The following is a 57,671-nucleotide window of genomic DNA, read 5'->3' as shown; positions in this document are numbered from 1 at the left end:
CCCGAGTGTTTTGTCCAAGGGCTCATATAAGGGACTGCGGGTAAAAGGAAATGCGGAGGTTGACGCCGCTTGGGAGAATGGTGTGCTGACGGAAGCGACCATCCGGGCGTTTTCGGCGGGTGATACAATCGTGCGATTCGGCGAGCAAGCCGTGCCGCTTACGCTTATTCCCGGCCATGTCTATAGGTTCGGCAAAGACCTGCAGGTTCTGGAAAAGCAAGAAGCAGGCATGTAATTAACCATATAAAAGAAAAAGACAACTACTTGACTGTTAATAGTAGTTGTCTTTTCGTATCATTAGGTTATTATGGATGAGCGAAGCTTTTTTTTAAGCGTTTTAAGTGCTGCTCTTATTATGTAAGCGCTATTATTTCAGAGAGGTGGGTTGGCCGTGCCAAAGTACTCCACCATATTTCGAAAGTTTCTCCTATCCTATCTTATTATTCTGATCATTCCAAGCATAGCGGGCTTCGTTTCCTATCGCACTTCAATTGCGGTAACACAATCCATCTCCATTGAAAATAGCGTCACGCAGCTGCAGCGAAGCCAAGAGATTTTGGAGAGAAGAATGGATGAGGTCGAGGGCTTTACTAGGCAGCTTGCCTTAAACGTCGATTTAAATAAATTGATGAACGAGAAGAAAACAGGCGATGAAGTCAATGTGTACGGCATTTGGAGCATGGTGAAGCAGGTAACGCCATTCAGCCAGACCAACGATTTTTTGCAAAACTATTTTATCTACTTAAATAATTATGACGTGATCTTCACGCAGGGCTCGGCCTACTTCAGGCCCGAGCATTATTACCAGAACTTCCGCTATAACGATCTTTCGCTCGAGGAGTGGAAGAAGTCGGTGCTGGACAAAACGCACCGCAGCGAAATTATGCCGCTTCGCTCCTTTACGAGTAACACAAAGAAGACGTCGGTCGTAACGTATATGCAGTCTCTTCCGCTGGACAGCTTCAGCGGCTCGTCCCCGGCTACCGTCGTTGTCATCATTGATGAAGAAAACATATCGAGCCTGTTGGCAGGATTTGAGGACCGGTACGGCGGCTGGGCCCATATTAGCGATGCGCAGGGAAATACAGTTGGACTACGGGGAATTAGCGATGCCGCTGCCAAAAAACTGTCTTCGGATGCTCGGCTCGGACAGGATAAGGTCAGCCAGTTCTATAACGACGACCTCGTTATCACCATTCATTCCGAACAAAACGGCTGGACCTATAGAGCGGGAATTCCTAGGCAGGTGCTGATGGAAAACGCGAATCAAATTAAATATATTACGTGGCTTGTGACGGGCGCCGCTTTGCTGCTCGGACTTCTGGCTGGCCTGCTGCTGTCTTACCGAAACAGCGCGCCAATCAATCGGCTGCTTACGGTCATGAAAGAGCAGTTCGGCAAGGATGGGATTACGGTTCGGAATGAGTACGACTTTCTGCATGGTAACATATCGAGCATCATGACGAGCAACCGGCATCTTGAGAATGAATTAAAACGCCAGCTTCCGCTGGTAAGAGACGGCTTCTTGAAACGGCTCGTTGCCGGGGATTTCCAGACCTCGGAGGAAATTTCCGCTGCCGCGGCGCAGGCCGACACGAGCTTCGAAACGAATGAGGGATACGTTGGCATTTTGCAGATCAACGGCTATTCCGGCATGGACAGTGTCGAAATTTTGAATGAGCTGTATGCCGCGAGGCTGATTTTGAAGCAGACGTTATCCGATCTGGACAGCCGGCTTCATATGACGGATCTCGGGTCGGACCGAATCGTCACCATCTTTACGACGAAGGAAGGGGACTTGGGGTTCGAGGAAACCAGGCAGAGAATGGAAGTTACGCTCGAGAAGCTGGCCGAAATCGCATATGCGGAGTACAAAATTTCGATCACGGCAGCGTTCGGGGACGCCTTCCTGGCGATTATCGACGTGAGCCATTCTTATGAGCAAGCGAAGCAAACGATGGAATATGCCGAATATAACAGCAAGACGAGCTTCGTATGGTTTAGCGACTCCAGGCCGGAGACGGCTACTTATTACTATCCGATGGACATTGAGCAGCGGTTGATCAGCACGATTCGCGCTGGCGAGCCGGACGAGGCGAAGCGGATGGTTCTGTCCGTTATGGAGAAAAACATGGAAAACCAGCAGCTATCCGTCGAGATGAAGCAGCAGCTGGTTGGTGAGCTGAAGGGTACGCTGCTCAAATTGCTCGATCAGAAGGCGTTTATGGAATCAGAGCTGCTGCATTCGTTAAAAAACCAAATCATCGGCATTCAAGCGTCCAACGCCATAGGCGTGATACAGGATGAAATCGTCGAAATCGTGGAAGCGTTATGCAGCGTGATCAACAGCAAAAAGAATCATGCCCATATTCAAACCGTCGAGGAAATCAAAAAATTTATTGCCGAGGCCTATGGCGACTCCGAGCTGACCTTATACCGAATTGCGGAAAAAGTGGAGCGGCCGGAGAAATACATCTCGCAATTGTTCAAGGAGGTAACGGATATTAACGTATCCGACTACTTGGAGATGATTAGAATCGAGCAAGCTACCGCCCTGCTGAGAACGAATGCTTGCACCGTCGATGAGATTGCGGCCCGCGTAGGGTATAACAGCTCACATTCCTTCCGTAGAGCCTTCAAGCGGGTGATGGGTGTTGCGCCGAGCTCTTATCGGCAATCGATCAAAATTTAAGCGTCCGGCCGCGCAGCAGACAGGGGGAGGATTAGGTTGAAAAAAAGAATCGCTGGCTTATCGGCGCTTATATTGATTATCAGCCTGCTGCTGGCCGCGTGCTCGCAGAGCAACGGGCCGTCTGAAACGGGTGAGGCGGACGCCTCGGCGAATTCGGCGGGCTCCCCGGGCGCGCCGGTTGAGATTAAAGTGTTCGCCCAGCAGGATTCCAGCATCGATTTGAAGAGCAATGATTTTACGAAATTACTGGAGAACAAGTTTAACGCGAAGTTTAACTGGGACATTATTTCGATGGACGGTGCCAAGGAGAAACGGCAAATTTCGCTTGCGAGCGGCGATTTTCCCGATGCCTACCTGTTAACGGCCTACATCGACCAGTTTTCGCAATCCGATCTGTTGAAATATGGCAAGCAAGGCGTATTTCTGCCGCTTAACGAGCTCATTGACCAATTTGCGCCTAACATTAAAACGGCCATGGAGAAGGAGCCTCTGCTTAAAGCTTTGAATACGGCGCCTGACGGCAATATTTACGGACTTGTCGCCTACAGCCAATGCTTCCACTGCTCCTACCCGAACAAAATGTGGGTGAACACGAAGTGGTTGGAGCAATTGGGGCTGGACATGCCCAAGACGACAGCCGAATTCACAACGATGCTAAGAGCCTTCAAGCATAACGACCCGAATCAAAACGGCGTGCAGGACGAAGTACCGCTGAGCGGTTCGATGGAGGATTTTGGCGTTCATATCATTCCTTATCTAATGAACGGATTCATTTACGACGATGACCGCAATTATTTGTATATGAACAACGGCAAGGTGGATACGGCGGCTAACAAGCCGCAGTGGAAGGAAGGCATCGCCTACATCAAGTCGCTGTATGACGAGGGCTTAATTGATCCGGGAGCGTTTATTCAAAATGCGGAAGCGCTGAAAAAAGCCGGAGACAACGCGGATACGGAAATCATTGGTGCCGCCGCTAGCATGCACCCCGCTATTTTCGTGAGCGAACGCACAAAGGACTATGCACCGCTGCCGCCGCTGGCGGGGCCCTATGCCTCTTATGCAACTTTTGCCGTCGGCGGCTTGCAGCCGGGCGCTAAATTCGTCATTACGAATAAAGCGAGCAGGGAAGCGCAAATCGCTCTGATCCGAATGGTGGATTACATGTACACACCAGAAGGACAAACCATATCGCAATCGGGACTTGAGGGCGTCGGCTGGAGAAAGCCGATTGCGGGCGAAGAAGCACTTGGCGAAGGGATCGAACCGAATTTCGCGACATTAATTCCAATTGAGAATGCAGTGCCAACGAATTCCGGCTGGAGCGGGATGGCGCATTTTTATATGCCAAGAGAATACCGCGAAAGCTGGGTTGCAGGCAAAGACATTTACGCGCCTGACGGATATGAACGAAGGCTCATTGAAGCGACGCTGCTATACGAAGGTCATGAACCGGCGGAAGTATTCCCGGTCTGGACCACTTGGGTTGATCCGGCGCTAACCGACGAAGCAGGCATGCTTCATACGAACCTGATCAATTATATCAATCAAAGCACTCTGCAATTCATTACTGGCAACTTGGATTTGGATAAAGATTGGACAAGCTATGTGAGCAGGCTGGAAAATATGCAGATCGGCCGGTTTATTGAAATCATGCAAAAAGCGTATGACCAATCGAGAAATAATAACAATCAGTAAGAAAGAACCCGAAGGAGAATTTTCATTCTATTTTGAATGAGAATTCGCCTTTTATTTTTGCGCGGATACCCTGAATACGAGCATAGGGGTGCGGAAGTAGATAAACCGCGATAATACTGGACGTACAGAGAAGAAATGTCCCCCCTTGCAGAGGGAGAATGTACGTAAAAATGACCAATTGTACCTACACAACGACAGATGAAGTGGATTATTATTGGCCTCAAGAAAGCGCTAACACAAACAGGGGAAACATAATAGGAGGGATCGTTCTGCTGCAGCAAACAACAAGAAAAGATCAACAGATTAAGAACATGTATTCAATCAAGAACGGGTATGGGAGGCAAGCGGCCAAGAGTTTGCGGTCGCATTGGCAGCTCTATTTGCTCGTCATTCCGCCGCTGCTATACTTCCTCATTTTTAAATACTTTCCGATGATCAATGCAGTTCTGGCATTTAAGGACTATAACGTCGTAAAGGGAATCTGGGGCAGCCCTTGGGTCGGGTTTAAATATTTTAGACTGTTTTTCGAAAATCCTATTTTCTGGACACTTATCAAAAATACGCTGCTTCTGAGTTTCTATCAGCTGCTGGCAGGTTTTCCGATTCCGATTCTGCTGGCGCTCATGCTGAACGAGATACGAAACGGCCGTTTCAAGCGGTTCATTCAACTTGTCACATTCGCCCCGTATTTTATTTCCACTGTCGTTATGGTGTCCATGATTATGCTTTTTTTGGCGCCACGGCTTGGTTTTGTTAATATCGCGCTCCAATACTTCGGTTTTGAGCCGGTCAACTTTCTGGGCGAGCCCGACATGTTCCGTTCGATTTATGTATGGTCGGACATTTGGCAGACGGCTGGATACGCAGCGGTTATCTATCTTGCGGCGCTCGCTGGCATAGATCCGACACTGTACGAGGCTGCCAAAGTGGACGGAGCGTCGCGCTTTCAGAAAATCTGGCATGTCGATTTGCCCGGTATCCTTCCGACTATAACCATTATCCTGATTCTGAACGTAGGCAACATCATGTCGATCGGCTTCGAGAAAATTTATTTGCTACAAAACTCGCTTAACCTGCCTTCGTCAGAGGTCATCGCCACTTATGTGTACAGCATGGGCCTGCTGAATGCGAACTATAGCTTTGCTACGGCAGTCGGCTTGTTGAATTCCGTAATCAATCTCATCCTTCTGGTTGCGGTAAACAGCTTCGCAAAACGAATTTCGAATAACAGCATCTGGTAATTTAGGGGGAATTGTATATGGCTATTTCATCGACGGTACCCAAAAGCAAAATAAGGGAGTCGGCCGGCGACAGAATTTTAATTTTTGCGATCTATGTCATTTTGAGCCTCGTGCTCGTTGCCGTTTTGTATCCGCTCATCTACATTGTCAGCAGCTCGATTAGCAGTCCGGCAGCTGTCGTATCCGGAAAGGTTTGGCTTTGGCCGGTAGACATTTCGTTTCGGGGCTTCCAAACGATAATGAAGACGCCGCTAATCATGACTGGTTACGGAAATTCCTTGTTCTATATGTCGGTTGGAACGATCATCAGCGTAACGCTGACAGTTATGCTGGCTTATCCACTTTCAAGAAAATCGTTTTTTGGCCGAAAGGGCATCTTGATGATGATCATGTTTACGATGCTGTTCAGCGGGGGACTCATTCCGACTTATCTTGTCGTTAAGGAGATGGGAATGATCGATTCCCGCCTGGCTTTGCTCATTCCGAACGCAATCTGGGTATGGCAGGTCATCATTGCGCGCTCATTCTTTCAATCCACGATTCCAAGTGAGCTGGTCGAAGCGAGTGAAATCGACGGGTGCAGCGATTGGCGTTTTCTTGGCAGCGTCGTAATTCCTTTGTCGAAGCCGATTTTGGCCGTGCTTCTCCTGATGTATGCCGTTGGACAATGGAATTCGTATTTCGATGCGCTTATCTATTTGAAATCCGACAAGCTATATCCGCTTCAGCTTGTGCTGAGGAGCATTATCATTCAGAACAACAGCGCGGGAGCCATGGATCTAAGCGTACAAATACAAAGGGCTCAGCTCGCTGAGCTGCTCAAATATTCGTTAATCGTCGTGGCTACACTTCCGGTTCTGATCATCTATCCGTTCGTGCAGCGCTATTTCGTTCAGGGCATGCTAGTCGGCTCTGTCAAAGGCTAATTGACGGCGATTCCGAGCTATCGGAAAAAGGAGGTGGGGGTTATGTAAGCATTTGAGAAGTGCGTTCATGTTTCTATGTGGTAAGCCTGCAGGAAACAGCTATACAATATCTAATTATGCTTAGGGGGCAAAATGAAATGAAAAAGTTTAGCTGGAGTTTGATGTCGCTCATTCTCATAATGGTCATGGTGCTTTCAGCTTGTTCAAGTGATAATGGAAAATCGGGTTCGAATAATGGGTCGCCTGAGGGGAACACATCAGGATCGGCAGCGGATACCCCGTCGAAACCAGTAGAGATCAGCGTGTTTGCCGTTCAAGAGCAGGGCATCGACCTGCCGACCAACAAGTTCACGAAGCATGTACAGGACATGTTCAATATTAAATTTAATTTCGAATTGGTTCCTTCGGACGGCGCGAAGGAGAAACGCCAGATTTCCCTTGCAAGTGGAGATTATCCAGATGCGTACATTTTGACTCATTATATCGATCAGTTTTCGCAAGCCGACTTGCTGAAATTCGGGCAGCAGGGAGTCATCGTTCCATTAAATGATCTCATTGATAAGTATGCGCCGAACATTAAAGCCGCCATGGAGTCCAATTCGGATCTGAAGACGCTGAATACAGCTCCGGATGGCAAGATTTACAGTCTAGTGGCTTATACACAGTGCTTCCACTGCTCCTATCCGAACAAAATGTGGATCAACACGGAATGGCTGGATAAGTTGAAGCTGGATATGCCGAAAACGCCAGAAGATTTCAAAAATGTCCTGAAAGCGTTTAAAACGCAGGATCCGAACGGTAACGGCAAAGCGGACGAAGTGGCGCTGAGCGGTTCGACGGAAGAATTTGGCGTGCGCGTCCTTCCATTTCTTATGAGCGGCTTCGTATACAACGACGATAGAAACTATTTGAACATGTCAAGCGGTAAGGTTGAATCCGCTGCCATCAAACCGGAATGGAAAGAGGGCCTCGCTTACGTCAAGTCGCTTTATGACGAAGGGTTGATCGATCCGGGTGCGTTTACGCAAAACGCCGAGGCGTTCAAGAAAATCGGCGAAAATGCGGATGCTGAAATTTTGGGTGCCGGCGCAGGCATGCATCCGGCAATCTTCATTGATCTGGCTGGTCCGCGTTCTGCCAAATATAATCCGGTACCTCCGCTTCAAGGGCCAAACGGAGCACTCGCTACGCATGACAACGGTGGTGTTTCTCCAGGCGGGAAATTCGTCATCACGAACAAAGCAAGCGAAGAGGCACAGATCGCTCTGATCAAGCTTGCGGACTATATGTACACGGCTGAAGGCCAAACCAACGGCGGATCCGGCATGAAGGGCATCGATTGGGAAGATCCGGCGCCAGGCGACAAAGCTCTCGGCGAGGGCGTTGAGCCTAAGGTTAAAACGATTCCGGGCAAAGAGGGCGAAGAGCCGAGGAATGCAGGGTGGTCCGGTATGGGTCACTTCTATATGCCGAAGGAGTATCGGGACAGCTGGGTACAAGGGACGGACATTTACGATTCGGCTAACTACGAGCGCAGGCTTTATGCAGCGACGAAGCTGTACGAAGGCAACGAACCGAAGGAGCTGTTCCCGTTCTGGTCGATCTGGGTAGATCCGGCGCAAAGCGACGAGATGAGCATGCTGCAGACGAACATCCGCAATTATATCGAGCAAAGCTCGCTTCAATTCGTAACGGGCAACAAGGATCTGGACAAAGACTGGGACAGCTACGTTAAAGGCTTGAAAGACCTGAAGCTTGACCGTTACCTTGAAATTCTGCAATCTGCTTACGACGCATCGGCACAATCTTAGATAGAGATCACATTCGGGCGCTTCCTATGAAGCGTCCGATTCTCTTGGTCTCACGGCGCGCCAGGAGCAATGGAAATCCAATGAATGAGGTGAACACAATGAACATTCCACACACCGTCATCCGTTTGGCCGAATTCGGGGGCAGGCCGGATTCGGGGGAAGACACGGCGGCTGCGATGCGCAGGGCGATCGAAGAAGCGGTAAGAATCGCGGGTCCCGTCGTTCTGTCATGCGAGAGGGGACGGTACGATTTCTATCCCACGCACGCAACAAAGGCGAAATACTATATTTCCAATACGGCAAGCTTCGATGAAAACCCCGACGTAACGAAGACGATCGGCATTCTTCTGCAAGGATTGCGGAACGTGACCCTCGACGGCAACGGATCGTTGTTCGTCTTCCATGGCAAACAGACGATGATCGTTGTCGACGGCTGCGAGGAGGTGGCCATCCGCAACCTTCGTCTGGATTACGAGCAGCCCACGGTTGCCGAGATGACGGTCGAAGGAATAGGAGCCGGCTTCCTTGACGTAGCTGTCCATAAGGACAGCCGATACGAAGCGGATAACGGGGCGGTCACTTGGGTGGGTGAAGGGTGGCGCTTTCGGGACGGCCCGATGCAGGAGTATGATCCGTTGACGGATACGACCTGGCGTATCGACAACGCCGTGGCTGCGGCTGCCCGCGTAGAGGAGAGGGAACCCGGAAGGCTCAGGCTGTTTTTTGATGCCGGACGTATGCCGCCGACGGCCGTCGGGCGCGTCCTCCAGACAAGGGACGGCATTCGGGATCAGGTCGGCGCGCTCGTCATCCGCAGCCGCAAGGTCGAATGGAGCGACATGGGCGTGCATTTCATGCATGGCCTAGGTCTCGTATGCCAATTCAGCGAGGATGTCTCCTTCGAGCGGATGGAGCTGGCACCACGTCCGGAAACGGGCCGCACGGTTGCGGCTTTTGCCGATTTCATTCATGTATCGGGCTGCCGGGGTCTTATCCGGGTGGCGGACAGCCGATTTGCCGGCGCACACGATGATGTCATTAACGTGCACGGCACTTATTTGCGCGTAGCGGGAAAGCCTTCGGCGGACGAGGTGCTGCTCCGGTTTATGCATCCGCAAAGCTACGGCTTTCCCGCGTTTTTTCCAGGGGATTGCATCGAATTTATACGTTCCGAATCGCTTGCGGCCTATGCGGAAGCCGTCGTAATCGAGGCGGCGCTCGTCGACCCGCATGTCATGCGGATTAAGCTGGACAGGGACGTGCCGGAGGCATTGCGAGGCGACGATGTCGTGGAGAATGTGACATGGACGCCCGAGGTGGAAATCGTAAATAACCGGATGGCCCGCATACCGACCCGCGGCGTTTTGGTGACGACGCGCGGAAGAGCGCTGATCGAGGGCAACCGGTTCGAGCGGATGACCATGAGCGCGGTACTGGTCGCGGGCGACGCCGGAAGCTGGTACGAGTCCGGCAGCGTGGATAACCTGACCATACGCGACAATACGTTCGTCGAGTGCGGAGGCGCGGATCACGCGGTTATCGCCATTTCCCCGGAGAATTCGGAAGCGGAGGAAGAGCAATATGTTCATGCCCGTATCGTTATTGAGGGCAACCGGTTCGAGATGCGGGACGCTCCTTTGCTGGAAGCAAGGAGCGTGGAACATTTGACATTCGTGGACAATCAGATCGTCCTGCCCGGCAAGCTAAAGGAAGCCGGAGCAACGATCCGGCTGACAGCTTGCGACGATGTGTCCGTAACCGGCAACCGCTACTCCTAGGCGGTAAAGGTACGCCGAAGCGCGGATTGCCCCCTCAAATATGGGTAATTGTACGTAAAACGGAAAAATGTACCTATAAGATCGCTAGGGAATTCTACTATTATCGATTTATGGTAAGCGCTATCATTTGACAGTCGGCATGTTGCTAAAGGAGGGAGTTAACGAATAACAAAAGTGAATAACCAAATGAGTTTCCAAATGAGTAACCAAATGAATAACAAAAAGGAGATGAAAAGTTTGGGCAGTTGGATGAGGAAGACGCGAATTTATTTATTGGCATTTATTGTATTGGCAGCGCAGCTGGGCACAGTCGCACCGGGAGGCGAAGTAGCGGAGGCGGCCAAGAAAGAAATAGCGGCTAAGCCGTATATGGGCTGGAGCAGCTATAGCATGCAGGTTTGGGAATCTACTAATGGCGGCAACGGAGGCAAGTGGATTACCGCCGAACAGATTAAAGCACAATCGGATGCGATGCATGAGAAGCTGCAGCCATACGGCTATGAATACATCAATGTGGATGCGGCTTGGAACGGGGGAATGGACGGTTACGGCCGGCCGATTCCGAGCACGACGCTTTTTCCTGACGGACTGCAGGAGGTCATCGACTACGTTCATGCGAACGGGCAGAAGTTCGGCCTGTACACCATTCCAGGCTTGTCGCAGGAGGCCTATGATCAGGATTTGCCCATCTACAACGCACCAGGCTGTTCGATGAAGGATATCGGCGACCCCACGAAAGAGTCGGACTCATGGGGCTTTGGCTACAAAATGGATTTCTCCAATGCGTGCGCGCAAAAATACATAGACTCCATCGCCGATCTCTATGCCGAGTGGGGCGTCGACTTTCTGAAGTTCGACAGCGTCACGCCGGGGTCGGGCATCTCCGACCTTTCTCTGGATTCGAGGGATGACGTAAAAGCCTGGTCGCAGGCGCTTGAGCCGCATGATATCTGGCTGGAGCTGTCCTGGGCGCTCGACATCAAATATATCGACCACTGGAAGGAATATTCGAACGGCTGGCGCGTTGATTGGGATATCGAATGTTATTGCGCGGGAGCTTTAACGAACTGGAGCAGTGTCGTCAGGCTCTTTCCGAAAGCAGAGAAGTTTTGGCGCCATGCTGGTCCCGGCGGCTGGAACGATTTCGACTCGCTGAACATCGGTAACGGGGCGATGGACGGCATTACGCCGGACGAACGCAAGACGGCGATGTCGTTCTGGGCTTTGTCGTCGGCGCAGCTATATATCGGCAACGATATGACCCGACTGGATGACTACGGTCTGGAATTGCTCACGAACGAAGAGGTCATCGCCGTCAATCAGGCCGGCCGCCCGGGGCATCCGGTGTCGACCGATACCGAGCAACAGGTGTGGTATGCGAATAACGGCGACGGAAGCTATACAGTCGGACTTTTTAACCTCGGAAGCTCTGCTGCGACGGTTAACGTCAATTGGAGCGATATCGGCTTGACTGGCCCGGCTACGGTTCGCGACCTATGGAGCCATGAGGATTTGGGCACTTTTAATACCGGCTATAGCTCGGTAGATTTGGCTTCGCATGGATCGCGTTTGTTCAAGGTAGTGGCGCTGGACGGAACGGCAGCCGCCAACGATGACGATACCGGCATGAAGTACACGGGCGCTTGGACGAGAAACGGCGGTCAAGAGCTAGCTGGAGACAAACAAAATTTAGTCATTGATGTAAGCGATGCCACGGCGCAAAACAGCACAATAAGCCCATCTACGGCAAGCTTCAATAAGAAGACCGAGGAGCAGGCGGATGTGACGACGGTTATGGCGCTTAATGACAATACGCTGAGCAGCATTTCGAACAATGGGTCAGCGCTGGCACCGGGTACGGATTATACGGTGTCCGATAATGAAGTGACCATCAAGAAAGAGTATTTGGCGGCAAGGCAGGAAGGCACGACCAATTTGAAGTTCACCTTCAGCGGGGGAGCTTCGCAGACGCTAGTCGTTACGATAAGCGATACGACGATAAGGGACAGCAAAGTTACACCGGGAACGGTCAACTTTGACAAGAAGTCTTCGGCCCAGGCCGACCTTTCGCTGACGACAGCGTTAAACGGCAATCAATTAACGGGGGTAGCGCTTAATGGAAATGCTTTGGCGCCAGGCACGGATTATACCGTATCAGGCAGCCAGCTGACGATTAAGAAGGCATTTCTTGTCGCGCTCGAGGCAGGAACGACGGTGTTGACATTTACCTTCGATGCGGGTGCGGAGCAGCATGTTTCACTTGTCGTAAGAGATTCATCCATTGGCGGCTCGATTTCCGTCAATGACGACGATACGTCTATCGTATATACGGGAGGCTGGAACCGCAGCAACAACCGCGGACTTGGCGATTATATGGACGACGTGCATTACGCCGAGGCGAACAATAACGATTTCTTTGAATATACGTTTACGGGAACGGGCATCGAATTCATTACCGAAATGGATCCCTCCCAGGGCGAAGTGGACATCTACGTGGATAACCAGTTCCAGCAAACCGTAAGCACCTACAATATCGGCAGATTAGCGCAGCAGCCGGTATTCAACGTAACCGGTCTCTCGAACGGTCCCCACACGCTCAAGGCGGTGAAGAAATCGGGGTACTTCCTGCTGCTGGATAAATTGCGGATCAGCGTGCCGGATTTGATTAGCGCGAACACAGGAGTATTTGACAAGGCTGCCGGACAGCAGGCTGACCTTACATTGACGACAACGGGCGACGGAAGCAGCCTGAGCGGCATTACGGGCAGCTCCGCAGCATTGGTTTCGGATACGGATTACACGGTTTCAGGTAATACGGTGACGATCAAGAAGGAATATCTTGCCGTCCAGCCGATTGGACCTTCTAGCCTGACCTTTGCTTTTAACGGGGGAGCGACTCAGACAATAGCTGTTGATGTTATCGATTCATTGGCGGCAAACAGCACGATTAACCCAGGCGCAGGAAGCTTCGATAAGAAAGCGGACCTGCAGGAAGACGTCACGACCACGATGACGCTTAACGGAAATACGCTTGTTGGCATTTCGAACGGCGCAGCAGCATTGCTGGACGGCACTGATTATATCGTAGCGGGTGACGAAGTGACGATCAAGAAAGGGTATCTGGCAACGTTGCCGACCGGTACAGCTAATTTGAGCTTTAGCTTCGATCACGGAGCCTCGCAGTCCTTGTCGATTGCGGTTAGCGATACAACTGGACAGAACAGCTCGATCAGCCCTAGTGCGCTTAGCTTTGACAAAAAAGCGTCCGCACAGGCCGATGTTACGACGAATGTTGCCTTTAACGGCAACAGCCTAAGCGGAGTTGACGACGGCGGTACCGCTCTTCAAGCAGGCGTCGACTACCAAGTATCGGGCAGCCAGCTTACGATCAAGAAGGAATATCTTTCGGCTAAACCAAACGGTATGGCCAATCTGACCTTGTCCTTCAGCGGCGGCGCCGCTCAGAACCTGACGATTGTGGTGAGCGATACGTCCAGAGGCCGCTATGTATCCATCAATAATGATGATAGCGAAATCTCGTATAAAGGCGCTTGGCAGCATGGCAGAAATAGGGGGTTTGGTGATTACAAGGATGATGTGCATTACACCGAGGCCAACAACGATTATTTTGAGTTTACGTTCGTGGGCACGGGCATTGAAGTGATTACAGAAAAGGATTCCTCGCAGGGCGATATCGACATCTATGTGGATAACGTGTTCAAGCAAACGATCAGTACGCACAATGCAAGCAGGCAGATTCTGCAAACCGTATACAGCATCGATGGGCTTTCCGAGGGGACGCATACCATTAAGGCTGTTAAGAAATCGGGCTATTACATGCTGCTGGATCAATTGAAATTCAAAACAGCGGATATGATCAGCCCCGATTCAGCCAGCTTTGACAAGACGGCACAGGCTGATGTGACGACAACGCTAGGCATTGACGGAAGCAACCTGCTTGGTATTGTGAATGGCGAGACCCCTCTTGCAGCGGGCAAGGATTACACGATATCTGGTAATGTGATTACAATCAAGAAGGAATACTTAGCGGTACAGCCGGATGGAGCAGTCAGCTTAGCGATCTCCTACAAAGGGGATTATCAAAATGATATCCACTATACGATGACGAATGACGACTTTTTGGAGTATACATTTACAGGAACAGGCATTGCATTGCTTGCGCCTAAGTCATCTTCGCAGGGCGACATCGCTATTTACGTAGACGGTGTGTTTAAGGAAACGGTAAGTGCATATAACGCGAGCAGGATCACACAGCAAGACGTTTACAGCATTTCCGGGCTGACAAACGGTGTCCATACGCTTAAGGCTGTGAAAAAATCCGGTGATTTTATGCGGATAGATGGTGTGAGGTTCACCGTAAATAGCGCAACATTGCCGACGCCAACGCCAACGCCGACACCAACACCGACGCCAACACCAACACCAACACCAACGACAGCGCCGACAGCGCCGCCAGCAGTAACGCCAGATGTAACACCAACGGCAGCACCGACAGCAGCGCCGGGTCTTTTGAATGACGCCTACATGAACGGCTATGGAGACGGCACCTTCAAGCCGGACAACAAAGTAACCCGCGCTGAGATCGCGGCTATGTTGTCCAGAGTCGTAAATCGCGAGAAGGCAGCGGCGGACATTGCTTACAGCGACGTTCGCAATTCCGATTGGGCGAAGGAGGCCATTTCGAATGTGACCAGAATGGGCTTGATGCAAGGCTACGCAAACGGCACATTCGGAGCTGGAAAATCGATTACGCGTGCCGAGATGGCCAAGCTTGTTTCTTCGATTATAGGCGACACTGAGAAAACAGGAACAGGCTTTACGGATATTTCGGGTCATTGGGCGTATACTGCTATTCTGAACGTGCAGGCTGCTGGAATCATTAGCGGCTATCAGGACGGTAGCTTTAAGCCGGATCATGCTTTGACGCGTGCCGAAGCGGCTAGTATCATCAACAAGGTGATTGGCAGAGAGAAGCCAAGCGGCGTAGGGCAATCTCCGTGGAGGGATGTACCTAGCACGCACTGGGCATTTGACGACATCTTGGCAGCTTCAATTAAATAATAGAGAGAGCCCTCCTAAATCATTAGGGGGGCTCTTTTTAGGGGGATTAATTATGAGTAAATTAGACCAGCCTGCCAGCCATTATATGAGCCTGCGAGGAGGATTGCCTAACCTGAATCAAAAGCTCTTCCGAAACGAACCAATAGCCGTTGCTTTTCTTGGGGGTTCCATAACAGAGGGTTATGGAGCGTCCGATCCGAATAAGACCAGCTGGCGTGCCATTACCGAGAGTTATTTGAGAGAACGATTTTCTGAAGAGAAGGTGACTTGCATAAATGCGGGGGTCGGGGGCACGAATTCCACCTTCGGCGCCCATCGCATGAGAGAGCATGTCTTGCTGAATGGAGAAATTGATTTATTGTTCGTTGAATTCAGCGTCAACGATGGGGAGGACCGCGAAGAATCGATTCGAGGCATGGAAGGAATCGTACGGCAGTGCAGGAGGCTGTCGCCGCAGGCAGACATCTGTTTCCTTTATACGGCGGCGGAGAAAAACTTGTCCTCCGGAATGCCATTCAATATTGCCGTTCATGAGGAGGTCGCGACCCATTATCATATCCCATCCGTTAACTTCGCGGCCAATATCTATAATCTGATAGAGGCAGGCCAAACGCGCTGGGAAGAGCTCGCTCCTGATCTTGTACATCCGAATGATGCGGGTTATGCGCTGTATGCCCAGTATGTGCAGACCTTTTTGGAAACGGCTCTTGCTAGGGAATCTAGTAGTGCGTACAAGCCGGGAATCCCAGCTTTGCCATCTCCGAAAGACGAAAGAAATTACGAATATGCTGCGATGCTGGATTCTCGTCAAGCAGTTCAGCAAGATGGCTTTATTCTCAAGGAGGCGCAGCCAGAGCCGCTCATCAATTGGCGGTATCATTCCGAGCATCTTTTTACGGAAATAAAGGAGGCGTCCCTTTCCTTTACCGTCAATGGACGGAGCGCCGGACTCTTGCTGTTATGCGGCCCTGATACCGGTATTTTTGAATATTCATTAAATGGATTAATCTTTAATCAGGTTCAGTTATTTGACGATTGGTGCTTGGGAGCATTTCGGCCAGTGATAGCGATGTTTCCTCTCCAACCGGACAACCACAACATGCGAATTACAGTCCGTAATACAGGGCTGAAGGATGAGCGGAGTACGGGGACAAGCGTGCGCGTCTTAAAGGTTCTTAGCAACATTGTGTAGTATAGGCTTGTGAACAAAATGGTAGAGCAGGGAGAGTCCTGACTCTACCATTTTTCTTTTCGGCTGATCTAAGCGCAAAAAACCTCATTGTGCTTCTTTAATCGTCTTTTACGGGCGTTTTCCTTCTCTATGCTCCTTCGTGCGGTTTTTGAACAATTTGTAAAGGAAGCGTATAGTGGATAATAGTGAAGAATGCACCGGAACTCATTCAACGAGGCGAACAGGGGGTTACCAGCCGTGCAATCATGGAAGCGTACGATGTTTATTTTATGGTTCGGCGTTCTGTTCTGCAGCTCAAGCTACACGATGTCGGTTCCTTTTCTGCCGCTATTCCTCTTCGATCTGGGAGTGCCGGAAAGCTCCATTAATCTATGGGCGGGAATCGTACATTCCTCGGCGTTTCTCGTCGGGGCAGTGATGGCTCCCTTATGGGGACTGCTTGCAGACAAATACGGGAAACGCAAAATGGTTATTCGGGCAGGGCTCAGCTTGGCCGTCATTTATGCCTTAATCGCCTTCGTGCAAACGCCGTGGCAGCTCGTGGGTGTCCGAATGCTGCATGGTTTTGTGGGCGGATTCGTTCCGGCATCCATGTCGATTGTAGCTTCGGTTGCGCCTAAGGAGAAGCTGGGCTGGAGTCTCGGCATAATGCAAGCGGGTACAATGACAGGCGGAATTCTCGGTCCGCTGTTCGGAGGGCTGCTCGCCGAAGCGTTCGGCCTCCGCAGATCCTTCGTCGTGGCCGCCATCATCATACTGGTTGCTACAGTGGCAGTTATTATTTGGGTCAGAGAAGGGAAAGCGGACGCATCAGAAGACGCAGTTGCGGGGAAGAAACAGGCGGAGCCTGTCACATACCGCATGGCGTTCCGCAACCGCGCGCTAATGAGCATGCTTATGCTGCTTGTTCTATTCCAGCTTTCAGTGAATATGATTCAGCCGCTGCTTACGCTGCATATCGCTAAATTGCAAGGCGGACTGCAGGGGGCTGTGCTCTCTGCCGGCTTTGTTCTCTCGCTGATTGGAATAGCGGGTATTCTTGCTTCTCCGATCTGGGGAAGGCTGGGAGAGAAAAAAGGGTATTATCGCATTCTCGTCATATGTTTGCTCTGTGCCGGCATGGTCATAAGCATGCAGTACTTCGTTCAAGACTTGTGGCTGTTCGCTATCGTGCAATTTATTTTCGGCTTGTTCATGGCTGGCATCGGTCCGATCGTTAATACGCTTGTCGTGCAAAGCACGGATGAGCAGTTTAGAGGCAGATCGTTTGGACTCACAACGAGCGCCAACCAGTTCGGCGCCATGCTTGGGCCGCTAATAGGCGGATTGCTTGGACTTGCTGTTGGCATCCATTGGATCTTCGTCTTCACAGGCATGATGATGGCTGCCGCTGGCATAAGCGTATGGCTGAAGCGGAGGCGCGAGCTCGGACAAGCAAATGTTCCATCAAGATGAAGAAGAGGCTAATCTCTCCCAAAAGGATGAGATTAGCCTCTTCTTCGATAATCTGGCAGCTATTTCTTTGGCTTTACCGCTTCCAGTGAGCCTGAGGCGAGCGTCCCTTTATGCAGAACAGCTGCTCGTTCCGGCAGCCTTGCAACCGTCTCGGCCGAGCAGCTTGCCGGAACGAGCACGGCGGTTGCCGCATCGCCGACCTTTGGCCATATTTGCTTACCCGACTCGTCTAACGGCATAATGCCGCCGGTAGCCAGGGAAAGTGCGCGGGACAGATTGTATTCGCTGGACCAGCCATACAGCTGTGCGGCAAGATGTGCCTTCTGCAGCGTATCCCCAATACCGAATGGCGACCAGTGATCCGTAATGCTGTCATTGCCGAGCAGAACGTTCACCTTTTGCTTCTGAAGCAGCGGAATCGGCATCACGCCTTTGCCGATCGGTACGGATGAAGCAATAGAGATGCCGAGCGATGCAAGGCGGTCAGCCAGTTCAACGTCGGCGCCTGCTGTTAACGAAGCGAGCGAGAAGGCATGGCTGACCGTAACTTTTCCTTGAAGGCCAGCTTCCTCCGTGAGATCGGCTAATCTTCGAATAGCCTTTAAGCCCGTTTCGCCTCCCTCGTGAAGGTGAATATCAATGCCGGCCTTGTAGTCTACCGCAATTTGTACCATCGTCTGCAGCGATTTTTCCATATCGGCGTCAACCGAGGTAGGATCTAGTCCTCCGACATGCGTAACGCCAAGCTGCATCGCATCGCGAATCAGCCCCTCAACATTGGAACGCAGCAGGCCGTGCTGAGGGAACGCGACGATTTCATGCGAAATTTTGTCCGAATAGTTGGATAGGGCAAGCTTCAGCTTCTCCAGGTTTTTGAGGCCGACGGTCTGATCGATATTGCAATGGCTTCGGACATATGTTGAGCCGTAGCCTAGTATGAGCTCAATGAGCTTCTCCGCTCGCTCTTGCGCAGTTGGCAGCAATAGTGGCAGCAGCGTCTGCTCCTCGGTAATACGGTCGAAAATACCGTTTTTTGTCGGCCTAACTGCTCGCCAAGGACCTCCGTAAAAGGTTTTGTCCAAATGAATATGCATATCTCTGAAGGAAGGCAGAAGCAGCATGCCCTTTGCGTCATAACAATCGATGCCTTTTCCGTATTCCAATTTTGTATCAAGTATTTTCGTAATGGTGCCTTTATCGATTTGCAGATTGCGAAGGACGGTTTCTGTTGCAACGACCTGCCCGTTTTCATATTTATATCCGCTTTCCAGACGAACGTTCAACAGCATATACGAACTGTTTTTTCCCAGCTTTTTGGTTTTGGAGTCATCCTTCTTCTTCGCAGCATCTGCGCTTGCCTGATCGGGTGTGAATAAGCCCATCGTACCCATAACGCCCAGAACGGCTGATGCGCCTCCTATTTTGCTAGCATTTCCTATAAACTCTCTGCGGGACATGCCTTTGTTTTCTTGATCCATGTCTAATCCTCCTCTAATCTTTTCTTTTATTTGCCCATCTAGCAATGGGAAAGCTTGCTTCAAACAAAATAACCAATGGAATCAAAACGATGAATGCAGATATGAAATCGGGCGGCGTCAGTATGGTGGATAAAGTGACCAGTATGACATAGGCGAACTTTCTGCTTTTTCTCAGGCGCTCAGGCGTGACAAGGCCGAGTCTTGCTAGAAAAACAAGGACGATCGGGTACTCGAAGACAAGGGAAAGCGGCAGCACGATCCGCATCAGGAATTGAATGTATTGCGCTGCTCCGTAGGTTTCTACAAGCCCCATGGATTGCGTTACGGAGGACGCGAATTGGACTGCCATCGGAAAGACAATGAACCAGCTGAAGGCTAGTCCGATTAGGAATAATAAGAGCGCAAACGGAATGAGCCAAGGAATTGATTTGCGTTCCTGCAGCGTCAAAGCAGGCTTGACGAACAGCCACACCTGCAGCAAAGCGAACGGGACCGATGCGCCGATTCCGATCGCCATTCCAGTTTGCACGTATAGCTGCAGCGCGTCAAATGGAGAGAAGGCATTCCATAGGATAGGCTGGGCGGGTGAGTAGGAATTCTGCAAATAAGCAAGCACAGGACGAACCAGCGCAATTCCGCCGCATAAAGCGATGGCGAATACAATCAGAACATAAATGATTCTTTTGCGCAGCTCTGTTAAATGGTCGATTAAACTCGGTTGTGCCAGCATTGCATCCGCCTCCTAACCATGCGCTGCGGGGTCAGTCCTGCGCTTCCCAGCGCTATGCCTGATTTCCGCTGTCATCCAGCCAACCTCCATTTGCCGGCTGATCCAGACCAACTTTTCAATATCAAGGAAGGAATATTTGCGGGTGCCTCCTATGGTTCGTTTTGGGCTGATAAGCTTCCGAATCTCATAATAACGAATCTGTCTTCCAGATAATCCGGTAAGTTCGCTTACCGTTCCGATATTCATGACTTGTTTGTCCATAAACGACATGATGACAGCTCCTTTTCCCCCTATTTTGCGTTACAAAAGCCACTCCCTTCCTATCATGTGGTATAAACTCGCACAAACTGGATGTGTCTATAATGATAATTATGATATTATGTGCTGTCATTAGATGATGAACCTAACATTTTAGATCTAATTTAGACGGATCGTACAACTCATAGCTGACTGCTAATGAAGAGAATTAGCTGCCAAAAAAACCGTGTTAAATTATATGACATACATTGAGACAGGCTAGCGGGTATCTGTTATTGTGTAAGCATCGCTAGTCGATTTACACTTAAAAGAATGAGGTGATGATTAATGTTGCAAAGTATTGGAATACCAGGATTGATCATGATTCTAGTCGTCATTCTGATCGTGTTCGGACCATCAAAGCTTCCCGAGCTCGGAAGGGCGGTCGGACGCACGCTGCATGAATTCAAGAGTTCCGCTCGCGAGCTGGTAGCCGAGAATAAGGATGAGCAGGAGAGCAAAGGAAGCGCATAAGTAAGATGCAGAAGTTGATGTTTGAAGGCCTTGATCGCTATCAGGGCCTTTTTTACTATGTGCGCCCGGGGTAGTCAAGGGTGTAAAAGATAGAATGTACTCGTTTCTATTTGTCCCAAATTCTGTTATTCTACTGAAGAATCGAACTTTGGACTGAGGAGTGAGCAGCTATCAAGCCGGTTACTGTATATGATATTGCTAGGGAAGCGAACGTCTCAGTAGCCACTGTGTCGCGCGTAATCAATAATACGGCTCCGGTAAAAAAGTCAACAAGAGAGCGAGTTATGGAGTTAATTGCGAAACATCAGTTTCAGCCTAACGCGATTGCGAGAAGTCTGTTTAAGAAGGAAACAGGGATGATAGGCGTTATTTTGCCTGATATTACAAATCCTTTTTTTCCAGAGGTATTGTCTGGTCTTGATCAGGAAGCCCGCAGCAAAGGGTACACCTTTTTTCTATGCGATACGGTGTCGACTAACGGTGATTCAGCAGAGCAGTATGTACGGGAGTCGCAATATTTGAGCATTCTGATGGAGAAGCAAGTAGACGGAATTGTCATGATCGGCGGACGAATTAATTTAGCAAAACCGAGCAAGGAACTAGTAAGTGAGGTAGTCGAAGCTAGCAAACGCGTGCCACTGCTGCTTATTAATGGTAATCTCCCCGGTGAAGGAATGACCCGTGTATATTCCGATGAGCTGGAGGGCGCTGAGCTGGCAACACAGCATTTAATTGATTTAGGACACACGGATATTGCATTCGTTGGCGGGTTTAGACACATGTCCAATACAACTCAACGTATTCGCGGTTTTGTGAAAACGATGGAGAAAAACGGTCTGCATACTCGCAAGGAATGGATACTCGACGGTGGTTTTTCTGTAGAAAGGGGTAAGATGCTTATGAATCAGCTGCTGGAACTGCCCGAGCGGCCAACCGCTATTTTTTGCGCGAACGATTTAGTGGCAATCGGCGTAATGAAGGTTGCTCACAAAGCAGGACTTCGCGTGCCGCAAGACTTATCACTGATTGGGTTTGACGATATTCCTTATGCCTCGAACAGCATCCCGGAATTGACGACGATTTCTTTGAAATGTTATGAGGTTGGCCGGCATGCAGCGGAGCTGCTGCACCAAATGATTACGAAAAATAAAGTGAGCAAAAGCACCAAATTAAGACCAGAGCTTGTTATCAGGGAGTCTACAGCCCCGCCCTCTGTACAAAATAATGCTTAGGAATGAGTTTTTAAATATATATTGACAACGCTTACAATGTTGCATACAATCAAAATGTAAAAAGATAACAAGGTGTCAACGACAATAATGTAACCCGTTACACTAACATCGAGATTGCTTCATTCCAGAAGCTAACACATAAATACACATCAGCGAACCGTACAGAATAGCGTTCTGTTTATCCCGGTCATGACGTGTATTTATTTTTATCAATTAATGTAACGGGTTACATGAAACGGGTTACATATTTCGGACTTTTAGTCTAATTCGTTGGAGGTTTTGACATGGTCATGGATATTGGAGCAAAAGCTGCCGTAAGGTTTGATGCGGATGCTGTGAAAATTCAGGAAACCCCTCATATTTTGCTATGCGCCTCGCTGTTTTACTTCCGCATTCCAAGTGCGCTTTGGAAGGAGCGGATGGAGCAACTCAAAGCATTCGGCTATAACAGCATCGATGTGTATTTTCCATGGAACTATCATGAAACGGCAGAAGGGGAATGGGATTTCAGCGGAGAGCGCGACATTGCAGCATTTCTGGCAGCGGCTGCAGAAGTAGGACTATACGTCGTGGCAAGACCCGGCCCGTACATTTGCTCGGAATGGGATGGAGGAGCGCTTCCGGCTTATCTGCTAACCAAGGGGCTGAAGCTTCGCGATAATGATTCTGTCTTCCTCGGCTACGTTTCCAAATGGTTCGATCACATCCTGCCTTTGCTAAAGCAGAATCAAGCAGGAGAGGGCGGAACGGTAATCGGTGTCCAGCTGGATAATGAGCTCGATTTCTATGACTGTAATGACCCCAAAGGCTATATAAGTGCACTGCGCGATATGGTGCTTAACCATGGAATTACCGTTCCATTGTTCGCTTGTGCTGGCCAAGGCGGCTTGCTGCAAGCTTCGGGAATCGCAGAGAATGTGGTGCCGACCTGCAACTTCTATCCGGATAATCGCGAGGCGGAATTTGAGCAGAAGGTGCTCCACTATAGTGAAACCTTAGCAGGACTTGGTTATCCGCTGCTCGTAACGGAGACGAATCGGGCACACTACCTGCTTCGTAGATTGCTCTCCTGCGGCGCTAAGCTGCTCGGTCCATATTTGCAAGTGTCAGGAACGGATTTTGGCTTCACGAATGCTACGAACAACTGGGGCAAACCGCTTGCATTTATGACGTCGGATTATGATTTTGGCGGCATGATTTCTCCTGAAGGGCATATCCGCGAGGAAGCTTATGAAGGCAGGCTGCTTGGACGAATGATCGCAGCATATGGCGCTCCGCTTGCTGAGGCAACAAGCCATGGCATTTGTACGGATAGGAAACTAATTGGGGAAAGCGATAGAGTTGTAGGTCCTTACACCTTGCAGCTAAAAGGCGGCGGCAGTCTCCTATTCGTTACGAATTTGGATGATCAAGATAAAGAAATAGCCATCGTGATGGTTAATGAATCGAATTCAGATCCGAAGAGTACTTTTACACTTAGAGCAGGCAGGTCACTTGCTCTTCCAGCAAGGGTTCCACTCCAGCTCTGGGGTATAGAGGGATCACTAGAGAGCTCGACAGCGGAGCTGTATATGGCAGAAACGAATCACGGAGGAGCAAGTCTTGCTTTTCATACAGAAGGTAACGGAGAAATTGTATTGCTGCTAGACGCCCCGCCGCTTGAGGTGAAGACCGTCAACGCAAGCGTTGAAATGATAGATGAAGGCAAGGTGAGAATAACCTTTGATGGTAAAGAGGATAGCTTCTGCTCGATTATTTCCTCGAATGGGCTAGAGTTAAAGCTATTTATAATCGATAGAATGAAAGCGCTTTATCACGAGGGGTTTAACAACGATGACGGCATGATTGAGCATGGCAAGCCGCTCCAGTATTCTAATCGTCCCGAGGTTACGGCGGTTGATTGGCGTCTAAGTGTTTTTGATGCTGCATCACCTATGAACGAGAAGGATAAGAACGGACTGTCTGTTTCAAAGAAAGCAGATTACCTAGAACAGCTAGAAATTTATCGCGGCTTTGCTTGGTATGAAGCGACTGTTCAGCTGCCTGAAGTTAAGCCAGTTAAGGGTCTACTCATTAGGTCAGGCAGTGATGTTGTGTCGCTGTATGCAGGAGGCCATTATGCAGGAACGGTTGCACCCGGCGGAGCCAGTTCTTATCTTTCCTTGAGCAGCGGTCTACAAGATGGAAGAGTGCTTGCCAGAGTGGAGATTTGGGGACATTCGAACTTTGATGATGCTAGGCTTCCCGGACTCCGATTGCATGCGATGAAGGGGATTAAAGGGCTGTCGGCCATTACAGAGGTTAGAGACCTGAGCCGTAACTGGAGTGTCTACCGGGCTGCGGATCGGATCTTGCGCAAGGAGCTGACGGAGTCGCCCGATAGCAGCATGTGGCCGATCGTTAACTTTGGAGGCTGGATGTCTCCAGATCATCCGGCATTCGAATATTACCGAAAAACGTTCCATGCATCGGAAGGGGCGGACTCGTGGACGCTGCATTTTCAAGGGATTCAGTCACTTGCTCGGCTGTTTGTAGACGGGAAGGAAATCGGAGAGGTGCATCCGTTTGATCCCTACTTCGATATATCCGAGCATGTGTCGGCAGGACAATCGGTAGAGCTTACGGTATACGTCGAGCGAGTGCTCGGATTACCATCCGGACAGGTTTACTTGTATGAAGGCCAAGAGGCTGACAACTTTTCAGTTTATGCGGCGGAGGAGAAAGAGCTGCTCGTACATGCAGAAAATATGCGAGGGCAAGGAGTTGAAAGCGGGTTTCCGATCGCTTTGGAACCAGGGGAGACCGCATGGCTGTATACGGCTACTATCAATTCGGAAGCGGGCAAGGGCTGGAGAGCAAAGGTTTCCGGAGCTGGACTTAAAATGACCGTTTTTCTGGAGGAAAGGATCATTGGACGAATTTGGCTGCCAAGCGATGCGAATCGGCCTGTAATGTCGGGCGGAAGTCCTGATTCCTTTTATTTGCCTGGTGCTTGGTATGAGGCAGGTGCGGGGAATCTAACGATACTGCTGGAGGCAGTTGATCGTGAGAAGCAAGGAAGTTTGGAGTCGATTCAATTCATATCCGTCTAGCATTTTACGACAAGGGGGAAAAAGGATGGAAACTACCATAGTCGAGAGGGCGCCCCAAACGAAACGACAGCGTATGAGCAGTGGCAAGCTTAGACGATTTTTGAACAACAAAACGCTTCTAATCATGTGCTTGCCGGCCATCGCCTTCTTTGTTATATTTGCTTATTTGCCGATGCCTGGCTTGTATTTAGCTTTTATTAACTACAACTATTCCGATGGCATCTTCAAAAGCCCGTTTGTCGCATTTGATAACTTTCGCTTTCTCGTGATGAATGGTGACCTATGGCGGCTCTCTTTTAATACGGTTGCCTACAATTTGGTATTCATCGTGCTTGGAAATGTTATGCAAATTTTTGTAGCTATACTGCTGAATGAGATTCGTAAGAAGTGGTTCAAAAAAATAACGCAAACGCTTATGTTTTTGCCTCATTTTATATCTGCCGTTCTAATCGGGCTTATCGCCTACAACATCTTGAGCTATGACTACGGCTTATTGAACAGCTTGCTGGAATCGTTAGGTATGGAGCCTGTCAAAACCTATTCTGATCCGAAAATATGGCCGTTTATTATCGTGCTGACCTACCTTTGGCAGTCCACCGGCTACGGTTCTATCATTTATTTTGCAGCCATCATGGGGCTGGATAATGAAATTATCGAGGCTTCGGAAATTGACGGAGCTAACGCCTTCCAACGCATTATTTATATCGTGCTTCCTTGGCTAAAGCCCACTTTCATTATCTTGATGCTCTTCTCGCTCGGCGGCATTCTCAAAGGCAACTTCGGTTTATTCTTCAACTTAGTAGGTGCTAACAACACAGCCCTATATCCGACGACCGATATTATCGAGACTTATGTATTTCGCGCTCTTATGACGAACTTCAACTTCTCGCTTGGCAGTGCAGTGAGCTTATATCAATCCATATTTGGTTTTGTTGTCGTCTTGACCGCGAACTGGCTCGTGAAGAAGGCTTCGCCCGAAAACTCGTTATTTTAGGAGGTGTCACATATGGAAAATAGGGATGAATCACGCAGCATTCGGACAGACATAAGTGGCATCATCGTCAAAGGTTTTGGTTATCTTTTCATTACATGTTTTTCGATATGCTGTTTATTGCCCTTCTTGCTCGTGCTTGGCACCTCGCTGACAGCAGAGGGCACGATTAAGAAATACGGCTTCAACTTGTGGCCGCGAGACTTTAGCACCTTTGCCTACAAAATCGTGTTCGAAAACCCCGATCTGATTATTGGCTCCTATCTTGTCACGATGGGTATTACCATTGTCGGGACGGCTCTTGGTCTCTTCCTTGTAGCGATGACCGGCTACGCGCTTCAGCGTCCCGATTTCGGCTATCGGAATGGCATTTCGTTTTTCATTTATTTCACGACGCTGTTCTCCGGCGGTCTTGTGCCCTTTTACTTGCTGATGACGCAATATTTGACGCTGAAGGACAATTATCTCGCTATCCTTCTTCCGGGACTGCTCAGTCCATTTCTAATCATCATGATGAAAAGCTTCGTTCGTTCGATTCCGCATGCCATTACCGAATCAGCCAAAATCGATGGAGCTGGCGACTTTACCATTTTTCTAAAGCTGATCCTGCCGATGACTACGCCCGCATTAGCAACCATTGGGCTGTTTATCGCACTTGGCTACTGGAATGAGTGGTATAACTCGATGCTGTTCCTTTCGGCGGATATGAAGTACAGACCTCTTCAGCTGTTTTTGTACAATGTGGTGACCAGCGCTGACTTTATCCGCAATTCGTCGGCTGCTTCTAATGTTCAGCTTCGTGATATGCCGCTGGAATCGATGAAGATGGCAACCGCGGTGGTGGCGACCGGTCCCGTAATTTTGTTCTACCCGTTCGTGCAGCGGTATTTCATCAAGGGGATTACAGTAGGCGCTGTAAAAGGCTGATGTGCCGCAGGCCTGCAAGGGCCTCTTCACATAAAGGGCGAAGCCCGAATCATGAAAACAAAGGGGAGAAGTGAGATGTCGAACTTCAAGAAGATTTCCGCTCTGCTAATCGCTGTAATGATGATCATCAGCCTTGCGGCCTGTTCCGGCAGCAACGGAGATAAAAAGGAAAGCGGCAATAAAGGGAGTACGAACACGGAAAACGGGAATAAGGGGAGCACGAACACGGATAATGGCAATAAAGCAGCCGATACTTCCAAATTCGTAAAAATCAGCTATGTTGTACTTGGCGATAAGCCGAAAAACGGTCAGTTCGAGAAGGTGCTGGCTGAGGTTAATAAGCTGATGAAGGAAAAAATCAACGCCGAGTTGGAGTGGAAATGGGTCGAATGGGCAGATTGGCAGACGAAATATAATCTGCTGCTGGCATCCGGCGAAGCGGTGGATTTGATTACGATTGGTACGGACTGGCTTGATACATGGGGCAATGCACAGCGCGGGGCGTTTATGAATTTGAATGATTTATTGCCGCAATATGCGCCGCAAACCTGGAATTCGATTCCTGAAGAGGACTGGTCGGAGAGCAAATATAAAGGGAATATCGTTCTGATTCCAGAAAATGATTACACACAGTGGGTTAACCATGGCTTCTTCTACCGTGGAGATTGGGCGAAGGAAGCGGGCATAACGGATCCAATTAAAGATTGGGAAGGCATTGGCAAATACCTACAATATATTAAAGATAACAAAGAAGGCGTCATTCCTTGGGATGCTGTTGCAGCAACAAGCACATTTGGCGGGTATGCAGCGTCCTACACGGATCAATTAGAGCTTCCAATTTCAACGGGCTATTTGCCAGTGTACACGACCAAGTCGTTTGAGGAGAAGTATACGGTAGTGAGCCCTGTATTTGAAGACACATTCCTTAATTTCGCAACGTTAATGAAGGAATGGGCAGATAAAGGCTACTGGCGCGAGGATGTGCTGAACAACAAAAACGACAACCGTTCCGCGCTGCGCGCTGGATTGTCAGGACTAGATCAGCATCATACACAAACGTTTGGCGGGCTGCGCGTTAATATGGATAAGGATCAACCAGGTTCTGAGCTGCAAATGTTCCCATTTGCTCGTACAGGCGGCAATAACTTGACAGAGCTCTCCATCACGCACGGAGGAACATCGCTTGGAGCGCACAGCAAAAACCCTGAGCGCGCTCTAATGGCTTATGATTTAATTCGCAATGACGAGCAAATTTATCATTTGATCAACTACGGTTTGGAAGGCGTACAATACGAAGTGAAAGACGGCAAACGCGCGCAGCCAGCAGCCTACAACGAGGCTAAGGATTCCTTTTATTCGGATTTCTGGGGTGGACGTGTCGACAAATTCGAAATTCCTAGCGTAACGACTTGGGATCAGCTCGAAGAAACATTGTATGCGGAATATGACAAAATCAAAAAGCCTTACCCTTACGGCCAATTCGTATTTGATAAGACACCGGTAGAAGCTGAGTTGACAGCAATCACGCAAGTTTCGGGCGAGATGGGACCTGCGATTACGTATGGTAAAGCAGGAGATCCGGCTCAAGCCGTAGAACAATTCCGCAGCAAGCTCAAAACAGCAGGCTACGACAAGGTACTTGCTGAATTGCAGCGCCAAATGGATGCATATAAGAAGCTGATTGAGGGTTAACGGATAGATAGACCATTAAGCGCAATAGGAGTTTCCATGCACGAATGTGCGGGACTCCTATTGCGCTTTTTTCAGAACCTTCATAAGAAAATTTTCACTTTGGTCAATTATAATCAATTAAAAGGCTATGCTTGGTTAACCTCAGTAAAGTAGCGCTTTCATTAATAATGCTACAATTAATCGATAACGATGTAAGCTAACCCAAATTTAAGATAAAGGCGGCGGAGATATGAATTTATCAAATATTGCAGTGCAGTTGTATACGTTGCGTGACTATTGCCAAAATGAAGCGGATTTGGAGCAGACGCTGCGCAAGGTAAGGGAAATCGGTTATCAAGCGGTTCAAGTATCGGGAGTAGGTCCCATTGCTCCGGAAAGAGTGAAGGAATTGGCAGACGCCGAAGGACTTCGTATTTGTGCAACGCATGTAAGCCTTGATTCTTTGGTCAATGACTTTGACAATACGGTGCAGAAGCATAAGCTGTGGAATTGTGAGTACGTAGGGTTAGGCTCTATCCCTGATGAGTACCGGACAAGCGCGGAGGGCTACTCCACCTTTGCAAAACAAGCGACAGAAATCGGAAGAAAGCTGAAGGAGCATGATTTGCAGTTTATTTATCATAATCATCAGTTTGAGTACCAGAAGTTTGCAGGCAGAACGGGAATGGATATTTTGCAACAAGAAAGCGATCAGGCTGCGGTTGGCTTCGAGCTCGACACCTACTGGGTACATGTTGGCGGAGTAAACCCGGTAGAAGCTATTCATCAGGTGAAGGGCCGTATGGGAGTTGTTCATCTCAAAGATTTGGAAATCGTTGATTATCAACAAGTGTTCGCGGAGATTGGCGAAGGAAACCTGAATTTCCAAGCGATTATTGAAGCGTGCAGAGAAATTGGTGTGGAATGGTATGTAGTCGAGCAGGATGTCTGCAGGCGTGATCCGTTTGAGAGCCTGGCTATTAGCTTCAATAATTTAAAGAAATTACTATAGGAGTAATGCTAATATAGAAGCGAGAGGATGATAGAGATGAAAATCGGCATCATTTGCGACGATTATTGGCATCCGGGCAAGCTCATCATGGAAGGTTTGGAGCCGCTCGGCAAGCAAGGTTTTCAGCTCGATTATATCCAGGATGCGTCGGAATGGTCGCGTGTTTGGATGGATCAGCAGGATGTTGTTGTGCTTGCGAAATCGAATCAAGTTTCGGCATCAGATAACACGCCATGGCTTACAGATGAGATACAACTGCAATTCCAGAGCTATGTCGAGCAAGGAAAAGGATTGCTGGTGCTGCATGCTGGAACGGTGGGCTATCGCAATGAGCCTGTTTTCTTCGAGCTTGTCGGCGGGGTATTCCAGCATCATCCGGAGGCTTGTTCCGTTACGGTCGTTTTTATGGACGAGACGCCATGGGACAGAACGAATGCACAGGACTTTACGGTGCATGACGAGCACTATTTTATGGAGGTTATTGACGATCGCATTCAAGTATTGATGACCTCGGTGACCGAACATGGCACGCAGCCGGCAGGCTGGACAAGGGAGCAGGGTGAAGGAAGAGTATGCGTGTTAACACCAGGGCATCTCTTATCCGTGCTGCAGAAGGAAGAGTATCAGGCAACGATAAAACAGGCATTGAAATGGTGCGGCGGAAGCGGCCGATAATAGGGACCAAACAACGATTGTACATTTTTATTCAGAGGAGCGAATAAGGAGATGTCGGTACAAACGATTAAATGGGGCATTTTGGGACCAGGCTGGATTTCTTCAAAATTTGTTAAAGATTTAGCATTTGCAGAGGGCGCAGAGCTAGTCGCTGTTGGAGGAAGAAATTTAGAGAAGGCTGAACGCTTTGCCAAGGAGTATAATATTCCACGCGCTTATGGCAGTGTTGAAGAGCTGACTCAAGATTCTGAGGTCGATATTGTTTATGTAGGCACACTGCATCCGATCCATAAAGAAAATGTGCTCGCGCTCCTGCGCGCCGGCAAAGCAGTGCTTTGCGAGAAGCCATTCACAATGAATGCTGCGGAAGCGAGAGAAATCATTGAATTAGCTAGGGAAAAAAGAGTTTTTCTCATGGAAGCGATGTGGACGCGGTTTTTACCGCCTATCCGTAAGGTTATGGAATGGATAGGCGATGGCAAAATCGGTGAAGTGCGATTGCTTAAAGCTGACTTTGGCTTTGATATCGGCTGGGCGCCGGAGAGCCGTTTGCTGGATCCTGCGCTGGGCGGCGGGGCATTGCTTGATGCTGGTATTTATCCGGTTTCCTTCGCTTCCTTCATTTTTGGCGGTGCGCCATCAAAAATTATGAGCAGTGCCCATCTTGGCGAGACGGGAGTAGACGAGCACTTTTCATTATTGTTTGAATATGAAGGTGGACGTACTGCATCGCTGAATGGAGCGGTACAGCTAGGCATGGTTAACGATGCCTATATTTATGGAACGAAAGGGCATATTCATGTGCCAAACTTTTTGTTCGGTAAATCAGCATACCTCCACCCGAAAGATGGCATTGCGGAGTCGATCGAGGACGACCGTGAAGCAGAGGGTTATGCATTTGAAGCTGAGGAAGTGATGAATGCGCTGCGCGAGGACAGGCTCGAAAGCTCAATTATTCCGCTGGATGAGACGCTTGCAATTATGGACACGCTTGATACGATCAGGAAGCAGTGGGGTCTTCGTTACCCTGCTGACGAATAAGCAGTAAAAAAAAGGAGCAGGCTGCTTATGCGGCCTGTTCCTTTTGGTTATAAATACACTTACAGCTTGCTGATCCTAAGGATCAGCTTTGCAGGAGTGATACGATTTATGCTTTTACCGCTTGCAGCCATGCCTCGGCAATAAGTGCGGCACCTGCTGGAGACGGGTGGACACCGTCGGGAGCCCAATAAGCTGGGCCTGTCTGCGTTGCAGCCTGCGCGAACAATCCATCAAGCGGAACATAAATAGCTTTAAATTCTCCTGCCAGCTCGCGGACAGCTTGAATTTTTGGATCAAGATCCTCACGCCATTGCTTCTGGCTATCGTTAACCGGCAGCACGAAGGGCTCGACTAGAACAAGCTTGGCATTCAACTGCTCCTTCGCTCTGCTTAGCAAGCGGCGGTAGGTTGTATAATATTCCTCGGTGCTAAGCGGATCATTATTGTCATAGCGGCGCCAAGTGTCATTAATGCCTACGTAAACAGACAGCAAGCTTGGTTTCAAATCAAGGCAATCCGTTTCCCATCTCCGCTCCAAATCGATGACACGGTCGCCTGATATCCCACGGTTCAGAAACGTAGCTTGCTTCTCAGGATATTTACTCGTAAACAATGACGTTACAAGGTTTACATAACCCGATCCTAGATTTGCCCAGTCATTTCGGTTGCGGCCAGCATCGGTGATGCTGTCTCCTTGAAATAGAACAACTGCGTTTTGATCGATTAATGTCATTTTTAGACCTCCAATGAGTTCAGATACTAGTCTTCATAAGATAAGGCATTAAAAAATCTCTTGAAGCGGGATGTCTGTGAGAGCCATTTCTTGGTCAGCAGATTCATAATACATAGGATTCTATTCTCCGGTCAATAAGCAGCTGTTATTTCTACCATAAAATAAGAAACAATTATAACTGAAGTTTCTATTTAAATTTGTTGTTATTTCCTATTTAATAGTAGAATGAGGAATAAATAGAGTGGCGTCGTTTTAACGCCGCCGCAGCTCGAATCGCTGCTCGTGATTGTTAATGGTGTGTAAACATTTTTGGGAATATTCAGAAAATTTTAAAATATACTATAGAAATTGAAAGCGCTAGAATGATTTTATGTTTTTCTCCTATTTTTTTCATAAAATCTTAATGTTCTTGCTCTATAATCGAATTAAGGGAGTGATGGGCATGATCTCTTCTTACTTCAATGAATGGCTGGATGAATATAATGATTATATGAGACTATACACGCTTTTTGGCGACGAGTACTACCTGGAACAAGCAGGCGAAGCACTAGCTGCGCTGAAGGCATTGGTTCTTAGAGCTGAGCGTCATAAAAATATCCTTTGGAAAATCATGAGCGATAAGGTTCATGTTTATTAAGATTGACGAACAAAAGCCATAACGAATTTCAAATTTAAAAGCCATCATAAGAATCCAAGTGCAGGATTAATGGTATACTGATAAGTAATGATAACGAGGAACAAGATTCTGATAGATGCTGTTGCTGCATTTTATGAGGTTTAACTCGGCATAGAAGACATGATGGAGTGATGATATGAGTAGCACAAAGGGTAAGGGCGGAACCGGAAGAGGAACGGACAAAAAAGGCTGGAATCGCTGGCAAGCAGGGGAAAAGAAGAAGTTAGCGAAAAAGGTATTTGGCAGAAACCAAGGTACTAAAGGCGCTGACGGAGAAAAAGGAAAAACTGAAGATAAAAATACGCCTAATGCTAAAAGCGCTAACATGACTAAAGGCAGTACCGCATTTAAAGGCGGAAGCGCGGCAAAAGGCAAAAAATAAAAAAATGGCAATGAGCAGGCCTCGCGAGAACAGGGGCTCTTATAGAAGGACGGTTAGACAGAGTGGACCTCTGTTTAACCGTCTTTTTCTCGTTGTCCTGTCGATATTTAAGTTTTATAATAGTAATATTGCATGGATAAATATGTGAATTGTATATTTGAATAATGTTCAGCGAGGTGGCAATATCATATGAGTGACTATCAATCTATACTGCTCCTGCTTTTGTTTATGCTACCGATCATCTATATGATTGACACTTCTCTAGTTATCATAAGACGAAATGCTAAGCATATTGAGAATCGACTTGCCTCCCTTACGATATGCTTGCTGGCGTGTATGATCTTTTTTCAATATCTTCAACAACTAATATCGGCTGAGCATGCACTGAATATTTCCGCGTATATGGTTTATCCGACTTTTATAGCGGCTGCAAGCATGAGCGTTCTGCTTCATCTCACAGCAAGGCGCAGTTACCACCGGCTTTCTCGCTCGGCTAGTATAGGCATAGCGTTCATGCCATTTATGACGTACTTTCTGCTTCTATTAATACGAGGAAAAGGATATTTATTTGAAGGGGCTCGTATAGAGGGATTCTGGAAGCAAATCGAAGTTGCTCCAATCATGACCGTTATTTATAGTTTATTGGTCGTTTATTCATTGTTCAACGTAGCCATTTGTCTAATAGCTCAAAATAAAGCGAGTAACCATGGAGATCGTAAACGATTTATCGTGCTGTTTAAAGCGAATCTATTTTACCAGCTGGCGACGATCGGGGTAATGATTATAAATGCTGCATTCTCACCCAATATTTATGTTTCAGATTCAGCCATTTTTTTGACAACGATAATATGGAGCATTTCACTTCGTGTCTATATGAAACATGATTTTTTACCGTCTACGACCAAAAAGTATGAGCTGCTTTATCATTTTTCTCCAACCGCAATCATTATGGTCGACAAACATATGACGATAAAGGAAGTAAATCCTGGCGCACTTCGTATACTTGGATTCCAGAAGGAGGAGGAACTCGAAAATCGCTCCTTATCTGACTTTATTGTCATTAATGAACGGAAAAGCATGGAGGAGGCGTTTGCTGCTTCCTTTCCAAAGGATGCTTGGAGAAACCGTGAGCTGACCATAGTGAATCAACAAGGGCAGAAACGGGACATTTTGGCTGACACAGAGATGATGTCCGAAGGTAAAGATTGGTTTTTGCTTATGGTCATTCGGGATATTACGCAGCAGAAAGATGAGTCGCAACTCATTCATTTTTTGGCACATCACGATACGTTGACTAAGTTGCCCAATCGCTATCATTTTAATAGAGAGTTGGAGGCTTCGCTGGAAGTTGTAAAATCGACTAAAGCATTACTCGGAGTCATGCTTATCGATTTGGATCGCTTCAAGCTAATTAACGACACGCTTGGACATCAATTTGGCGATCAGGCTTTGATTGATATAGCTCAGCGGCTGCAACAAAATGTGGATAAGCAGCATCTGCTTGCCCGCCTGGGCGGAGATGAATTTATTATTTTAATTAAAGAAGCCGAGGAGTATGATGAGATTGTGTCGCTAGCCGAAAACATTCATCAAGCCTTTCAGCTGCCCATTACGCTTCAAGGGCAAGATTTCTACCTAGGCGGCAGTATTGGAATCAGTGTGCACCCATTTGATGATGACAGCTCCGATGGGCTTATCAAGAGGGCAGACATTGCAATGTACAATGCGAAACATAGCGGAGGCAACCAGTATCGGTTATATACGAACGAGATGATTGCTCTGGTTCAGCGAGACGTCAAGCTGGAGAAGCATCTCCGCAAGGCGCTTAAACGCAAGGAATTTGTTCTCCATTATCAGCCGCAAATCAATTTGGCTAGCGGGCAATTGATCGGAGCGGAGGCGCTTATTCGCTGGCAATCGGTAGAGCTTGGTATGGTGCATCCAGAAGAGTTTATAACACTGGCGGAGCAAACGGGATTAATTAATGAAATCGGACAGTGGGTCATTGCGGAGGCCTGTCAGCAGGGAAGACTGTGGCAGGAGCAAGGCTGGAATGATTTTATGTTATCTGTGAATGTCTCTTCGAGACAATTCATGCAGCCGGATTTCGTGAACAAGGTTCAGGAGACTTTGCGCTGCAGCGGCTTGGAGCCTGATCGGTTATGCTTGGAGATCACGGAGAGCATGGTCGTTAATAATTTGAATGTAGCTAGGAAAATGCTCGATGAGCTTGTTGCCTTAGGCATACATATCGCCATTGATGATTTTGGTACAGGGTATTCCTCTTTAAGCGTACTAAGACAGCTTCCCATTGCTATTATAAAAATTGACCGCTCCTTTATTACAGACATGGATGCCTATCAGGGCGGATTATCTATCGTGAAGACCATTGTGTCGATGGGACATGATCTGCAGAAGCAGGTAGTTGCAGAAGGCGTAGAAACATGGGATCAATATGAACAGCTGAGACAGCTTGGCTGCGACAAAGCGCAGGGCTATTATTATCATAAGCCGCTCCCATTGCTAGAGTTTAATAAACTGTTAATCGCTAGGTAACAGGGTTTAGAAATAAGGAGGCTGCCATCGGCAGCCTCCTTTTGTATGATATTAGAGCATCTCTGTATCAATGATTCGCCAGTGATGCTTAATTGTATCTTCCAAAGCTTCGTGATCCTTCGCTCGAAACAAATTGAGAATTTTCCGATGCTCCGCATTAACTTCCTTTAGCACGCTTGCCAGCTTCGGCTTGTCCTCACTTGCATACGACTGACGAATAAAGCTGTTTTTTAATGAGTTTAAAGTTTCGATTAAAACAGGATTGTCGCATTTTTTTATATAAATATCGTGAAAGTTATATTGATCCATATAATAATCGGAAAAATAAAGCTCGCTAATATCGAGATCAATTTTGTCGACAAGCCTCTCCATTTCCATGTAGTCGGATTGCTGGAGCAAATCGATACATAGGGTAGCAGCAAGTGCATCCAAAACACCGATAATTCGGGAAAAATCGAGTTTTTTCTTGGAATCGAAGGCTTTGACAGTAAAGCCGCGTCTAGGCAAATAATCTAGGAGGTTGTCGGAGGATAGTTGAAATAATGCTTCCCTTGTAGGCGTACGACTAATATCTAGTTTCTTACAGATTTCAGCTTCATTGATTTTTTGGTTCGGCAGCAGCGTGCCGTCTTGTATCTTTTGAGCGATGTACTCGTAAACATGGTCTTTTAACGATTGGTATTTAGGTGATTGCATGTAGGTTCCCCTGTTCTAACTAACTTTAATGAGGTAAAGGTGATTGTTGTTGTTTACTTTTATATTTTTTTAAAGCAGTGACTTATTTAATGAATCATGCAGTCTTGCATTATATGATTTCACTATTCTAACATCTGATCCAGATGTTAGACAAGCGTAGTAATATGTCGAAAGATGTAATAAAAACTCACATAGAAAAATGACTATTCCGTAGTTTTATAAAAAAAACGTTGTAGATAGTGGGGAGCGATGTTATAATTACTACCATCATATATGTATATTGTATACAGATTTTACTCCGTATATTCAATTCGGGGGATTTTAGACTAAATCAGATAATGAATTGGGAGAGATGGAAATGAAAAAGAAATTATCATTGCTGCTTATTTCGGTTATGGTCGTCCTTTCGGCATGTGGTCAAAATAATAAGGAAAACACACCAGCTGCAACGAATAATAACGCAGCGACTGATCCTCCAGCTGTGGAGAAAACGACGCTCACCCTTGGTACGAGCGCAGATTATGCACCATTTGAATTCCATAAGATGATAGACGGTAAAGATACGATCGTTGGTTTTGATATCGAAATTGCTAGAGAGATTGCGAAAGATATGAATGCTGAGCTTAAAATTCAAGATATGGATTTTGATGGTTTGCTGCTCGCACTTGATACAGGCAAGGTTGATATGGTTATTTCAGGGCTGACGCCTACGGAAGAACGCAAAAAGAACGTTGATTTCTCAGAAATCTATTACCTCACAAGTCAAGGTGTTTTGGTGAAAAAAGATCAAGCTGAACAATTCAAGTCGTTGGATGATTTGAAAGGTAAAAAAATCGGTATTCAAAAGGGCTCGATTCAAGAAGGAATTGCACAGGAAATCGCTGATGCTAAGTTAACGGCTTTGAGTAAGATTCCAGAACTTATTTTGGAGTTGAAGAGCGGTCGTGTAGATGCGATTATTCTTGAAAAACCGGTTGCGGATCAATACGCTGTGGTGCAAACAGATATTGCAGTGTCTGAAGTGAAGATTGAGCAGCCCGTGGAAGAGGCTGGCGTGTCGATAGCTGTTAAGAAAGGCAATCAAGACTTGCTGAATAAAATTGATGGAACGATTGCTCGTTTGAAGGAGAGCGGCGAAATTGATCGTTATGTCATTGAGGCAAATGAACTGGTTGGAGAATAATGAACGGACGGAGTAGTTGGATATGGATTTAAACTTCGGTTTCCTGGCGGAGTATTGGCCAATTTTTTTGAGAGGAGCCTTGGTCACGCTGGAGTTATCCTTCTTCGGCGTGGCACTAGGCACGCTGCTCGGGGTCCTCTTTGCACTAATGCGAATCTCAAGTTTTTGGCCGATTAAGTTTATAGCTTCTGCATACATTGAGATCATACGCGGGACTCCTATGCTCGTACAAATCTTCATTATTCATTTTGGACTAACGGGACTTGGCATAAATTTTTCTCCATTTGTTTCGGGTGTGGTAGCGCTTACGATCAATAGTTCAGCCTACATGGCCGAGGTGTTCCGAGCGGGAATTGAGGCGATTGACAAGGGGCAGGCTGAAGCGGCACGATCCTTGGGGCTAAGCAAAGGAATGGCGCTTCGTTACATCGTATTACCCCAAGCTTTTCGCAATATGCTGCCGGCAATTGGCAATGAATTTATTATTATTATTAAAGATTCCTCGCTTATATCCGTCATAGGAATTGCAGAGCTGATGTACAATGCTCGTACGGTTCAGAGCGTCACCTTCTCGCCTATGGAGCCGTTGTTAGTCGCTTGCGCTTTATATTTTATCATGACGTTTACATTATCCAGGCTGCTTGCTGTGTTGGAGAGGAAGTTGAGAAGCTGATGATAGTAGTAAAAGGGCTGCGGAAATCTTACGGAAAAAATGAAATATTGAAGGGCATAGATACAGTGATCACCAAAGGCGAGGTCGTCGTTGTCATTGGACCAAGCGGCTCAGGCAAAAGCACCTTTCTTCGTTGTTTGAATCGTTTGGAGGAGCCGTCGGCAGGTGATATTCGGCTGAATGATCGCGAAATTACGAATAAACAATCGGATTTAAACCAGATTCGTCAACAAATGGGGATGGTTTTTCAGCATTTTAATTTATTTCCGCATATGACCGTCTTGGAAAATTTGACTCTAGCCCCGCGAAAGCTGAAGAAGCTAAGCAAAGAGCAAGCAAGAGTGGAAGCGTTGGAGCTGCTGCGTTTAGTAGGGCTGGAAGATAAGGAAAATGCATATCCAGATCGTCTCTCAGGCGGACAGAAACAGCGTGTTGCGATAGCTAGAGCGCTTGCCATGAAGCCTAGCGTTATGCTTTTTGATGAACCGACGTCAGCGCTTGATCCAGAGATGGTCGGCGAGGTGCTTGAAGTGATGAGGAAGCTTGCTCAAAACGGAATGACGATGGTCATTGTAACGCATGAAATGGGCTTTGCCCGCGAGGTTGGCGATAGGCTGTTGTTTATGGATGGCGGCTGTATTGTTGAAGAGGGAGTGCCGCTGAAGGTTTTCCAAAACCCGCAGCATCCGCGAACGCAAGATTTTTTGGCTAAAGTTTTATAGTGGCAAGGTTATAAAGTGAAAATTCCTGGTGGTTAAAAATCAATCCAGGTTTTTTTTACAACTACAATTGAATATTGTATACAAATTAGGGAGGAGTGATTTCATTAATATGACATCCACCAAATCAACATCGGCTGTCATTGAGCAGTCAGATCGGTATGGGGCACATAATTACCATCCGCTGCCCATCGTCATTTCAGAGGCTGAAGGTGTCTGGGTGAAGGATCCTGAAGGCAATCGTTATATGGATATGTTAAGTGCATACAGCGCTCTTAATCATGGTCATAGACATCCGAAGATTATTAATGCGCTTAAGGATCAGGCAGATAAAGTAACGTTGACTTCGCGAGCTTTTCACAATGATAGGTTGGGAGAGTTTTACGAAAAGCTGGTTAATTACACGGGTAAAAATAAAATTTTGGCGATGAACACGGGAGCGGAAGCAGTGGAAACTGCCATCAAGGCGGTTCGTCGCTGGGCATACCGTCAAAAAGGCGTGCAGCACGACCAAGCGGAAATTATCGTTTGCGTGGGCAACTTTCATGGACGGACGATAACGGTCACCTCCTTCTCGTCCACAGAGGAATACAAAAAGGATTTTGGGCCGTTTACGCCAGGCTTCAAGCTTGTACCTTATGGTGATCTAGCCGCTCTTGAACAAGCGATTACGCCGAATACCGCGGCCTTTCTCGTTGAGCCTATTCAAGGAGAGGCGGGCATTATTATTCCCCCAGAAGGGTATTTGTCAGGAGCCTATGAGCTGTGCAGGCAAAACGATGTGTTGTTCGTAGCTGACGAAATCCAGACCGGATTTGGACGCACGGGAAGGCGATTTGCGTGTGATTGGGAAAGTGTAACACCGGATGTTTATATTATGGGCAAGGCGCTGGGCGGTGGGGTGATGCCAATTTCGGCTATTGCTGCAAACGATAATATTTTAGATGTTTTTGAGCCTGGATCGCATGGGTCTACGTTTGGTGGCAACCCGCTGGCTTGTGCTGTCTCTGTATCGGCGATTGCTGTGCTCGAAGAGGAGAAATTGGCAGAACGCTCGGATGAGCTGGGGCACTATTTTCGGGACCAATTAGCTAAGATTAACTCCCCGCATATTGTGGAAATTCGCGGCAAAGGCTTGTTTATCGGATTGCAGCTTGATACAGCGGCTAGGCCATACTGTGAGCATCTGATGGCTGAAGGGCTATTGTGCAAGGAAACGCATGATACAACCATTCGATTTGCGCCGCCACTCATCATAACGAAAGAAGAGATAGATTGGGCGATAGAAATAATTGCGGGCGTACTTCATGGGGAATAAGATCTGGATTTGTGAACGGTGACAGCTTAAAGAAGGGGATGTTCACATTGGGAAACGTTGGGGAAGCGAATCTAAACATGACGGAGAGGGCGGATTCTATGGCTAACAAAAAAGTGAGACTCATAAGTGTGCCGTTCTGGATGGGCGGAAGCCGTGCAGGATCGGAGCTTGGACCAGAAAGTATTATTCAATCAGGGCTCGCGCGTCAAATCCGAAGTATGGGATTTGATTTAGTTGGCAATTACGAGGTGAGTTGTCCGAGGCATGGCGTGCTCGATCCCAAGCAGCCCAAAATGAAATATTTGCCCGAAGTGAAAGAAATGAGCGGGCTAGTAGGTGAACAAGTCTATCGTGCAGTGCTCGCAGACTCCTTTCCTCTCGTTTTAGGGGGGGACCATAGTGTAGCGATTGGCACATTAGCTGGTTTGACTGGTCATTACAATCATTTGGGCATTATCTGGTTTGATGCACATGGCGACTTGAATACGGAGGAGACAACTCCATCAGGAAATATGCACGGCATGCCGCTTGCAGTCGCGATGGGTCTAGGGAAGTTTAAGCTTTCCGATATACCTGGAGCTGGACCGCTCATTAAGAAAGAAAATGTTGTTATTATCGGAGCGCGTGATTTGGATCCTTACGAGAAGGAGCTTATTCGTACGGAAGGAATAGCTTGCTTCACTATGCATGACATTGACCGAATAGGAATGAAGGCAGTCATGGAAAAGGCAATTGAGATTGTGAGCAGTGGTACGGATGGTGTGCATGTAAGTTTTGATATGGATTGTATGGACCCAGCGGAGGCTATAGGTGTAGGGACACCGGTTCCTGGCGGAATTAGCTATCGCGAAGCTCATCTTGCGATGGAGCTGCTCGCTGAAACGGGCCGCGTGACATCTATGGATATCGTTGAGGTAAATCCGCTGCTGGATGTAGGTATGCGAACTTCTCGTCTTGCGGTCGAGATGGCGACTTCCCTGCTTGGCAAACGAATCATATAGAATCTAGGCGTTAGGGAGACGAGGGTTCGTTATGGAAAAAATGATGAGAAGCTTTTTTCTGACTCTCGGCAAAAGCAGGCGGGTCGGCAGTCTGGCGCGTAAATACGGCCTCAAGCTGGGAGCTAGCCGATTTGTAGCTGGGGTTGAGATCAACAGCTCCATTGAAGCGGTCAAGAAACTTAATAAACAAGGGAAAATGGCCACTTTAGATCATTTAGGTGAGTTTATTCGCGGGAAAGAAGAAGCGGCTCACTCGGCAAATATGTGCTTACGTACTCTTGAGGCAATAGCTGCTTCACATGCAAATGCGAACTTATCCTTGAAGCTCACAAGTTTAGGGTTGGATCTAGGCAGCAAGCTGTGCGAGGAGCATATGAGAACGATATTGGATGCTGCTGCACGAATGAACAACTTTGTGAGAATCGATATGGAAGATTACTCTCACTGCCAGCCTGCTCTTGATTTATATAAAAAGCTGCGAGAGTCTTATGACCATGTAGGTATCGTCATTCAAGCCTATTTGTTTCGGTCGGAAGAGGATGTACATGAGCTAGGGCTGAATCAATCGAACTTAAGGTTAGTAAAGGGTGCCTATAAAGAGTCAGAAGTGGTTGCATATCCGCAGAAAACGGATGTCGATCTATCATTTGAAAGATTGATTAAGATGCATTTGCAAAGCGGGAGTTATACGGCGGTTGCTACCCATGACCGAACCATCATTGAACGCGCAAAAAGGTTTATTAAAGAGCAGGAAATTCCATTGGAGCAATTCGAGTTCCAAATGCTTTATGGCATTTGTGAGGAGCTGCAGGATGAACTTGTTCGCGATGGTTACAGAGTGAGAATCTATGTTCCTTACGGTGAAGATTGGTTTGGTTATTTCATGCGCAGGCTCGCTGAACGGCCAGACAATGTATGGTTTGTGCTGAAAAATATGTGGAAGTAGAGGGGAATTACAATGAGAGAATGGATAATAACGCCTTTTGTAACCGAACCGATGACAGATTTTCGCAATACTGAAAACCGTGCTGCCTTTCTGGAAGCCATTGCTCTTGTAAGATCTGAGTTAGGGAAACAATACCCGCTGCATATTGGCGGTCATGCGGTCCATACCTCTAATTATATCGTATCGCTTAATCCAGCAAGGTCGGATGAAGTGGTAGGCGAAGTGTCCAAAGCAAGCCAGGAATTAGCTGAGCAGGCGATGAAATCAGCGCTTGCTGCCTTTGAGACATGGAAGAATACTTCGGTGTGGACACGAGCGAGCTGCTTAATGAAGGCCGCAGCGCTCATGCGGGAGCGAAAGCATTATTTTTCGGCATGGCTTGTAATAGAGTCTGGTAAAAACTGGGCTGAAGCCGATGCGGATACGGCAGAAGCCATTGATTTTATGGATTATTATGCACGTGAAATGTTGAAATTGGCGGAAACCAATGAGCTTAAACCACTGGTTAAGCTAGTAGGTGAAGACAACCGTCTGACTTATATTCCGCTAGGCGTCGGGATTGTTATTCCGCCTTGGAATTTCCCGCTCGCTATTTGCGCCGGGATGGCGAGTGCATCTATTGTTGCAGGCAATACCATTATTATGAAACCAGCATCTACGACTCCTATTATTGCTTACAAGTTTTATGAGCTGATGGTAGAGGCAGGAATGCCTGCTGATGTTATTCAATATTTACCGGGAAGCGGAGCGGAAATAGGAGATTATTTGACGAGTCATCCGAAGACGAGATTTATTAGCTTCACAGGCTCGAAGGAAATAGGGCTGCGAATTAACAAGCTTGCGGCGGACCAAGCACCAGGACAAATATGGATGAAACGAGTGGTAGCGGAAATGGGTGGGAAGGACGGTATTGTCGTAGATGAAACGGCAAATATCGATGCTGCTGCTGATGCAATTGTGGCTTCTGCTTTTGGGTTTCAGGGACAGAAATGTTCAGCAGGCTCAAGGGCTATCGTTGTAGCGGATGTGTATGATGAGCTAATAGAAAAAGTAAAAGAAAGAACGAGCAGGCTTGTTATGGGTTCGCCGGAAGAGAATGCGGCAATCGGCCCTGTCATTGATAAAGCTTCTTTTGACAAAATCATGAATGCAATTGAGAGAGGTAAGAGTGAAGGTAGATTGTTAGTAGGTGGCGGCAAAGGAATAGAGAGTGGCTATTTCATAGAGCCAACGGTATTTGTTGATGTTGCTCCAAAAGATTCGTTAATGCAAGAAGAGATATTCGGGCCCGTACTAGCGATTGCGAAGGCGAAGGATTGGCAGGAGGCTATCCGTATTTACAATGATACGGAATTTGGCCTGACGGGTGCTTTTTTCTCGGCAGAAGAGGATCGTATACAAGTGGCGCTGCAGGATATGCATTGCGGCAATCTTTATATTAACCGCAAATGTACGGGGGCGTTAGTCGGTGTTCATCCATTTGGGGGATTTAATATGTCAGGTACGGATTCCAAGGCTGGTGGACATGATTATATGTTATTGTTTACGCAAGCTAAATTGACGTCTATTAAACTATGAGTAAAGAATATTCGTTTTTTTGAGATTAAACGTTAGATAAAGTAACATAAATGATTGATTTTAATCGAATATTGATAGATTTTTCGAAAATATCATTGTCTATATGAAATGTTGATGTTACACTATCTCACGTAATGAGTATATTGTATACAAATTTTGACGCTTTAAACACATATACATAAAGGCACATCCCAGATTAAGTCAAAATTGATTAACGCAAAAGCGGAATGGAGTGATGAGTATAGCAACGTCGATCTATGGTTTGGCTTCACTCTGCTTGATCGTTTAATTTGCTAGACAAAAAAGGAGGAAGAACATGTCTAAGAAGATTATCCCTCAAAAGCTTCTCGCACTCATGCTTTCCTTAATGCTAGTTTTCTCAATCTTTGCTCCTGGTGCTGCATACGCACTAGAGGGCAACGACACAGGTACGGCTCCGGTTGCGGAAACTACCCCTACTCCAGAAACGACGGGTCTGGAAGAAGCATCGGATACTGAACCGCTAATCGTATCTGCGCTTGCGGAGCCGGAAGTTCCGGTTGGTAAAAGCTCTTATGATTATCTTGATTATATGGCGACCACAATCGGTGCTCGAGTAGCAGGTTCAGCGAAAGAGGTTGAAGCTGGAAATTATGTGAAGGCTGAATTTGAAAAGCTAGGCCTTGATACAGCGGTACAGCCTTTCAGCTATACTCGCGAAGGAGCAACGATTAATTCCAATAACATCGTAGCTACTAAAGCAGGAACGTCGCCGAAGGTTGTAATCGTAGGCGCGCATTATGACTCCGTCAGCGCAGGCAAAGGTGCTGATGATAATGCGTCAGGTGTTGCGGTTATGCTGGAATCAGCGAAAGCAGTGTCCAAGCTAACCACGCCGTATACGATTAAATTCATTGCGTTCGGCGCGGAAGAGCAAGGGCTTAAAGGCTCTCAACATTATGTGTCTCAAATGACTGCCGATGAGAAGAAAAATACAATAGCGATGATTAACCTTGACAGCTTGGCTGTCGGCGACAATATGTACATTTATGGCAGCGAAGGCTCGAAAGGTTTCGTTCGTGACCTAGGCCTCAGTATTGCTGATCGCCTTGATCTTTCCGTCATTACCAATCCAGGTGAAAACCCTGAATATCCAGCTGGAACGACAGGCGACTGGAGTGATCATGCGCCATTCTCGAAAGTAGGAATTCCTTATGCCTACTTGGAAGCGACCAACTGGAGCCTAGGCAAAAAGGATGGTTATACACAAACGACGCTTGATGGAAGCATCTGGCACACGACAAAAGATACTCTAAATTATATCGAGTCGGCCTATCCTGGAAGAATCCAAGAACATTTAACCACATTTACAACATTGCTGACAGGCATTCTTCTAGAAGTAGAAGAGCTAGCACCTGAGAAGCTTCAACTAAGCAAAGATAAAGCATCCATAACGGAAAAAAGAACGATTGACGTTGCATTCGAATTGCCGGCAGGCGTAACGCTGGCAGATCTACAATGGAGCTATGGCGACAAACCTCTGACAGAATGGAAGAAGTGGGGTACAAACTCTTATTCGGGAGACCCATTCATCTATCTGGAAGGAACGCCAGTTCTGGATGGAACGACGGTTAAAGCGCAAATTACGTTTGACCTTATTTACAACACGACTAACTTGTCAGGTTCTCACCGTTCCAGATACCCAGCGATGCTTGGTACTCGTGATTTTGCAGTTCTAGATCAGAACGGTCGTACCATTGCGAACGCACCAATTAAGCTTAATGTTTATGACAGCTATCATTCGTATGATGAAATTAAACCTGAGATTGATGCCATTACAGCTGAAATTAATGCGAAAAATAATCGCTATGTCGAGACTCAAGTTCTTGGCCAATCCGTGCAAGGCAGAAACATTTATTTTACGATATTGGCAAAGGATAAAGCCTCTGTAGACAAATACTTAAATGAAACGATGCCTGCCATGATGAATGATCCGAAGGGCTTGCAGGATAAAATCAAAAATGGCACGTTCACGGACTATAAAGTTCCGGTATGGCTTAACAACATCCATCCGGATGAGGCGCCTGGCGTTGACGTTATTCTTAACTTCTTCCGGGAAATGGGGATGCAGGATAACATAAATTTCAATACGAACGAGGATGCTGCTAATCCGCTGCCCGTTACGCTAAACGTAAATGATGCGCTTGAAAATGCTATTTTCTTAATGAATTTCACAGAAAATCCAGATGGACGCTCCTTGAATACGCGGGCAAATGCGAACTCATTTGACTTAAACCGCGATAATTCCTATCAAACACAGCCCGAAACAAAAATCGTAACGAAAGAAATTGCCAAATGGTCGCCGCTTTCCTTCTTGGATATGCATGGATTCGTAGGCAGCTTCCTGATCGAGCCGTGTACGCCGCCGCATGATCCGAACTTTGAGTATGATCTGTTGATTGGAAGCATGCTCGAGCAAGCTAATGCGATGGGGAAAGCGGGTATCGCTAATACCAAGTATACAAGCTACGAAATTCCGTATGAATCCCATCAAAATAACAGCGGTCCTAATAAATCAGGCTGGGACGATGCATCTCCTGCTTATACAGCTGTCTATGCAATGCACCATGGTGCATTAGGCCATACACTGGAAATACCAGAGCTTAATGAGGATTCAACAACTGCGCTCTTCTATGCGAGTGTTGCTGCAACTAAATATGTAATCGAAAACAAAGAAAAATTGTTCTTGAATCAGCTTGAAGTTTATAAACGCGGTATCGAAAATACAGACAGCCGTACCGTTGATAAATATTTGACGAATGCTGCTGACCAAGTGATTGGCAGACCGCGTGGTGCAGAAACTAATTTCTTCCCTGACTATTATGTTCTTCCTGTAGCAAGCGAATTGCAAAAAAACCGCCTTGCAACATATGAAATGGTTCAATACTTGCTTAACAATGGCGTGAAAGTAGAACAGACAACGACACCAGTGACAATTGGCGAGATCGTTTATCCAATTGGCTCTTACGTTGTTAACATGAAGCAAGCGAAGAGAGGATACGCTAATCTAGTCTTGTATGATGGCTTTGATGTATCGGATTTCTCTGAAATGTATGCGGAAATTGTTCAAAGCTTTGCTGATATGAGAGGTTTTGATCGATATGTGATTCGTCAGGACGGAGCATTTTCCGGTAAAACGAGTAGCGTTACTGGAGTAGTGATTCCAGAGACGACAATTTCAGGCGATGCAGAACAATATGTCATTAGAAATACGAGTAATGCGGCAATTAAAGCAGTAAATGAATTGCTTGCAGCGAAGAAAGCAGTAACGATGCTAAGCAAAGGTGCTGCAGGTTACGAATTAGGAGATTTCCTTGTTTCCAAAACGGATCTCCAGTCTATTTCCAAAAAATATTTGCTGGATGTTATCGCTTTTGACAGCAAAAACAGCAAGGAAGGGCCGCTGCTGAAATCAACGACGGTATCAGCTGCAGGAGTTCCAGCATTTGTTCTAAAAGAGTTAGGTTTCCCTGTTACAACGGATATGGCAGCAAGCGATGTGCTCATTAACACAAGCGGTCAAGCAAGCACAAATCTGATTGGTGAGGGCAAGCCGTATATTGGATTCGGAAGATCAGCAATGAACACGATGAAGGGTTCGGCGCTGCTGCCAGGATTCGATTTCGCAACGACAGGAAGCTCCCATGAAGGCTTGTTCAAAACGGAGCTGGATCAAACTCATTTGATTACGGCTGCATACGATGCAAAAGAATACTTCTACACCGCATCGGGTTCATGGATCACTGCTACTCCTGCAAATGCGAAGGTGCTCGCAACGGCAAGCACAGATGCTGACTTCTTTAAAGCAGGCTGGTGGCCTGGAAACGATAAAGTAAAAGGTAAAACCATTGGCTTCACCTACAAAAAAGGAAATATCAATGTCACGTTATTCGCGAATGATTTGTTGAACAGAGCACACCCGCAAAAGCAATTCAGAGTGGTAGCCAATGCAATTTTCGCAGCGGCATCAGCTGTGGATACGGGGCCAGTTGTAACACCGGACCCAGGCACCGGCGGACCAGGTCCAGTTGTCACTCCAACACCGACGCCAACGCCAGTTGACGTTCCTGAGTTTAAGGATTTGGGAGCTGTCGAGGCATGGGCTGGAGACGCGATTAAGGAGTTGGCTGGCAAGGGCATTATTACAGGTATTAGCAGCACATCATTTGCACCGCTTAAGCAAGTAACGCGAGCTGAGTTTTTGACCATGCTTGTTCGTGCTTATCAATTGGCGGATGCGAGTGCCACGGCAAACTTCAGTGATGTGAAAACGTCGGATTGGTACTACGCTTCAGTAGCTGCGGCAGTCAAAGCAGGACTGGCTCAAGGTGTAGGCGACGGTAAATTTGATCCTAACCGTCCGATTACACGTGAGGAAATGGCTATTATGGCTGCTAATGCGTTGAAGCTTATTAATAAGGAAGCAGCAGCTAGCGACGTAGATGGTGCGTTAAGTAAATTCAGCGACCAAGCTAAAATGGCATCTTATGCGAAAGAAGCGATTGCCCTGCTGACTGAGCAAGGTGTTATCAACGGTATGACAGATGGTTCTTATGCTCCAAAAGGTATTGCTAACAGGGCGCAAGCTGCCGTAATCATTAGCAAGCTCTTGAAGCTAAATTAATCCGTAGCAATGATAAAAGGGCTGCCATCGGCAGCCCTTTTATTTATAACATTTTATGGCTTGTTGATAAGCAGCACACTGTACCATTTGCGGATATCCTCTGGCAAACCCCGAGCGAATCGCTCGGGGTTTCTTGCTGTAGTCCATTTTATTTCTGGACACAGCGGCATACGCCCAAACCCAAATCAGCTCCTTAGCATAGGCTGTTATCATCACATGAAATCAAGGAGCTTAATCCGAATGCCAAAAACAACAACAAAACCGGAGACGACCGAATTATCGGCTGATGATCTTGCTATATGGGCTGCAGTTATATTAGTCATTGGCGATTTATTTGGATTGTTTGCCGTCATAAAAGCAAAATCGGAAAAGGAAGAGCTTTAACCCTTTGACCATGATGATTCAGCTTATCACATAAAAGTTACTCGAAAATTAAAATATAAAGGAGAAAATGATGGCTGATAATAAAGAGATTAAGTCTGAAGAGCTTGCTAAGGTTGCAGCATCGCTTTCAGCAGTTGGTTATGGTTTAGTCCTGCTGGCGCTTGAGAGAGCAGATCAGGAAAGCTTGGAGAGCAAGGGGAAGGAAAGGAATAAAATGTCAGCAGCAATAAATAAGCTTCATAGACGCTTCAATAGATAAAGAGAGCAGGGATAAAGGGTGAACGTAACCTCTCGTTCTGTTCATACGTAAACAGCCCCTAGCATTACGCAAGGGGCTGTTCGCATGCAGCTTACAATATCAACTCAAGCCATTGTTCCTTCGTTACAGGACCAAAATAAAAGGGAAGGTCGATTTCAGCTATGAGCAATTTCAGAGCTGAGGTTTCATAACGAGTGCCAATCAACTGATGAGCAACCTCGTTACTGTCACCGCGGCCGAAAAAGTCACCGTAAATAGCAGCGTTCACAATAAGTCCTTCTTCAACCTGAAGACGAACATCAAAGGTCCCGACTCCCTCAATTCGCTTCTTCTGCTGCACATTGAAGGATGGAGAACGGCCATAGTTCCATTCCCAGCTGCGGTATCGCTCGTCCGCCAGCTTGTGCACATTTTCCCAGTCCTGATCAGATAACTCATAGAACGGAATCTCGGCGGATTGCTCGAAGATGGACTGAAGCAGCATTTGCCGAAACTGCTCTATCGTCATCGGTTCCTTCAAAAACTCTGTAATATTCGCGACGCGGCTGCGGATGGATTTGGTTGATTTCGATACATATTTCTCGGCATTCGTTTTAAGTGCAGATACTACATTTTCGATTTCAGAATCAAACAGCAGCGTTCCGTGGCTGAACATTTTACCCTTCGTCGAGAATTGCGCATTGCCGGATATTTTCCGCTCACCAACCTGAAGGTCATTGCGGCCTGTCATTTCTGCGTCTACGCCAAGCTCTTGAAGCGCACGTATAACGGGCTCCGTGAACTTCTTGAAGTTATGGAAGGACTTACCGTCATCCTTCATGATGAAGCTGAAATTTAAGTTGCCGAGATCATGATAGACTGCCCCGCCTCCGGAGAGCCTGCGGACGACATGAAGTCCACTGCTTTCGACGTAATCTGCATTGATTTCTTCAACGGTATTTTGGTTTTTGCCAATGATGATGGATGGCTCATTTATGTAGAAAAGTAGGTAGTCATCGTTGTCAGGCAATGAACGCAGTATATATTCCTCTAATGCCAAATTAAGCGTTGGGTCGGTGATGCCATTATTGCTTACAAAACGCATGATAGTTGTCCTCCTATGCTGTAGCTCATAAAGGCATTATACCTGTACGTCCTGTTCTTTTTCAAATTAAAGGTTTGTACTTAATGGATACAAACTATGCATAAGCTGAAATAATTCGTATAATCAAATGAGAAAAAAAGCTTGATGCAGAGGTGAAGCAAATGGAAGCGAAATTTTGTATGTCATGCGGTCATGAGCTCGAAACCCGTGACGTTGACGGGACGATGAGGCGAGCTTGTACAAGCTGCAGCTTTGTTCATTGGGGAAATTACAGCATTGGTGTCGGAGCGCTGGTCGTTAAGGATGAGAAAATTTTGCTCGTTCGCCGAGCTCAAGAGCCTGGAAAAGGAAAATGGACAAATCCTGGCGGATATATCGAGCAGCTAGAAGCCATTCAGGACACGATTGAGCGAGAGGTTATGGAGGAGTGCGGCGTGCAAGCTATCGTCAAGAATGTCGTAGCACTGCGTGATCAGCCGAGAAGCATACATAATCTGTACGTCGCATTTGAGATGGAATATGTGAGCGGAGAGCCTACTCCGGATAATGTGGAGGTTGACGCTGCTGGTTTCTTCACCTTGCAGGAGCTGGAGACGATGGATGTTGCCAGCTTTACGCAGTGGCTAGTCGATGTTGCATTCCATGGACAGTCGCAGGGGCTTAGCATAGATATGTCGCCAGTCGTTCCATTAAGCGGTTATGGATTATTTCGAGTATAAAAGACTGTTCATACCCAGATTAAATGTTTATCTCGTTATTTATAGTAGAGACCTTCCCTAGCGGAAGGTCTCTTTCTTTTCTAATTAGAACACCCAATATACCCAATACGTTAATAGAATCAGTGTAACAATAACTGTAATCGGAATGACGATTGAGGTTACCTTAAAATATTGGCCCCAGCTGATATGAACCCCGCCTTTGCGCACGATGTGCATCCACATAAGTGTGGCCAGTGTACCAATTGGCAATAGGAGCGAACCGATGTCACTGCCAATGACACTTGCCAAATATGCGATTTTCAACGTCAATGGATCAAGGCCCATATTCATTAGCGTAATCGTACCAACCATGAGGGCAGGATGGTTGTTGAATAAGTTGGATAATACGCTTAAAAGTCCGCCCATAAGGACGCTGGCGTGAAGCAGGCTTCCTGAGACGAGAGGCTGCATCAGATGGATGAGCCAATCCGTTAAACCGATGTTGTTAAGGCCATAAATGATAACATACATGCTGAAGGCGAATACGAGAATATACCATGGCGTTTTTTTGAGCATGTCCGCCGGAGAAATTTTCAAGTAGAACCAACGCCATCCAAGCAGAAGCGCTGAGCCGATAACGGCCATTGCAGAGACGGGGAAGTGGATATAGGATGCGACAAAGAGGCTGACTCGGACGCAGAATACAAAAATAAGAATATTGCGCATGAAGCGATTGCGGTTCTCTTGTGGCAAGGTTTGCTTTAATGGATGACTTCCGGGCATGAGATTCCACCTGGAAGCTGGCGGGAGTGTTTTGGGAAGCGTGCGATAGAAAACGGCAAACAGCAGGAGCGACAAGAGGACAAGCCCGAGCGAAGCTGGAACGAACATCATTGCGGAATGCATGTAGAGATCCATATGGACGATTTTTAATGCTATTAAATTGACGATGTTGCTTACGCCGATAGGGGCACTAGATGCCGTTGCAATTAATGCGCCAGATAAGAGATAAGGTATTTTTTGATGATTTTTCAGTCCCATATTTTGCAGCAAGAGCAGCAGTATAGGAGTTGTAATTAAGATGCTTCCATCATTGTTTACGAAAAGCGTCATGAGAAAGCAAAATAAGTTGGTGAGCCAAAATAAGCGAATGCCGGAGCCGCGTGCTTTTCTGGTGAGCAGCTCGGCTGCCCAGTAGAAGAAACCGAAGCTTTCTAATACGATTGCCATGACGATTGTAGCAATGATGGTAACTGCGGCTCCGCTTATCGTTTCGGTTATTTGGCCGAGATCGGAAAGTGAGACGCTTCCACTTAGGAGAACGACTGCGGCGCCGATCGTTGCGGGTATCGCTTCATTGACATGTGGTCGCCAGAAGATGAAGCTGATAGTTAGAAGGAATGCGGAAATGGTCATAATGATCATTAAATCATTCATGCTTTTACCTCTTTTCAGTTTTGAACCCTTTTTTGCTTTATACAGCAGCACTCCTTTTCTTGATTGAGCCTTAGGCTATTTTGTAAACTAGCATTCTAGCAGAGGTGAAAAATCCTCCTTTCTCTTCATGATTTAGTATCTATGTACTGTAAGTATACGTACATGATAGAGTGTTCGTACTGGTCAATATCCCTATCTCTATTAAAATCTGCTAGTATCAATTGATGATGTTTATCCCATAATGATAGATAGCTTCCAAAGACAAAAGCCCAAAAAAAAACCTCCTAACGTTAGTCGTTTGGAGGTTTTTAGTCTAAATTAAGTTGTACCCGGGAATCTTCATTCCCATCATTCTATCATTAGAATTTCACGAATATCTTTTTCCGATAGAGAGGACAATGCCTCCTGCCCAGGCTGGATGACCTCGTCGATCAGATTTTTTTTCTTTTGCTGAAGCTCATACATTTTATCCTCGACCGTCCCTTGCGTTACGAGGCGGATAACCTGTACGACGTTTTTCTGCCCAATGCGATGCGCGCGATCAGCTGCTTGCTGCTCGACAGCGGGATTCCACCAAAGATCATAGAGAATAACGGTGTCGGCACCCGTCAGGTTTAGTCCAGTGCCTCCGGCTTTTAATGAGAGCAGGAAGAGGTCACGCTCGCCATCATTGAATCGATTACAGAGCTCGACGCGTTCAGAGGCTTTCGTTTGTCCGTCCAAATAAAAATGAGTGATGCCTCGGTAACCCAGCTCCCGTCCGATTAGTCCGAGCATTTCGGTAAATTGCGAGAAGATGAGCAGTCGCTTGCCTGCGGCCTGGCATTCATCGATAATTTCGAGAAGCTGCTCGAATTTGGCGGAGCTTCCCCGGTAGTCTTCTACGAATAAGGCAGGATGGCAGCAGAGCTGACGAAGCCGTGTTATTCCAGCTAAAATTCGAATTCGGTTTTTTTGGAAGCTTTCCTCGTTCAAATGTTTCACCGTCTCCTGTTGCAGCTTAGCAAGGAAACCTACATACAGCTGTTTCTGCTCAGGCAGCAGCTCCGATGCTTGAATCGATTCGATTTTGTCAGGCAGCTCCTTCAGTACATCACTCTTCAGCCTGCGCAGTAGAAACGGACGAACCCGCTTGGCGACAGCTTCCCGCGAAAGCTCATTGAAAGCTTGTTTGCTAGGAAATAACGCAGGGAACACGGCTCCAAAAATGGACCATAACTCCTCTAATGAGTTTTCAACGGGCGTACCTGTCAAAGCGAAACGATAACTGGCATCAACAGCTTTGACAGCTTGAGCGGTTTGAGTCGTATGATTTTTGAAATATTGGGCCTCATCCAAAATAAGTGTATGGAAGCTTTGCTTCAAATACTCCGCAATATCTCTTCGCAGCAGCGGATAGGAAGTAATAATCACATCTACGGGTGCATCCCCTGTCAGCACGCCGCTGCGTTCTGACTTGCTGCCGTCAGCAATAACGACGCGAACTTCGGGGGCAAATTTCTTCAGCTCATTCAGCCAATTGTATACGAGTGAAGCAGGAGCAACGATTAATGCCGGCTGCTCTCGCCTCCGAATCTCTGGAAGCACCGATACGATAAACGCAATTCCTTGCACCGTTTTGCCAAGTCCCATATCATCGGCAAGAATACCCCCGAAATGGTAATGAGCAAGAGTTTTCATCCATTGATAGCCGTACTGCTGATAATCCCGGAGCACCGGCACGAGTTTGTCAGGTAAAGGGAAATCCAAATTGTCAGGGTTTCGCATGTTTTCTAATAACCGGCGGAATGATTTGCCGAGCCTTACCGCATTCCCATTCTCATGCGAGCCAATGAGATGCAGGCCGCGGGCTGTAGGTATGCGGAATTCAGATCCCTGAACATCGCTTTGGCGTAGGCCGACATCATTTAAGAAATGTATGATTTCTTGAAACTCCGCGCCATCCAGCGGTAATAAAGAGCCGTTTGGCAAACGATGATATTTGCGCTGTACTTCAAGCGACTTTAACAGGTTACGAATTTCTGATTCAGGAATGCCGTCCATATCGAATTTGAATTCCAGCCAATCGGTACGCTCATCTACATTAATGGTTACCTTTGGCGCTGCATGCTTCGTCACAATTCGCACCTTAACGGCGGAGGTAGCATACACGGTTAGCAGCTTCTCAAGCTGCGGGATGACGTTGTGGAGAAATTCGAATTCCGAATCCTCGTCCTCCATGAAATAACCGCCTTCGGTTTTGGCAAAAGGAACCAGATCCATCAGCTCAAGAATGAGCCGCTCCTGTTCTCCGTCTCGCATGAGAATGCGATCGGAACCGCGTGATTTCTCGCTTCCCTCTAACGGGTTAATAATGATGTCGCCATATTGGAACTCAAGTCCAGCGACCAGTCGATCTCTTACGCGATCCAAGAAAAGCTTCGCTTTAAGCTGCGTTTGCAGAACGCGGTCGGATATCGACTCTGCAATGCCAACGCTGCCCAGCTTCATTAACCCCGGTATCACCCTTTCCATAAAAGGCTCCATTTGCTCAGGTGCAATATGAATTTTTGGCTTGCGAGAGGTGTCGAGCAGCAGCTTCATCTCCATGAGTTGTTTGCAAGAATCCGGCTTCAGTCGTAACAGTTTCCCATTTGCAATGACCAGCTCATAATCCTCCATAATGACGATCTGATCGAGTCCTTGAATATCTAATTGATAGCCCTCGCTTGTCGCTTGATCAAACGCAAAATGCAGCGGGATCGCTTCGTCGCTCAGACCAATACCATCAAACGTAAGATTGTTATAAAGGAGCTGTGCTGTTGGCGCAGCCGTTAGCAGAGGAAGCGTCTTATCCCAAGAGGAGGGAGGCACGAGCAGCATACGGTCACCGCTTGCCGGAGCCTCTCTTAGAAATGAGCGGGTCAGTGATTCACGAAATATCTTTTCATTTCGATAGATATGAATAAGCCTTGCAAGTAGCGCATCGTTCTCTTGCTGAAAGCTATGAAGGGCTGGATCATATGTAAAATGTTTCGAGAAGACATAAGGCTCCCGCCGATCGACCTTATCAAGAAAATCTCGTATTTGCTGCACGATATATAAACGTTTTGGACCGACCTTGAGCTCTATGCCGAACATATGCTTTCGGTAGCCGTAGGGGAAAAGCTTGCAAGTAATCTCCACTTCAAGAGGAGTACGCATGTCCAAAAGCGACCGACTGCGGCTTGTGCGCAGCGGACGGTTGCTGAATAAGCCTAACATGCCGTTAGCAAGGCGAGTATCTGCCTTTTCTAACCCTGCATGCTTCGCATACCGATTTTGGAGATGTGCTGTACCCACCTCGTTATCCAAGTCATCGTCATCGAAAGGTCTATCCTCAGGATGAAGGAGTGAGGGGTAAATACGGGCAGGTGTATCTTGCTCACTCCGCAAATGATGAATTTGCAGCAAAACAGCAGCCACATGCTGGCAATATTTATCATAGGTGCTAAAAGCAAGACAGGAGCATTCCGCTTCGACGTCTCCGTCCAGGTCAATATTGATCGTGACCTCATAGCGCTTGTTTCCCAGTACGATGGCAGTAAAGCTGCTTGCCTTCGGGCCTTGGTCCGCAAGCGTTACTTTACCATCTTTATAGTAGGCTTCCCCACGTTCATAGAAGGTATCGCCGCATAGTAGCTTAATGACTCGATGGGACAACTGTTTGCTCATGATATGGTTCCTTTCCGCTAGTGGAACGCCTGTTCCGATATATAAGTTAATTCTTATCATATCAGAATATGTACAACAGGTCACAATTCAAAATGTTGGCATTGAAGTTTCTGCAATAGAAGCTTCACATGAAGCAGGGTTCGAGCAAATTTTGATTATGAAGTGTTCCGGTCAGCCCATACTGAAATGGAATGAGAACAACGGTATAATGTATGGATAGAAGCTAATTTTAATCATGGGAAAAGGAGCTGGACATTATGGATTACCGTCGTCTTGGCAATAGCGGTCTCAAAGTATCCGCGCTCGGCTTAGGCACCAACGCCTTTGGCAAACGCGCGGATTATGAGGCTTCTAAACAAATCATTCATTGCGCGATAGACAATGGGATCAACTTTATCGATACAGCTAATATTTATGCAGCAACCGAGTCCGAAAAAATAATTGGTCAGGTGTTGGAAGGGCAGCGCCAAAACGTCGTCTTAGCTACAAAAGCAGGGTTGGTCCGAGGAGCAGGCGTAAATGAGCGAGGCTCGTCCAGATATCATTTGCAGACAGAGCTGGAAAACAGCTTGAAACGTCTGAAAACCGACTATATCGATCTTTATCAAATTCATACTTTCGATCCTGAAACACCACTTGAGGAAACGCTGCGAACGCTAGAGGATATGGTGCGCTCTGGAAAGGTGCGTTACATCGGTGCTTCCAATTACTTTGCGTGGGAGCTGATGAAGGCGCTTGGGATCAGTGATCGACTGGGAATAAACCGCTTCGTGTCCACTCAAGTTAGCTACTCCTTAGCGGATCGAACGCCGGAAAATGAGCTAGTCCCGATGTGTCTAGACCAAGGTGTGGGCATCATCCCGTATTTCCCGTTGGCGGGCGGGATTTTGTCAGGGAAATACAGCATAGCGCAGCGAGCACCAAAGGGTTCTCGCGCTCAGACAGACCCGAATTTCCAGAGATTTATCGATAATAAAACCATTGCACTGGGCGAAAATGTAGCCAAGCTAGCAGCTCAATTGGACTGCACGCCAAGCGTATTATCGCTCTCATGGCTTATGCATCAGCCTGTCGTATCTACGGTGATCGTGGGTGCGACAAAAGTAGAGCAGCTCAAAGAGAACATGAAGAGTGCATCGTTGCAGCTAACCGCAGATACAGAAGAGGAGCTGCAGAAGATTAGCCGCCCGTTCCGATATGGAGAACCTTTTGCGTGGTATCGCTTGCCGTAGAGACGGATTCAACGGGTACCCATATACTGGACACTTTGAAAAAAGGTGCACAGCGTATGGGTGCTTTTTTGTATACCATCCTTTTTATTGTAATTGATTCCGCTCTAAGTCATCTACGTAGTCCTTGGCATCTTTGAGGCTGACACCGCTTTTTTTTCTAAACTCTTTGAAGGCTTGAATTCTCTTTCCTGAAGCAACCAGCATGCGTAATCTATCATCGATATTTCAGGAATGTTTTGATAATGAGAATGATTATTAATATAAT

Annotated in this window: 41 protein-coding genes and 1 pseudogene (1 of these 42 only partly in view); 34 read left to right on the top strand and 8 right to left on the bottom strand. The window is 47.2% G+C overall.

The annotated features are described in order from the left end of the window. From AC787_RS13425 to AC787_RS13380, 10 genes are all read left to right on the top strand, one after another. Positions 1–235, top strand: partial view of a glycosyl hydrolase family 95 catalytic domain-containing protein gene (locus AC787_RS13425; RefSeq protein WP_054025246.1) — the final stretch only. Its footprint begins 2,093 nt before the window's first position; only the last 235 of its 2,328 coding nucleotides appear in the window; the start codon falls outside the window, past its left edge; it ends in the stop codon at positions 233–235. 156 nt (positions 236–391) lie between these two features. Continuing rightward, positions 392–2,692, top strand: a complete 2,301-nt coding sequence (locus AC787_RS13420) for an AraC family transcriptional regulator (protein WP_054025245.1) — start codon at positions 392–394, stop codon at positions 2,690–2,692. A gap of 36 nt (positions 2,693–2,728) precedes the next feature. Then, a complete protein-coding gene (locus tag AC787_RS13415) occupies positions 2,729–4,390 on the top strand; it encodes an extracellular solute-binding protein (RefSeq protein ID WP_054025244.1) in 1,662 nt (553 codons plus the stop codon). Positions 4,391–4,701: 311 nt separating this feature from the next. After that, positions 4,702–5,631, top strand: a complete 930-nt coding sequence (locus AC787_RS13410) for an ABC transporter permease (protein ID WP_082360981.1) — start codon at positions 4,702–4,704, stop codon at positions 5,629–5,631. A gap of 17 nt (positions 5,632–5,648) precedes the next feature. Beyond that, complete coding sequence (locus AC787_RS13405; protein WP_054025243.1) at positions 5,649–6,557, top strand: carbohydrate ABC transporter permease; 909 nt, start codon at positions 5,649–5,651, stop codon at positions 6,555–6,557. Between the two features lie 137 nt (positions 6,558–6,694). Next, positions 6,695–8,368, top strand: coding sequence for an extracellular solute-binding protein (locus tag AC787_RS13400; RefSeq protein ID WP_054025242.1), 1,674 nt, complete (start codon positions 6,695–6,697; stop codon positions 8,366–8,368). Between the two features lie 80 nt (positions 8,369–8,448). Then, the gene (locus AC787_RS13395; protein ID WP_054025241.1) at positions 8,449–10,146 is read left to right on the top strand and encodes a right-handed parallel beta-helix repeat-containing protein; all 1,698 of its coding nucleotides are present in this window, start codon (positions 8,449–8,451) and stop codon (positions 10,144–10,146) included. Between the two features lie 210 nt (positions 10,147–10,356). After that, a complete protein-coding gene (locus AC787_RS13390; protein ID WP_152970629.1) occupies positions 10,357–15,228 on the top strand; it encodes a X2-like carbohydrate binding domain-containing protein in 4,872 nt (1,623 codons plus the stop codon). Between the two features lie 52 nt (positions 15,229–15,280). Beyond that, complete coding sequence (locus tag AC787_RS13385; protein WP_054025240.1) at positions 15,281–16,420, top strand: SGNH/GDSL hydrolase family protein; 1,140 nt, start codon at positions 15,281–15,283, stop codon at positions 16,418–16,420. Positions 16,421–16,657: 237 nt separating this feature from the next. Further along, positions 16,658–17,875 (top strand): MFS transporter, encoded by a 1,218-nt coding sequence (locus tag AC787_RS13380; protein ID WP_054025239.1) that lies wholly within the window; start codon positions 16,658–16,660, stop codon positions 17,873–17,875. Positions 17,876–17,934: 59 nt separating this feature from the next. Here the strand turns inward: AC787_RS13380 and AC787_RS13375 are convergent, their stop codons facing one another. The 3 genes from AC787_RS13375 to AC787_RS13365 form a co-directional block, all read right to left on the bottom strand. After that, positions 17,935–19,164, bottom strand: coding sequence for an amidohydrolase (locus AC787_RS13375; protein ID WP_235561073.1), 1,230 nt, complete (start codon positions 19,162–19,164; stop codon positions 17,935–17,937). A gap of 202 nt (positions 19,165–19,366) precedes the next feature. Then, entirely contained in the window at positions 19,367–20,083 is a 717-nt protein-coding gene (gene tatC / locus AC787_RS13370; protein ID WP_054025237.1) for a twin-arginine translocase subunit TatC, read from the bottom strand. A gap of 12 nt (positions 20,084–20,095) precedes the next feature. Next, positions 20,096–20,353 carry a MerR family transcriptional regulator gene (locus AC787_RS13365; protein WP_054025236.1) on the bottom strand — a complete coding sequence of 86 codons (258 nt, stop codon included), beginning with the start codon at positions 20,351–20,353 and terminating at the stop codon, positions 20,096–20,098. A 315-nt stretch (positions 20,354–20,668) separates the two neighbouring features. On the opposite strand from AC787_RS13365, the gene AC787_RS13360 reads away from it, so the two are divergent. The 9 genes from AC787_RS13360 to AC787_RS13320 all read left to right on the top strand — a co-directional run bounded on the left by AC787_RS13360 (position 20,669) and on the right by AC787_RS13320 (position 31,495). Beyond that, positions 20,669–20,854, top strand: a complete 186-nt coding sequence (locus tag AC787_RS13360) for a twin-arginine translocase TatA/TatE family subunit (protein ID WP_054025235.1) — start codon at positions 20,669–20,671, stop codon at positions 20,852–20,854. 170 nt (positions 20,855–21,024) lie between these two features. Beyond that, the gene (locus AC787_RS13355; RefSeq protein ID WP_054025234.1) at positions 21,025–22,086 is read left to right on the top strand and encodes a LacI family DNA-binding transcriptional regulator; all 1,062 of its coding nucleotides are present in this window, start codon (positions 21,025–21,027) and stop codon (positions 22,084–22,086) included. Between the two features lie 284 nt (positions 22,087–22,370). Next, a complete protein-coding gene (locus AC787_RS13350) occupies positions 22,371–25,178 on the top strand; it encodes a beta-galactosidase (protein ID WP_054025233.1) in 2,808 nt (935 codons plus the stop codon). Between the two features lie 73 nt (positions 25,179–25,251). After that, the gene (locus AC787_RS13345) at positions 25,252–26,172 is read left to right on the top strand and encodes an ABC transporter permease (RefSeq protein ID WP_054027054.1); all 921 of its coding nucleotides are present in this window, start codon (positions 25,252–25,254) and stop codon (positions 26,170–26,172) included. Positions 26,173–26,184: 12 nt separating this feature from the next. Beyond that, a complete protein-coding gene (locus AC787_RS13340; protein ID WP_054025232.1) occupies positions 26,185–27,096 on the top strand; it encodes a carbohydrate ABC transporter permease in 912 nt (303 codons plus the stop codon). A gap of 75 nt (positions 27,097–27,171) precedes the next feature. Beyond that, a complete protein-coding gene (locus AC787_RS13335) occupies positions 27,172–28,788 on the top strand; it encodes an ABC transporter substrate-binding protein (RefSeq protein WP_054025231.1) in 1,617 nt (538 codons plus the stop codon). 229 nt (positions 28,789–29,017) lie between these two features. Beyond that, positions 29,018–29,779: a sugar phosphate isomerase/epimerase family protein gene (locus AC787_RS13330; protein WP_054025230.1), complete on the top strand. Its 762-nt coding sequence runs from the start codon at positions 29,018–29,020 to the stop codon at positions 29,777–29,779. 36 nt (positions 29,780–29,815) lie between these two features. Further along, on the top strand, positions 29,816–30,454 hold the full coding sequence (locus AC787_RS13325) for a ThuA domain-containing protein (protein ID WP_054025229.1): 639 nt from the start codon (positions 29,816–29,818) through the stop codon (positions 30,452–30,454). Between the two features lie 51 nt (positions 30,455–30,505). Further along, on the top strand, positions 30,506–31,495 hold the full coding sequence (locus tag AC787_RS13320) for a Gfo/Idh/MocA family protein (RefSeq protein WP_054025228.1): 990 nt from the start codon (positions 30,506–30,508) through the stop codon (positions 31,493–31,495). A gap of 106 nt (positions 31,496–31,601) precedes the next feature. On the opposite strand, the gene AC787_RS13315 is transcribed toward AC787_RS13320, so the two are convergent. Next, positions 31,602–32,228, bottom strand: coding sequence for an SGNH/GDSL hydrolase family protein (locus AC787_RS13315; RefSeq protein ID WP_054025227.1), 627 nt, complete (start codon positions 32,226–32,228; stop codon positions 31,602–31,604). Between the two features lie 442 nt (positions 32,229–32,670). Here AC787_RS13315 and AC787_RS13310 point away from each other — a divergent pair, with 442 nt between their 5' ends. The 3 genes and pseudogenes from AC787_RS13310 (at position 32,671) to AC787_RS13300 (ending at position 35,842) form a co-directional block, all read left to right on the top strand. After that, positions 32,671–32,865 (top strand): hypothetical protein, encoded by a 195-nt coding sequence (locus AC787_RS13310; protein ID WP_054025226.1) that lies wholly within the window; start codon positions 32,671–32,673, stop codon positions 32,863–32,865. A gap of 175 nt (positions 32,866–33,040) precedes the next feature. Then, positions 33,041–33,116: pseudogene (locus AC787_RS35370) on the top strand (DUF3934 family protein); the annotation flags it as partial. A 359-nt stretch (positions 33,117–33,475) separates the two neighbouring features. Further along, positions 33,476–35,842: an EAL domain-containing protein gene (locus AC787_RS13300; RefSeq protein WP_054025224.1), complete on the top strand. Its 2,367-nt coding sequence runs from the start codon at positions 33,476–33,478 to the stop codon at positions 35,840–35,842. 51 nt (positions 35,843–35,893) lie between these two features. On the opposite strand, the gene AC787_RS13295 is transcribed toward AC787_RS13300, so the two are convergent. Beyond that, positions 35,894–36,538 carry a GntR family transcriptional regulator gene (locus AC787_RS13295; protein ID WP_054025223.1) on the bottom strand — a complete coding sequence of 215 codons (645 nt, stop codon included), beginning with the start codon at positions 36,536–36,538 and terminating at the stop codon, positions 35,894–35,896. Between the two features lie 358 nt (positions 36,539–36,896). On the opposite strand from AC787_RS13295, the gene AC787_RS13290 reads away from it, so the two are divergent. The 10 genes from AC787_RS13290 to AC787_RS13250 all read left to right on the top strand — a co-directional run bounded on the left by AC787_RS13290 (position 36,897) and on the right by AC787_RS13250 (position 49,262). Then, positions 36,897–37,721, top strand: a complete 825-nt coding sequence (locus tag AC787_RS13290; RefSeq protein WP_063847524.1) for a transporter substrate-binding domain-containing protein — start codon at positions 36,897–36,899, stop codon at positions 37,719–37,721. A gap of 22 nt (positions 37,722–37,743) precedes the next feature. Beyond that, positions 37,744–38,394 (top strand): amino acid ABC transporter permease, encoded by a 651-nt coding sequence (locus tag AC787_RS13285; protein ID WP_054025221.1) that lies wholly within the window; start codon positions 37,744–37,746, stop codon positions 38,392–38,394. Then, positions 38,394–39,116, top strand: coding sequence for an amino acid ABC transporter ATP-binding protein (locus AC787_RS13280; protein WP_054025220.1), 723 nt, complete (start codon positions 38,394–38,396; stop codon positions 39,114–39,116). Before AC787_RS13285 ends, AC787_RS13280 begins: the two co-directional genes overlap by 1 nt. A gap of 109 nt (positions 39,117–39,225) precedes the next feature. Beyond that, on the top strand, positions 39,226–40,431 hold the full coding sequence (locus AC787_RS13275; RefSeq protein ID WP_054025219.1) for an ornithine--oxo-acid transaminase: 1,206 nt from the start codon (positions 39,226–39,228) through the stop codon (positions 40,429–40,431). Positions 40,432–40,478: 47 nt separating this feature from the next. Continuing rightward, positions 40,479–41,432, top strand: a complete 954-nt coding sequence (gene rocF, locus AC787_RS13270) for an arginase (RefSeq protein ID WP_321166117.1) — start codon at positions 40,479–40,481, stop codon at positions 41,430–41,432. Positions 41,433–41,463: 31 nt separating this feature from the next. Then, positions 41,464–42,378, top strand: a complete 915-nt coding sequence (locus AC787_RS13265) for a proline dehydrogenase family protein (protein WP_054025218.1) — start codon at positions 41,464–41,466, stop codon at positions 42,376–42,378. 12 nt (positions 42,379–42,390) lie between these two features. Beyond that, positions 42,391–43,956: an L-glutamate gamma-semialdehyde dehydrogenase gene (gene pruA / locus AC787_RS13260; RefSeq protein WP_152970628.1), complete on the top strand. Its 1,566-nt coding sequence runs from the start codon at positions 42,391–42,393 to the stop codon at positions 43,954–43,956. 316 nt (positions 43,957–44,272) lie between these two features. Next, positions 44,273–48,619: a M20/M25/M40 family metallo-hydrolase gene (locus AC787_RS13255; protein WP_054025216.1), complete on the top strand. Its 4,347-nt coding sequence runs from the start codon at positions 44,273–44,275 to the stop codon at positions 48,617–48,619. A gap of 240 nt (positions 48,620–48,859) precedes the next feature. Further along, positions 48,860–49,003 carry a hypothetical protein gene (locus AC787_RS34095; protein WP_161807538.1) on the top strand — a complete coding sequence of 48 codons (144 nt, stop codon included), beginning with the start codon at positions 48,860–48,862 and terminating at the stop codon, positions 49,001–49,003. 70 nt (positions 49,004–49,073) lie between these two features. Next, positions 49,074–49,262 carry a hypothetical protein gene (locus tag AC787_RS13250; protein ID WP_054025215.1) on the top strand — a complete coding sequence of 63 codons (189 nt, stop codon included), beginning with the start codon at positions 49,074–49,076 and terminating at the stop codon, positions 49,260–49,262. Positions 49,263–49,353: 91 nt separating this feature from the next. Here the strand turns inward: AC787_RS13250 and AC787_RS13245 are convergent, their stop codons facing one another. After that, positions 49,354–50,346, bottom strand: coding sequence for a lipoate--protein ligase (locus tag AC787_RS13245; protein WP_054025214.1), 993 nt, complete (start codon positions 50,344–50,346; stop codon positions 49,354–49,356). Positions 50,347–50,507: 161 nt separating this feature from the next. Here AC787_RS13245 and AC787_RS13240 point away from each other — a divergent pair, with 161 nt between their 5' ends. Continuing rightward, entirely contained in the window at positions 50,508–51,065 is a 558-nt protein-coding gene (locus AC787_RS13240) for an NUDIX hydrolase (protein ID WP_054025213.1), read from the top strand. Between the two features lie 84 nt (positions 51,066–51,149). Here the strand turns inward: AC787_RS13240 and AC787_RS13235 are convergent, their stop codons facing one another. Both AC787_RS13235 and AC787_RS13230 read right to left on the bottom strand, forming a co-directional pair. Beyond that, positions 51,150–52,481 (bottom strand): arsenic transporter, encoded by a 1,332-nt coding sequence (locus AC787_RS13235; RefSeq protein ID WP_054025212.1) that lies wholly within the window; start codon positions 52,479–52,481, stop codon positions 51,150–51,152. A 348-nt stretch (positions 52,482–52,829) separates the two neighbouring features. Further along, a complete protein-coding gene (locus tag AC787_RS13230; RefSeq protein ID WP_054025211.1) occupies positions 52,830–56,174 on the bottom strand; it encodes a DEAD/DEAH box helicase in 3,345 nt (1,114 codons plus the stop codon). A 257-nt stretch (positions 56,175–56,431) separates the two neighbouring features. On the opposite strand from AC787_RS13230, the gene AC787_RS13220 reads away from it, so the two are divergent. Next, positions 56,432–57,406: an aldo/keto reductase gene (locus AC787_RS13220; protein ID WP_054025209.1), complete on the top strand. Its 975-nt coding sequence runs from the start codon at positions 56,432–56,434 to the stop codon at positions 57,404–57,406. The last annotated feature ends 265 nt before the right edge of the window (positions 57,407–57,671 follow it).

This window comes from Bacillus sp. FJAT-28004, assembly GCF_001280845.1.
Classification (GTDB): domain Bacteria; phylum Bacillota; class Bacilli; order Paenibacillales; family Paenibacillaceae; genus Pristimantibacillus.
Note: the sequence above shows the minus strand (reverse complement) of the source record. Positions and strands in the feature narration are given on the sequence as shown.

Coding starts and splice junctions, on each gene's coding strand:
- AC787_RS13240 (WP_054025213.1), top strand. CDS start 50,508: ATGGAAGCGAAATTTTGTATGTCATGCGGTCATGAGCTCGAAACCCGT.
- AC787_RS13300 (WP_054025224.1), top strand. CDS start 33,476: ATGAGTGACTATCAATCTATACTGCTCCTGCTTTTGTTTATGCTACCG.
- AC787_RS13350 (WP_054025233.1), top strand. CDS start 22,371: ATGGTCATGGATATTGGAGCAAAAGCTGCCGTAAGGTTTGATGCGGAT.
- AC787_RS13335 (WP_054025231.1), top strand. CDS start 27,172: ATGTCGAACTTCAAGAAGATTTCCGCTCTGCTAATCGCTGTAATGATG.
- AC787_RS13275 (WP_054025219.1), top strand. CDS start 39,226: ATGACATCCACCAAATCAACATCGGCTGTCATTGAGCAGTCAGATCGG.
- AC787_RS13345 (WP_054027054.1), top strand. CDS start 25,252: ATGAGCAGTGGCAAGCTTAGACGATTTTTGAACAACAAAACGCTTCTA.
- AC787_RS13245 (WP_054025214.1), bottom strand. CDS start 50,346: ATGCGTTTTGTAAGCAATAATGGCATCACCGACCCAACGCTTAATTTG.
- AC787_RS13310 (WP_054025226.1), top strand. CDS start 32,671: ATGATCTCTTCTTACTTCAATGAATGGCTGGATGAATATAATGATTAT.
- AC787_RS13365 (WP_054025236.1), bottom strand. CDS start 20,353: ATGTCGTTTATGGACAAACAAGTCATGAATATCGGAACGGTAAGCGAA.
- AC787_RS13360 (WP_054025235.1), top strand. CDS start 20,669: ATGTTGCAAAGTATTGGAATACCAGGATTGATCATGATTCTAGTCGTC.
- AC787_RS13295 (WP_054025223.1), bottom strand. CDS start 36,538: ATGCAATCACCTAAATACCAATCGTTAAAAGACCATGTTTACGAGTAC.
- tatC (WP_054025237.1), bottom strand. CDS start 20,083: ATGCTGGCACAACCGAGTTTAATCGACCATTTAACAGAGCTGCGCAAA.
- AC787_RS13330 (WP_054025230.1), top strand. CDS start 29,018: ATGAATTTATCAAATATTGCAGTGCAGTTGTATACGTTGCGTGACTAT.
- AC787_RS13315 (WP_054025227.1), bottom strand. CDS start 32,228: ATGACATTAATCGATCAAAACGCAGTTGTTCTATTTCAAGGAGACAGC.
- AC787_RS13255 (WP_054025216.1), top strand. CDS start 44,273: ATGTCTAAGAAGATTATCCCTCAAAAGCTTCTCGCACTCATGCTTTCC.
- AC787_RS13230 (WP_054025211.1), bottom strand. CDS start 56,174: ATGAGCAAACAGTTGTCCCATCGAGTCATTAAGCTACTATGCGGCGAT.
- AC787_RS13285 (WP_054025221.1), top strand. CDS start 37,744: ATGGATTTAAACTTCGGTTTCCTGGCGGAGTATTGGCCAATTTTTTTG.
- AC787_RS13385 (WP_054025240.1), top strand. CDS start 15,281: ATGAGTAAATTAGACCAGCCTGCCAGCCATTATATGAGCCTGCGAGGA.
- AC787_RS13340 (WP_054025232.1), top strand. CDS start 26,185: ATGGAAAATAGGGATGAATCACGCAGCATTCGGACAGACATAAGTGGC.
- AC787_RS13325 (WP_054025229.1), top strand. CDS start 29,816: ATGAAAATCGGCATCATTTGCGACGATTATTGGCATCCGGGCAAGCTC.
- AC787_RS34095 (WP_161807538.1), top strand. CDS start 48,860: ATGCCAAAAACAACAACAAAACCGGAGACGACCGAATTATCGGCTGAT.
- AC787_RS13235 (WP_054025212.1), bottom strand. CDS start 52,481: ATGAATGATTTAATGATCATTATGACCATTTCCGCATTCCTTCTAACT.
- pruA (WP_152970628.1), top strand. CDS start 42,391: ATGAGAGAATGGATAATAACGCCTTTTGTAACCGAACCGATGACAGAT.
- AC787_RS13220 (WP_054025209.1), top strand. CDS start 56,432: ATGGATTACCGTCGTCTTGGCAATAGCGGTCTCAAAGTATCCGCGCTC.
- AC787_RS13250 (WP_054025215.1), top strand. CDS start 49,074: ATGGCTGATAATAAAGAGATTAAGTCTGAAGAGCTTGCTAAGGTTGCA.
- AC787_RS13395 (WP_054025241.1), top strand. CDS start 8,449: ATGAATGAGGTGAACACAATGAACATTCCACACACCGTCATCCGTTTG.
- AC787_RS13280 (WP_054025220.1), top strand. CDS start 38,394: ATGATAGTAGTAAAAGGGCTGCGGAAATCTTACGGAAAAAATGAAATA.
- AC787_RS13320 (WP_054025228.1), top strand. CDS start 30,506: ATGTCGGTACAAACGATTAAATGGGGCATTTTGGGACCAGGCTGGATT.
- AC787_RS13405 (WP_054025243.1), top strand. CDS start 5,649: ATGGCTATTTCATCGACGGTACCCAAAAGCAAAATAAGGGAGTCGGCC.
- AC787_RS13375 (WP_235561073.1), bottom strand. CDS start 19,164: ATGCTGTTGAACGTTCGTCTGGAAAGCGGATATAAATATGAAAACGGG.
- AC787_RS13265 (WP_054025218.1), top strand. CDS start 41,464: ATGGAAAAAATGATGAGAAGCTTTTTTCTGACTCTCGGCAAAAGCAGG.
- AC787_RS13290 (WP_063847524.1), top strand. CDS start 36,897: ATGAAAAAGAAATTATCATTGCTGCTTATTTCGGTTATGGTCGTCCTT.
- AC787_RS13390 (WP_152970629.1), top strand. CDS start 10,357: ATGAATAACAAAAAGGAGATGAAAAGTTTGGGCAGTTGGATGAGGAAG.
- AC787_RS13400 (WP_054025242.1), top strand. CDS start 6,695: ATGAAAAAGTTTAGCTGGAGTTTGATGTCGCTCATTCTCATAATGGTC.
- AC787_RS13410 (WP_082360981.1), top strand. CDS start 4,702: ATGTATTCAATCAAGAACGGGTATGGGAGGCAAGCGGCCAAGAGTTTG.